Source organism: Actinotalea sp. JY-7885, from assembly GCF_014525465.1.
In the GTDB taxonomy this organism is placed as follows: domain Bacteria; phylum Actinomycetota; class Actinomycetes; order Actinomycetales; family Cellulomonadaceae; genus Actinotalea.
This window is the reverse complement of sequence record NZ_JACEXH010000006.1, coordinates 1-41,933: the sequence shown is the minus strand read 5'-3', so window position 1 is coordinate 41,933 and position 41,933 is coordinate 1. Positions and strand designations below refer to the sequence as shown.

Below are 41,933 nucleotides of genomic sequence, written 5' to 3'. Positions count from 1 at the left end.
CGCGCGCGCACGCTCCTCGCGGCGCGCCACGCGCAGCAGGTCGGCGAGCAGCAGGGGCGGCGGCTCCGCCCGCTCGGCGCCGGGGCGGCCCTCGAGCTCGTCGACGACGTCGGCCGACACCCGGTCCAGCAGGCCCGGGAGCCCGGCGAGCGCCGACACCTCGGCGCGGCAGGCCGCGCACGTGGCGGCGTGGTCCTCGAAGCGGGCACGGGCGTGCGGGTCCAGCGAGCCCAGGACGTACGGACCCACCTCGACGGCCCACCGCTCGTGGTCGGCGTCAGCCACGGGTCACCCCCATCTCCTGCAGCACGAGCCGCAGCGAGCGCAGCGCGTAGTGCGTCCGTGACTTCACGGTGCCCTCCGGGACACCGAGCAGACGTGCGGCCTCGGCGACGGTCCGGCCGCGGTAGTAGCAGAGCAGGATCACCTCGCGGTGCTCCTGCGAGAGCCGCTCGAGCGCGTCCGCGACCAGCCAGCCCTCGAGGAGGGCCTCGGTGTCCGCGTCGCCGTCGGTCCGGCGCGGCTCGGGCACCTCGTCGGCGAGCACCTCGCGCCGCGCCCGGGACGAGCGCCACTCGTCGATGACCAGGCGCCGCGCGACGGTGAAGAGCCACGCCCGCGTCGAGCCGGTCGAGCCGTCCAGCACGCGCGGCGAGCGCCATGCGCGGAGCAGGGTCTCCTGGACCACGTCCTGCGCGCGCACGCGGTCGCCGCCCGTGAGCCTCAGCGCGTAGCCCCACAGCGGCCCGGCGTGCTCGCCGTGCAGCGCGATCATCAGGTCGGACGAGCTCACGGGCACCCGGCACCCCCCGCTCCCGGCGCGGGCCCGACGCCCGGAGCGCGCCCGGTGAACCCGCGCGCCCCCTGGCACGTCTCTGCCGGGGAGGGTCCACGCCGGGGACGACCGGCGCGACGAGGGGAGACCATCATGACCGCAGCACCGATCACGAGCACCGGGGCGCCGGGCGCGGCGGTGAGCCGCACGGTCCGGCGGCGCACGGCCGGCAACGTCGCGCGTGGCCTGGCGGCCGCGTCGGTGCTGCTCAGCGCGGTGGTGCACCTCGACCTGTGGACGCTCGGCCTGCGGGCGCACCCCGTGCTCGGGCCGGGCTTCCTGGCCACGTTCGTGGGCGGCGTCGTCGTCGCCCTGGCGCTGCTGGTGTGGGACCACTGGCTGCCCGTGCTCGCCACCGTCGGGTTCGGCCTCGCCACGCTGGGCGCGTACGTCATGGCGCTCACCGTCGGGTTCCTCGGCGTGCAGGAGGCGGGCGGGGGCACACCCGCCGTGCTCTCGCTCGTGTCCGAGGCCGGGGCGGTCGTCTTCGGGGTCCTCGCGCTCGTCGCGGAGCGGGGGCTGCGCTCACGCACCGCATCCCCCGCCCCGCCCGCCGCGGGTCTCACGCCTCCACGACCTGCCCGTCCCTGACCTCGACGGCCACCTCGGGAAGCGGGCTGGGCGCCGGCCCCTCGAGGTTCTCGCCGGTCGCGAGGTCGAACACCGAGTTGTGGCACGGGCACGCGAGCGTGCCGTCACCCGGCACGACGGCGCAGCCCTGGTGCGTGCAGACGGCGCTGAAGCACGCGACCGTCCCCGCCTCCGGCTGCGTGACCAGCACCTTGTCACCGTTGCTCGTCGTGGCGGAGACCGCTCCGCCGACGGGCACGTCCGCGAGCGCGACGAGCCCGCCCGCCGCCGTGGCGCCACCGCCGCCGGAGCCGCCGCCGGTCGCGCCGCCGGAGCCGCCGTCGTCCGCAGCGCACGCCACCAGCACGCCCGCGCCGGCCACCGCGAGGGAACCGGCGAGGAACACGCGTCGCGTCCCGCCCGCCTCGGTCGTGCGCGTCGCCTGCTCCGCTGCCTCAGCCGCCTGTCCGCTCATGCCCGTGCCCTCCGTTCGGCCCCTGGACCGCGTGCGTCCGCGCGCACGCCGTCCTCCGGGGAGACGGCCCAACGCCCCGTCCGGTTCACCGGGGTCGCCACCGTGCCCTCATCTCACCACCACCCACTCGGGTGAACGCCGGTCGCCGTCGCTCACCCGACCGGACCAAGATCAGCGCTGCATCCGGGTGAATGGCCGACGTCACCCCGCCCCGCGCTCAACCCGCCGTCGCGCGACCCGATGACTCAGTGTGACCACCGACCAGCTGACGCCCGCCCCGACCACCGAGCTCGACGCGCGCATCGCCGAGCTGGAGGCCGAGCTGCAGCTCGCACGCGACGAGGCCCGCGCGGCCGAGCACCGCGCGCGCACGGCCGAGGCCGCGATCTTCGCCGTCGGGGCGGTCGTCGCCGCCGTGCGCTGAGGGCACACGCCCCGCGCGGAGGTCGACGGCCCGGGGACGACGAAGGCCCCTCACCGAGCGTGTCCGCTGGTGAAGGGCCTGCCATCTGTGCGCCCGGAGGGATTCGAACCCCCAACCTTCTGATCCGTAGTCAGATGCTCTATCCGTTGAGCTACGGGCGCGTGGCCCGAGGGCCGCAGACGAGAATACATGCCGGGCGGGGTCCGTCCCAATCCGCTCCCCCGGCGGCGCTGCCCGGCCGCGCCACGCGGCCGGGCGCCTCCCGCCGGTCACCCCGCGAGGCCGTCCCCTCCGGCCTGCGCGCGGCGGGCCTCCGGGACCTCGACCACGCGCAGCGGCGTGCCCGCGAGCAGGCTGTGGGCGAGGAGCGTGGAGCCCGCGACGGCGGCCGGCATGGTGGCGACGGCCCCGCCGGGCACCAGGAAGCAGAGCTGCGTCGCCGCCCCGAAGCCGACCGCACGCACCCGGTTGGCGCGCAGCAGGCGGTTGCGCTCGCGCCGCTCGATGCCCCGCGCCACGAGCGCGCGCGTCGTCAGCTCGTGGGCCAGCACCCAGCCCGTGAGCACGACGCCGGCCACCCAGCCGAGCACGGTGCCGACCACCGGGATGAAGCCGATCGCCCCCGCGATGACAGCGACCACGAGCCCGCGGCCCACCATCGCCAGGCCGTCCACGGCGCCGCGCCAGAAGCCCGTGTCACCCGCGGGCACCGTCCCCGTCTCGGTCTGCTCGACCGCGCGCCAGATGCGGTCGTAGAAGGGCTCCCCGACCGCGAGGGTCAGGCCGGTGAAGCTCACGACGGCGAGCACGACCGCCGCCCCGAGGACCACGGCCTGCGCCGCGAGCTCGACCATCTGGCGCCACGGGTCGCCCCAGCCGTCGGCGAACCCCGTGAGGGCGTCGCCGATCCGCTCGAGGTTGAGGACCAGCACCACGAAAAGGGTCAGGACCAGCACGCCAGCCAGAGCGGCCGGCACCAGACCCCACGCCATCGCGGACGGGCGTCGCCGCCAGAAGCCCCAGCCCCGCAGCAGCAGCCGGGCACCGTCCACGAACTCGCGCATGACGCCGCAGCGTAGGGCAGCGACACCGCCCTCGCGCGTGCCGCGCGGCCTGGCCCTGCACCTGCCCGGGAACCACGAAACCCCGCACCGGAGCGGCGCGGGGTTCGTCGAAAGAGAGCGGAGACGGTGGGATTTGAACCCACGGAAGGGTTGCCCCTTCACGACCTTAGCAGGGTCGCGCACTAGACCTGACTATGCGACGTCTCCAGTGTGCAGGTCAGGGTACCCGGCCGGTCCGACCAGGGGCAAAGCGAGCCCTGACCTGCGGCGGAACCCTTCGCAGGCACCCATACCTCAGCGTTCGAAGGCCCACGCGCGGTCGGTCAGCATGCGCGCCACGGCGAGCCCGACCGCGATCGAGACGACGACGAACACCGCCTGGATCCCCGCCGCGACGGCGACGTCGACGTCGCCGTTGTTCAGGCCCACGACGGCGCGGTACACCGCGGCGCCCGGGACCATGATGACGACGGCCGGCACCGAGACGGTGATCCGTGGGACGCGGAGCCGCGGGGCCACCCACGCGGCCATGAGGCCGACCACGAGCGTCGCGAGCATCGTCGCGGCCTGGACCGCCACGCCGCCGTCGACCAGCTGGAGCCGCAGGACGTTCGCCACGGCGCCGATCGCCGCGGCGCCCAGCGCCATCCGCCACGGGGAGTTGAACATCAGCGCGAACCCCAGGACGCCGAGCGCGCTGGCGAGGGTCCGCAGGGCGACCTCGAGCACGAGCGCCACCTCCGCCGCGGGCGACGGGTCGGTCTCCAGGCCGGTCAACCACGAGACCGCCCACACGCTCACCGCGGCCGACGTGAGGATCAGCGCGGCGTACGTGATCCGCGCGACGCCGGCCGAGAGGTCGAGCTTGGCGAGGTCGAGCGCGCCCGTCACGAGCGGGAACCCGGGCACGAGGAAGAGGACCGCGGAGATGAACCCGGCCTCGTGCGTCGCACCGGAGCCGCCGACGGCGTCCAGGACGAGCACGAAAGCGAGGTAGGCCAGGCTCGACACGGCCGCCGCGAGCATCGTCACGCCGATCTGGTTCGCGCGCCGGTGCAGCAGCCACCGCCGCACCAGCTGCCCGAGGCCGGCGGCCAGGAAGACCCCGAGGACCTCGACGAGCCCGCCGTCGTTCAGGTACGCGAACGCCCCGCACGCCACGGCGGCGAAGAGGGCGTTCGCCCAGGCCGGGTAGAGCGGCGGCAGCGCGTCGATCCGGTCGAGCTCGCGCAGGACGTCGTCGGCCCGGGCGCCCGGGCGCAGCCCGTTCGCGAGGTTCGTCAGCTCGCCCAGGCGGTGCGCGTTGACACCGACCGACCGCACCTCGGCCACCTCGGTGCGGAAGATGCGGCCGCGGTGCGACGTCGCGGTGATCTCGGTGAGGGTCACGTGGGCGTGGTGGCGGTCGATGCCGAGCGCGGTCGCGACCTGCTGCATCGCCGTCTTGACCCGGTACGAGCCGGTGCCCGACGACAGCATGGCCGTCCCCATCCGCAGCACCGTGCCGGACTGCCGGATCAGCTCGACGGGCTCGAGGGCGTGCTCGTCGGGCGTCGTCATGCTCACCATTGTCCCGGGTCCGCGGGACTGCGTTGCGGGACCGCGGTCGGCACGGCGCCGCCGCAGATGCGGTCGGTCGCAGCCTGCTGGGCCGTCAGAACCGGAACGGGATGGGGATGCCGCCGCAGCAGCACACGCCGCGGACGTCGGTCTGCGCGAGCATGGCCGCCGCCCGGTAGCACGCCGCGAACCGCAGCACGGTCGGCACGGTGCCGCGCAGGACCCCGCGGCGCCGGACGACGTCACGCACCTCGGCCGAGCAGGAGCGCCCGCCGTGCGCGACCAGGTGGGCGCACGTGAAGCCCTTCCGGGGGGACAGGCGGTGCTGGTACCCGACGATCATCCGGTCGACGAGTCGGCTGGCAGGGCTCATGCGCCCACGCTAGGTGGGCGACCGGGGACGCGCTCGGCAGGAGCCCGTGATCCGTCGGGCGGGCCCTGCGACACACCGTTCGACCGGTAGTTTTCGGGTCATGGGCGGACGACGGCGTGATCGACAGGGCTCGGCACGGCTCGTCGGCGGCGGCCTCGCCTGGGCCCTGAGCGGCCTCCTGCTGGCCGTCCAGCTCGCGGCCGCGCTCGCGTGGCCCCAGGCGTACTCGTTCACCGCGAACGCCATCAGCGACCTGGGTGTGACGACGTGCGGCACCTTCACCGAGGGCGGCGCGCTCGCGCGGTACGTCTGCTCCCCGTGGCACGACGCCGTCAACGCGGCCACCGTGCTCGCCGGTCTCGCGGTGACCGTCGGCGCGGTCCTGCTGCGGGACGCATGGCCCCGGCGGACGTGGGGTCGGGCGGCGATGGTCGCGACCGGTCTGGCGGGCCTCGCGCTGGCCGGCGTGGGCCTGCTGCCCTGGGACGTCGCCCCGGACGGGCACGACGTCGCTGCCCTGGCGCAGGGCGTCCTGCAGTGGTTGGCCATGGGCCTGCTCGTGGTCGCGCTCGGCCGGCCGCGCCGCGGCGACCCCGCGGTCCCCCGCTACGGCGGTGCGGTGCGGGCCGTCACCGCCGTGACGCTCGCCGTCTCGATCGTGGGCCTGGTCCTGTTCCTCGACGTCATCACCGGGGGGACGGGCCTCGGCGTGCCCTTCGGGATCTCCGAGCGGCTCGCGTTCGACACGCTCTCGCTCTGGTCGATCTACGTCGGCGCGGTCCTGGTCCACCGGGGCCGGCGCGTGTCGGTCAGCCCGGAGATGATCTCGGTCGGGCAGGGTGTGCCCGCACGCGGCGACGACGTCTGACCGCGGCACCCCCTGAGAGAGGACCCGTCGTGGCCTGGTTCGTGCTCGCCCTCCTGCTGCTGGCGCTCGGCGTCGGCGCCCTGCGCTTCGCGCGCACGCGCCCGACGACGACCAAGGAGGTCACGAAGAAGGGCACGACCCGCCAGGTGACCGTGGACAAGGCCAGGCTCCCCCGGCTGGTCGGGTTCGCGGCCCTCGCCTTCGGCGCCCTGGCCTTCCTCCCCTCGGTCCTGTACTCGCAGGCGGCCGGCCAGGCCAACGTGATCGTCAACATCGGCGGCGCCGTGGCGGGGGTGGACGTCACCACGGGGATCAGCGTCAAGGCGCCGTGGCAGTCGCGTTCCACGTGGGACCTGCTCTCCCAGACGGCGACCTACGCGGGCACCGGCGACGGCACCCCCGCGTACACGGACGGCAACATCCAGGGCCGCGAGATCACCGTCTCGCTGGGTCGGGTGCAGCCGAACGTCGACGCGCAGGTCTCCTACTCGCTCCAGGCCGACCCCGAGAAGATCCGCACCCTCTACAACCGCTACCGGACGCAGGAGAACTTCACGCGCCAGGTCGTGCAGCCGGTGATCCTCTCCACCATGCGGGAGGCGCCGTCGAACGTGCGCCCCGACGAGCAGGAGCCCGTCCAGGTCGTCGACGGCGAGGAGGTCGTCGAGCAGGTGCCGGGCGTCCTGACGCCCGTGCAGTTCCGGGGCGAGTACCGCGACGACGTGGAGCGCGAGATCCTCGACGGGCTCAACGAGGACTTCTCGGACTACGGCGTGGTGGTCGAGCGCGTCGAGCTCCAGGACATCCGGTTCAGCGAGCAGGTCGAGGCGTCGCTCGACGCCGTCGAGGCGGCGCAGCAGCGCGTCCAGGAGGCCGAGGCGAACCTCGAGGCGACGCGCATCGAGGCGCAGGCGCAGGTCGTGCAGGCCGAGCAGGCGGCGGCCGCCGCGATCGCCGAGGCCAACGGCCAGGCGGAGGCCAACCGCCTCCTCGCCGCGTCGCTGACGCCCGAGATCATCGAGAGCCGCCGCATCGAGGCCCTCCGCGAGGCGGGCGCGGTCTACGTGGTCCCCGAGGGCTCGACGCCACTGGTCACGGTCCAGCAGCCCTGACGGGCGGTGCCCCGCCGGCCGGGCCGGACCGCGGACCGGCACCACCGCCCGGCGGGAGTGCCGGTCCGCGCCGATTCGTCCGGGCGGCGGCTGGGCGGCGCGGCGCGGCGCGGGCGGAGGGCAAGGGATTCGAACCCTTGAGTGCGGGGTCACCGCACCAACGGTTTTCAAGACCGTCTGAGCCTGGCGCTGTCACCTGCGTAAACACGGACCCCGGTCCGGCCCTAGGAGCGTCTGTTAGTTGGAAGTTAGTTGTCACAGGGCCTACCGGCAGTCGGCCTGTCACGTCAACTGCGTCAGTTCGCCGACCGGACGCGGGCGATGTACTCCGCGAGCTGGTCCGCGACCTCCACCGACGACGCGTGCACGCCCCCGTAGTAGCGCTGCAGCACCTGGAGGGAGCTGTGGCCCAGGAGGATCTGAACGGTCGGGAGCGGCAACCCCGACCGGATCCACGCGGTTGCGGCCGTGTGTCGCAGCGCGTGCACGGTGCGGTCCTGGGACGGGACACCAGCGCCGTCCAGCGCGCGGTGCCACAAGGTGTTGTCGACGGACTTGCTGATGTGTCCACCGCGCTGAGCGGTGAACACCAAGTCAGCGTGTTCCACCGGGTACCGCGACCGCGCCCTGACGCCGTTGAGAGCGCGCTCCGCTGCCTTGGTCCTGGTGGGGACCCGCCGCTTCTCGTACAAGTCTTCGAGGAGAGCTGTCAGTTCGGTCGTCATCGCGACGCGCCGCTGCTGGTGGCTCTTCGTGTCCTGGTCGACCCACCAGGTACCACCTGTACGCAGCGGGCACTGTGCCGCCCGCAACTGACCGAGCCGGCGATCGCCGGCGGTGCTGCGCGCGTCGAGCGTGCACGGGGTCACGCCCGCCTGCCGGTCGAGGGGTCCACACCCGTGCTGCCATGGCTCGTGAACGAGCTGCTGATGGACGACCAGGAGTCGTGCGCGCAGATCCACACGGTTCCACGTCAACCCCGTCGCTTCAGCCTGCCTGAGGCCGGCCTCCGCTCCCAGTTGGAAACGTGCGGCGTACGCACGGTGGTCGGGGTACGCGGCACCAAGCCACTCGATGAGCCGATCGACCTCTCGCTGACTGAGCGCGCGATCCAGGGCGGTGACCTCTGCCTTGTGTCGGGTCGAGCGACGCACCGGTGCGGGCAGCGGGTTGCCGAACATGGGGTCCCCGGTGATCGAACCGTTGACCCGCCCGAACTGCACGATGCTGAACAACCGTCGGTAGACCTTCATCACCATCGAGCGGGAGATCGCCTGACCCGCGTGCATCTGCGACTCCCGGTGAGGCAGCTCGTCGAGGAACACCTGGACACGCGCGCGCGTAATCGCACTCAGCGGCAGGTCGCCGAGTTCGGGGATGAGGTGCGTGGCAATCTCGGAGGCGTAGTCGCGCCAGGTCCCGTCGTCTACCACCCGCTCGGTGAACAGGTACCCGTCCGGCGCTTGCCGACGGTCGTAGCGCGGGTCCTTCTCGGTGAGCCAGTCCGCCGCGAGGTCCCGGAAGCGGGTCGGCTCGAGCACCTGCTCGCGGTGCTCCTCCGCCGTCGTCGCGTGCCACTCCTCGAGCAGGTCGTTCGCGGCCTCGACCGTCAGGGCACTGCCGTAACGCGGGGTCTTGCGACCGGTGCGCGGGTCGACGAACGGGTACGTGACGGTGTACTTCGCACGATCCTTCTGCCGGTAGATCGAACCGGGGATCGCAGGGTTGCGCTTGAGGGGCGTCTTCGAGGGTGCGTCCACGCACCAACGCTACCGGCGTGCGGTCCGACGGTTTCTCGGCTAACGGTCCCCGCTTATGCGGCGAAGGGCAGGCGGGCGTTTCCTTGGAGGCGAGGACCGGCTCCGAGGCGCTCGCGCCGCGTGAGGACGGGGCGCGGGTTCCGGAGGTGCTCAAGGACCTCGCCGAGGTCGTACTTGGGACGGCGGGGGTCGCCGTAGCGGACGAGGTGACCGTCAGCGGCCGCGGTGCGCCACTTCGCCGAGCCGTACCCAGTGATCAGTTTGAGTTCGGTCGGGGTGACGAGGCGGACGCCGTAGCGGGCAACAACGGGGTCGGTGGCGTCGAGCAGCACCGGGGCGTTGTCGCCGCCCCGGTCCGCTGTCGCACCACCCTTTGCACTCACGAGAAATACAATAGCGGTCCGTCTATACAACGATTCCGAATTCAGCACGCCAGCGTGCTAAAAGGCCCCGATTATGTTCTTGTCGAATAGCGTTTCATCCATTCGGCGGCCCCTCTCGCCCTTCACGCGGCCTCCAGCAGCGCTTTGCCGGCCTGTTCGTCGGCGTCCGCGGCCCGCGCTTCGGCGAGCAGCGACGCCACCCTCTGCCGGCTCACCCCGTACTCACTCTGCAGCTCGACCCGCGTAGCCCCCGCGTCGAGGCGGCCCTGCAGTTCCCGTCCGAGCGCGACCCGCTCCGCACGTGCCGTGGCGGCACGTGCGGCCTTCGCGGCGTCACGGGCGGCCTTCTCGGCGGCGCGGCGCTCCTCTACCTGCACCGATAGGACCTCGAGGGCGAGCTGGCGCTCAGCACTGACGTACGACTGGTTGTTGTGGATCAACTGGCGGGCGCGCGACCGGCTCACGTCAAGGTGGTTGGCGATCTTCTTCGTTGACCAGCCAGCCGCGACCAACTCGCGCACGGCACGCGAGCGTTCGATCCTCAGGCGTCGCAGGTAGCCCTCGGTCGGGTCCGCAAGGGCGCGATCCACAGCCGTGAGCACCGCTGCACGCGAGGCTGCCGTACCACGCGAGCCCTTGGCGGCGGCGGCGAGCAGTGCCTCCAGGCGCCGCATCGCGGCAGTGACCGTGGACGCGTCGCTCACTGGCCCCCAGTGCGAGCCGGCCACGCCCGTGGGTGTCGCCTCGTCGAGGGCGGCGAGGGGGTTGTCGAGGGCGGCGACGAGGCCGGCGAGGTCGTCGCCCCTCTGGGAGGTGCCGTCGGTGTCGGTCATGGGGGGCCTCCGTGGAGCTGGGGTCGGAATGTGCGGCCCGTATCGGAGGCATGCCCCCCGAGGTGAGAGGTTCTTGCGCACTTGTCATCCCTCACTCAAAGAACCGTTGCCCAGGCGCAACCACTGTTGCGTTGCCGGTACGTTACGGCTCGTACGTGCGCACCCAGCTGCCTGGAGGAACCCGATGTCCACGACCGCGCCACCCTCGCCCCTCACGGATGCTGGCGCGTCGGCTCGCACTGCCCTGGGCCACGTGAACGGAGCCCTTGAGCGGGTCGACCGCGCTGAGACGACGTCCGTCGAGCTCGCCCTGGTGGACGTCGTCGCCGCCGAGGAGGCTCTCGTAGCGGCGCGGCGTGCACTGGTCGTGGCACTGCGGACCGGGGTGGATGAGCGCGACGCACACGACCGGCGCGTCGAGATCGTCCGGCCCCACGGATGGGCCGAGCTCGCCGACCTCCTCGGCGTCACCCGACAGGCGGCAGCCAAGACCTACACACCCGCGGTCGCCGAGCGTGCCGATCGGGTGCCGGCACGGGTGCAACGGGTCCGCTACCGGTAGCCCACCGCGGTACGCCCCGGTCAGAGCGTCGGCTGGAACGCGCTCACCCGCGGGCCCCGCTCGAGCTGCGGACCCGCCACGAGAAAGCTCGACCCGCTCGCGCCGCTCATCCAGATTTGCAGGCTCAGGGTGTGGCCCACGTGGCCGGTCGGCACCGTCCACGTGCGCGCGAGCCTCTGCCAATCACCCGTGCACGTCGTCGCGCTCTCTGAGGCCGCGTGGTACGCGCCGGTGGCGGTCCGGTCGCGGAGACCCAGTGTCACCGGTCGACCCGCCGCGCATCTAGCAAAGATGCTGGCGCTCCACACCTCCCCGGCCTCTTCGATCCTGGTGTCCTGGGCCCAGGCACCCTGGGAGCGCTGGAAGATGATCAGGCCCCTCGGCCCTGCCCCACTGGTCACGACCTCCACCGCGCGGGTGCCGACCGGGGTGGCCACGTCGACGGTGCGGTACGGGGCGTTGCCGTACGACGCGAACGCGCCCGCAGCGCTGATCGTGAAGTCGGGCACCGACGACCGCCGCCACAGCGTGTCTGTCATCAGATTCAGCCCACCGCCGCCATCGGTGACGTCCACGGCGAACGCCGCCGGTGTGGTCGTGGGCGTGCACGCACCACCCGTACCGTCGAGGCCGCCGGCGGCCGCGTCCCACGTCGCTGCCGTGTGCACGGAGTTGTGGACCCGGGCGCCGGGGTGGAAGCCGGTAAGGCAGTACGCCGTCGTCGTCCCCGCGACGCCCCACGAGACACCGATGCTGGTCGTCACCGGATCGGGCTGGCGAACGCCAGCGACCCAGAGCGCGCCGTCTGCTGCCCGCGCCACAGTGCCAGGGGGCACGTCCAAGCCCTCGAGGGTCTCCGCCAGTTGCCCGAGGTCGGCTCGCACGGTCGCGTCGTACGCGGCGGCCTTCTGGTTCAGGAAGATCGGGATCGCGATGGCCGCGAGGATGCCGATGATGATCACGGCCACGAGGAGCTCGATGAGCGTGAAGCCCTGGTCGTCGTGGGCGGGTTGGGAGCGGTGCATGGGGGTGCCTCCGTGCTGGTGCGGCCGGTGAAGTGCGGCCGTATCGGAGGCGAGGCCCCCGCCGTGAGAGGTTCTTGCCCGCGAGGTCATAGGAAATGGGCCTCTGACCTGCGGAAACGTGCGTGTAGACATCCTTTTGAGTGATCTTTGCCAATCTTGACAAGTAGGTATTGTCAAGCACCCCATTCGCGGAGACCGTGGACTCATGATCAAGCTCCAGAGCACCGGTCAAGACGTGGTCCAGGGCACCCTCGGACCCGCAGAGATCGTCAGCATCGACCGGCCCGTTGCAGCCGACGGCAAGACCGCCCTGCGCTGCTGTGCTGCGGGCCCGTGCCGCGAGCACCGCGAGTTGACCGAACGGTTGCCCGAGCGGCCAGTAACTCTTCCCGCTGCACACGAGACCGTCTACGTCGAGCACGGCCGCGGTCACGCACTCGCAGAGTGGGCGCACAACCGCTGGGGCAACTGGGTGGTGCGCGCGGACGCCGGCTACGTGCTCGGCAGGGTTGCCGCTGGTGAGGCGACGATCAACGTGACCACGCGGCGTGGTCGTGTGCAGACGGTCACGATCGCCCACGTCGGGAAGCCGTTCGTGACCGCACGCGGTGGCCACAAGCTCGTCTACGTGACACCCGTCGAGGCGGACCTCCCGGTCAAGCGACGCCGCACACCCACGCGTCCCTCAGGGCCGAACACGCCACCCATCCCCGAAGGCGCACTGCCGTGCGACGCGTGCGGCGCCCTTCGCACGACGCGCTTCCCCACGGTCGACCGGCACGGGGTGGCTGGGCTCGTGTGCGTGCGCTGTGACGCCAGCGAGGCCGCAGCACGCACGATCTTCGGTGGGCCACTCGAGCAGGGCGAGCTGGACCTCCACGCCGCCGCCTGAGTCGCGGGCTAGGAGCCCAACAACCGAACGGTCGCGTGCCACGCGGCTTGAACCGCAGGCGCGGACATCGCCATGCCCGTCGCGATTGTCGTCAACGACGCAAGGTCGTGCGCAGCACGCTCGAACGCCGCGAGGGCGCCTGGTCGCCGACCGGAAGCTTCGCTGGGGGCATGCTCCGAGACCAACCTGAACATCGCGAAAGCGGCTCCGAGGGCATCGCGGACGCCCTCTGTGCCAGTCACACGCACCTCCATGAGTGCGTTGAGGATGCCGGTCGCTGCCCTGACGAGGAGTGCTCGTGACGCGTCGTCGAGGTCGGGATCGTCGACGATTGCGGTCAGCAGTCCGTTCACCAGTTCGGTCGCCGAGGCCACTTCCTCGGGTGCCAAAGGGGCATCGGGGGCGGCCTTGTTCACCTGGAAGGACGCCTGTCGCAGGATGACGAGGTCCTCGTCGCGGAACTGGGCTTTGAAGTTGTCGACCGTCGTGTCGAAGTGGTGTGCGATCGACATCGCTACCTGTACTCGGTCGTACCACGCGAGCAAGCCGTCGGTGTCCTGTTCGGAAAGCGCGAGGATCTCCGATCGGGCCTGGTCAGGCAGTGTGACAACCCGCGCAACTACCGGCAGCAGCGTCGCGTTGCCGCCATCCTGCACCCCCAGCGTGGCGGACCACGCCCGTCGTAGAGGGCGCCCACCCGGGTACTCGCGCATCGCACTCAGAATCGTGCGGAGTCGCCCAGTCGCGTTGTCGCCGAACATGCGCACAGGTTAGCCGGTGCCGTACCCGACGTGATCGCATCGAGCACGGGATGTGGCACACAGCAAACGACCGGATGTTGTACGTTCCGCGGCCGCTCAGGGCTCGTGCTCAGTGGTCGGCGCGGGAGCGTACAACAACCGTGTTCACAACCCGCACCGTCCAGGAACTTCACCCGACCGTTTGTTGTACGCAACCCGTGATCGCCGGTACACCGGTGCCAGCACCCAACGATCACGGAGGCACCCATGGCCCTTCTCGGCTACGTCAGAACGTCAACCGCCCAGCAGACAGGCGGGCTCGAGCGCCAGGAAGACGAGCTTCGAGCCGCCGGCTGCGAGCGAATCTGGATCGAAGCGGGCGTGAGCGGCACCAAGACGAGTCGCCCCGAGCTCGACAAGCTCCTCGACTACGCCCGCGCCGGCGACACCGTCGTCGTCACCGAGTTGTCCCGGCTCGGCCGCACCGTGCGGCAACTCGTCGTGCTCGTCGATGACCTCGGCGCACGCGGGATCGGCATTCGATCGCTCACCCAGGCGATCGACACGACACCAGGGCAAGACGGTGGCGTAGGCATGCTGCTCCTTTCGATTTTCGCAGCGCTCGCCCAACTCGAGCGCGAGGTCCTCGTTGATCGAACGCTGAGCGGCCTGGCGGCGGCCCGCGCTCGTGGCCGCGTCGGGGGACGCCCGCCAGTGCTCGTTGGTGAGCGACTGGAGGCCGTCCGCGCCATGCACAAGGCGGGCACACCCAAGGCGGCGATTGCGCGGTCGCTCGGGGTCAGCCGAACCACAGTGCACAGGGCTCTCGAGGACGCCAGATCGCGCACCTCCGAGCAGCTACCCGCCAGGGCTGGACGGTGACGCCTCGCCCCTGAGAGGGTCACCCGCAGGTCAGGACAGCAGAAAGCCCCGGGTCGGTGATCCGATACCGGGGCTTCCCAAAGCCTTGGCTCCAGCAACGTGCAAGCAGCGGTCGCATGGAACTCTCGCGTGCGTCACAGACTACCCGGAGGGCTCATCAGTGTCCACGCCACCCTGGATCGACACCTGGCTAACACCAGGCAGGTTCCAGAAGTATCGCAACGCCGCTGGCGGAGACGCGGCCCTCGCCCTCGCACTGTACGAGTGGAACGCCGACCTGGCGTCCGCCTTCCTCCGCGACCTCGGTCACCTCGAGATCGGGCTCCGCAACGCGTACGACCGTGCGCTCGCTCACCACCCGGGTGTCGCCGGTGACTGGCTCGACAACGGCAACCTAAGTGTCCTCTTCCCGGTCCACTTTGCGAACGATAAGCACGGCAACCCCCAGGACAAGAACGCCACGCCACGCGGCAATATCGCGACCGCCAGGAAGCACTCCGGTTACGACAACGGGGTCGTCCCGCGAGGCAAGGCCGTTGCAGAGTTGATGTTCGGGTTCTGGTCGTACCTCACCGACGATCTCCACGAGAAGACCCTTTGGGTCAAGTGCCTGCACACCGCCTACACGCCTGGAGCAGACCGCGCCGTGATTCACGGCGCCCTGAGCGCACTGCGGGCGTTGCGCAACCGCGTTGCACATCACGAGTCAATCTTTGACCGCTCACCTGAGAGCCACCGCAGGCACATCATCCACGTTGCCAAGCACCTCTCGCCCGAGCTTCATGGCCATATCGCCGCAGCGAGCCGACTGCCGGACCTGATCGCCAACCGCCCAAGGTAGAGACTGATCGCCCGATGCATCAACGTGGGACGATCGGTGCGTGACTGCGCTCTCCGACATCGTGGTGCCCCTCCTTTCCATCCTTGTCGGTGCGGTGATCACGTACGCGGTGAACGTCGCTGACCGAGGTCGGCGTCGCGTGGAGGACGTGCTCGCCCACGCGATCGGTGCGGTAGCGACGGTGATCGCCACGTCCGACTTCGTCCAGCGCGTCGAGTGGCAGGGCGCTTCTCCAGCCGATCAGAAAGCGATGGATGCCGAGGTGGCGCGCGACTCGGTGCGAGCATGGGTGAAGGCTGTCGCGGATGCCCGCGTTGCGGTCGCTCACGCGTCCGCGTACGTGCCTGAACTGGCCGTGCGCCTCCGCGCTTCTCCGAACGCCTTCACGCGGGATGCGGACGAGACCCTGGCGCTCCTCCACGCTGCCCTCAGTGAGGCCCAGAAGCGGTGGTGGCGCGCGAGCGCGTCCACGTACTAGCGCCCCGTGGCAAGCGGCCCAGCCGCTGCCCAATCCAGGCCAACGGATGGCAGCATCAGGCGGCATGGCGATCGCAACGCTCCCAGGAGTCACCGGCCCACAACTGCTGCAAATGCTCGACGGCGCGCACAGTGCGCTGCGGAACGTCCGCGTGCGGGCATCCACGGGCCTGGACCTGTACAACGCGTACCTGGCCTGGTCGGCCCTGCAGATGCGGATGCTCCGATACACGCTCACGACGGAGTCGCTGAACCGTCTCGTGACGACCCGTCGTCACTGGGCACTGCTGAGTCTCGATCCAGCTGGTAAGGGCAACAACCTGGCGCTTCTGGTGGAGGTCGAACTTGATTCGCAACTCCGTGCGCTTGAGATTGCGATGGTCGAGGTTCGCCGTGACCTCAAGCGGCACGCCACGGTCGACGCCTTCGTCGTGCCAGACACCAACGTCTTCATTCACGCGCCCGTGCCGTTCGACGAACTAGCGTGGGATACGACCGCACAGGCGGGGCAGGCCCACCTCCGCCTCCTCGTGCCCATGATGGTGATCGACGAGCTGGACGGCCTCAAGAACCGCGGCACGGGAACGGTCAGCGATGCGTCCAAGGAGCCCGTCAGGTCGCGGGCGCGCACCACGCTACGCATTCTCGAGCGACTTCTCGCAGAACCCGCCGAACCGGTGATCCTGACGCCCGAGAGCAGGCCCGCCGTCAGTCTGATGGTCCTGTTCGACGACCCCGACCACGCCCGCCTTCTGGACGCCGATAGCGAGATCATCGACCGCACCCGGACCGTCGCCGACGCCACTGGGAAGGCGGCGACGGTCGCGAGCTATGACCTGGGGATGAGGCTGCGCGCGCGAATGGCGGGCCTCGAAACGGTTGATCCCCCGACCGCACGCTCTGGCGCCGTGCCCACCTGACGTCAGTCCCAGAGGTCCCCACTGTGCGCTGCCGCCTCCCGTAGGAGCGCTCGCTGGAGCCGCGCGAGCGGCCGGGTCTGCCGGCCCCGAAGGTCGGCGAGGACCGCCTGCGAGAGCTCTCTGGCGACCTCCCGCGCCGCCGTCTCCCATGCCTCCCGCTCAGACTGACCGGCGGCGAGGAGCGCGTCGTGTGCGGTGGCGGCGGTGAGGGCACCGGGGCCGGCGAGGACCTGGCGGGTGCGGGGCAGCCGGACGACCTGCTGCTCGGGCAACCCCAGCCGTACGGGTGGGCTGACGTGGGCGTCGAGGGCGGCGTGAACCCGGTCGACGAGGGCCTCCTCGGCGTCGAGACGGGCCGCACGGACCAGGTCGTCGGGGTACTGGTGGCGCTCGTCGTGGGCTGCGACCTCGTGCGTCGTTAGCACGTTGAGGAGTGAGGCCGCCTCCGCGTCGGTGAGCTCGAGGACCAGGGTGCGGGCGGCGTCGGGGGCGGGGTGGGGTTGCATGGTGCCGGTGTACCGGCAGGGCCCGTCACGGACCGCCCCCCTGTGGATAGGCGCTCGAGGGCGAGCAGCGGTGGCACCGTTGTGGCCGTGATGCTCCCGCCGCACCGCGTCGACGCTCCCACCGGAGGTTTCCGTGTCCCCTGAGGAGGTCGACCTCGGCCTCGCGGCGGGCGCGCTCGACGCGGCACGCGACGCCGTAGCCGCCGCGACCGAGATGCTGCACCTCCGGAACGCCCCTGCTGCCATTTCGGCCGCTCGATCCGCCGTGCGCTCGGCGCGGATCGCCCACACCGCGTCCGCCGGCCACCTCCCAGAGAGCACGGCCAACACCTCCGTGGCTGCGCTGACCGAGGCATTCCGTCACGCTGCCGACGAGGGCGCGATCGACCCCCTCTCCGCAGCATGGGCGGTCGACGTCGCGGTTGCCGTGGTCGACGCGGTGGAACGCGGCCAAGGCCGCTGATCAAATCGTGCATGTGCACCCGATCGGGTGATGCCTGTGCATAACGGTCACACGGGCGATGCGGGCCCCTACCCTCGGACGGGCACGTCAGTGAAGCACCGGGGGGCGCGATGAGTGGCACGGGCAGTGGTGGTCATGTGCAGGTCGACTTCTTGTCGATGCAGATGGCGCGGAATCGTTGGCGTGAAGCTAGTGACCACCTCGCGGACGAGCACCGCCGCGTCCTCGACTCCCTCGGCGGTTACCGGCACGCGGTCAGCCCTGAGCTCGCGCGCGCCCTCGACTCGTTCTCTGGACGGTGGACGCTCGCGCTGTCCTCGCTCACCGAGGTGCTCGCTGGCGCCGGTGACGCTCTTGAGGCGTCACAGGCGGCCTACCAGCACAGTGACGACCTCGCGTGGCAGGCGATGCGTGGTCTGAGGGTGCAGCCGTGAGCCGAGGCGGGGTCCCTCGCCCGACCGTGCAGACCGCTGAGCGCGGATCCCAGTTGATCCGTGCCGCACGCCCTGAGCTGATCGACGACGACGCAGCCGACCTCCGCGGGATCGCCGTCCAGCTCGACGCGACCATCGCGCCCCTCCTCGCAGGCGCGACCATCCCGTCGTGGGTCGGCGAGTCAGCGGACAACTACGACACCGCCCGCGACGGACTGCACAAGGTTCTCCTCGGGTGCTCGGACGCGCTCGCAGCCGCCGCCGGCGCAATGGAAACCTACGCCGCGGTCGTGCGATGGGCGCACGGGCAGGCCCAAGGCGCGATCGACGACTACCGCACGAACCTCACGGCAGGAAACCAGTACAGCAAGCTCATCGAGGCGAACGCTGTCGTCGCCGAAGCGAACAGGGCGGTCAGCGAAGCCGACACCGAGCTGCGTGTGGCACTCCAGGCCCTCAGCGCGTTCCTGCCACGACCGGACGCACCGCTCAGCGACGCCCTGCGGTCCGCCGGCGACTGGTGGCACGGCCTCGACCCCTGGCAGCAGATCCTCGTCACCGCCGCGTTCGCAGCGATCGTCGCCGCGTCCGGCGGCTCGATCGGCGTGGCCTTCGGTGCCGCTGGTGTCGCGAGTTTCGGCCTCGAGCACGCCCACGGCGCGGCGACTTTCACCGAGGACCCGGGAACGGCAACGCGCAACTACCTCGAAACGGTCACACCCGCGCAGGCCGCGTGGGATGCAGGAGAGACCGCGCTAACCTTCGGCCCTGGCGCGTTCGGAGGGGCGCTACTCGGCGCCGGCGTGAGGCACGCGGCTGCGAACCCAAGGGCGATCAGTGACCAGGTCCGCACGATCAACTGGGCTGACGACACCGGGGCGGTCACTCCGGCCGCCTTCCTGCGTCGCGACCCGATCGACCTCGCGAACGGCACGACGCTCCAGCCGTTGGACGCACAGGCGCAGGCTGCCGCGGCCGCTCGATACGAGGAACTCCCCGCAAGCCACCTGAGGGCGGGCGGTGCCGCAGGCGCCTACCAGCGCGCCGTGTACGGCGAGAGTGAACGCGGCATCGCTCTTGAGAACATCGTGGGTGCACGGGGGAAGTTCCAGATGGTCTACCCCGACGGATTCACACCGGCGTACGGAGCGATCGGGGACGCAAAGTTTGTCTCCTCGGCGAACAGCTCGTTCTATCTCCCCGACTCGATGGGCAAGCCGTCGCTTGAGCGGCTCGCCATCCTCGACATGGATCGACGTCTCGACAACATGGCGGCGGCTGCACGGGTCCACGGAGGCAACGGCGTCATCGAGATCACAACGAACCACCCCGCTGCGGCTAGCTTCATTGAGGCGCGCATGCGCGCGTTGAACATCCCCGGCTACGTCCGGCTCATGGAAGGCTGAACGGGTGAGCGACTACTTGATCGGCGTGGATGGCGACTACCGCTTCTCCTTCGACACAGTGGCTGCGGACGCCTTGGCGGCATGGGACGACGCTGACTGGTTCGAGTCCACGTCCACACTGCAGCGACAGGCGGCCGACGGGCAACTCCTGCTCGACGTCGGCTTCTTAGGCGACGGCGAGGGCTTCGGTCTTCGAGGTACCCGTGAGTCGGTGGCAGAGTTCGCGGCGTGGTTGACCACTCGTGCCGGTTTCCCTGAGGACGGGTCCGTAATCCTCGCGGGGTGGGCAGAGGACGTGCTCACTCTGAGTCCGGACACCGCGGTGGCGGACCTTCTCGCCCAGTAGGCGCCTCGGTCACAGACGTGGGTGTGCGGGTCGTGGGGCACCACTTCGCCACGACCCGCGACCTACCCGCACAGAACCCCGGCTGTTGACTAGACCGCCGGTCCGGTCGGGGAGAGGCATCCCCGACCAGGGTCCTCGACGCTACCTGCTAGCCCAGACGCACCCGCGGGCGGTTTCGGTGCGAACGATCCGCCCACGAACCGCCCCACGACGAGGCATGGCCCAGTGCGCAAGGGGGGGCACGCGCGCGGGGGCATGACCCCCACGGCAGTCCGGCCTCAGCGCCAGAGCTTGTCCGTCGCGCGGTCCAGCCGGCGGTCGATCCTGCGCCACGCCCGCCAGACGCGGCGCACCACACGCAGCCCCCGGCGCCCACGCCCCCGCTTGGTCTGCTGTGCGGGCCGCGACGTCGGCACCGGTGTGCGCCGCGCACCGGCGCGAGCAGGTGCCGGCTCAGGGTCATCCGCCCAGTACGCCCCGGGGTGGCGGGTGGCGAAAGCCCTGACGACTGGGTCGGGGTGCGTGTACGCCGCCGCGCGCGTCAGCGGCGGTGGTGGCCCTTCGACGGTCGCACGTGCCCACCCGGCCGCAGCCGAGTTCAGGGGGTCGACAGGCGGGCCGCCGGGGTAGCGCCGGGTGTAGCACTGGTGTGCGGCCCGCGCGCCGTCTCGAGTGTCGCTGGCGCACCTGGTACCTGGCTTCGCCTCACACATGACGGCCTCCCTCGCGACCCCTTCGGGGTGGGGTCCCCTGCGGTCGACGGTAGGTCGTGACGCCGATCGGCTTTGCCGTTGCACCAAACGCGGAGCGCGAATGGCCGCGGACTTTCTTGTGACGCACTTCACTCGCTTTCCAGGGGCATTACTAGGCGTACTAGTACTCCGGACGTACGGTCGACGCAAACGACCTACGGAAAGGACCCCGAAATGCCTCTCACACCCGCAGACCAAGCCGCCCTCACCGACGCCCTCCGCGCACGCACCGCCGCCGAAGCGGCCGCACGCCGCGCGGCCGCTCTCCTCTCCGAAACGGTCGCCGCCGTCTACGCCCGAGGCGGCGTCACCGAGACCGAACTCGCGGCCGCCCTGGGCGTCTCCCAGCAGCGCGTGAGCCAGCTGCTCGATGGTGGCCGAGCCAACGCGAGCCGACGACTCCACTGACTGAGACCCTCGGAAAGGACCTGATCATGCCCCTCACACGCCAGGTGCTCCTTCTCACCAGTGCGCTCGGCGCGCTGGCTCTCGCCGTGATCCTCGGGCTCGCCGCACTCGCCGGCGCGCTCGAGCCGCCCCCGCCCCGGTACAGCTTCCCTGCCGAGCTCGACCACCCCGCGGCGACCGGCGTGTACGTAGCGAGCACGGGGGCGCGAATCGCCGTGGACCCGGCCGCCGCTCTACCTGCTGCGGTCCTCGACGACCTCGCGGCGGCGGTCGGCACACCGCCCGCCGGGAGTGACCACGCAGTCGGCGCGTGGCACGACGCCCTCACGGAGCGCGTCGCCGCCGTCGAGACCGCTGGCCGTCGCGTGGTCGTCGTCGTCGAGGGCGCCTGCGACGAGTTTGCGGTCACGTACCCCGCGGCGGTTGCCGACGCACTCGACGAGTTCCCCCGCCGTGCCCTCTGGTGGGACAGCGCGGAGGGCGCCCGTGAGGACGCCGAGGCCCTCCAGGAGGCACTGCCGGGTGAGAGCTGGGAGCTCGTGGACCTGCTCCGGTGAGCCAGCGAGAAGGGCCCGTCACCACTCAGCTAGTGACCGGCCCTCTTCATGCCCATGCACGTGAGGGGTGTCACCCACAGGGGCACGACACGTCACGCGTCAGTGGGCACCTGGTGCTCGGGCGTGATGATGATCGGGGCATCCCAGTCGTCTGCGAACCGCGAGCTACGCCGCCCTTCGTCGTCCCCATGGGCGAGCCATCGCGCCACGGTCTGCCTCGTGACCCCGCACTCTTCGGCGAGCTCGACCAAGGTGGCGCCGGCGGCGTGCCGTGCACGGAGCGCCGCGACCAGGACACGCTGCGCCGCTGGCTCGAGGCGGCGACGGCGCGGGTCGTCACGGGTGACCAACTGGCTGAGGCGCTGCCTGGTCAGCCCGAGCTCGGTGGCGAGGGAACTTTGCGTGGACCCGGCCGCGACGCGCTCACGGAGGGTCTGGGTGAGCGCGACGCGCGTGCGATGCGCGAGGCCCTGAGGGCCGTTCAGAGCGTCCGTGAGCGCCACCAGCGCCGCCGTACGGGCGACCGGGTCATCAACGGCTGTGGCCGCGTCCAGGACTGCGTCCAGGGCCTCGGGGAGCGGTGTGCCGGCGGGGATCGCGGATGGGGTGACGGGGGGGCTCATGCACACCACGGTACGCGTCCTATGTGACACGTCAAGACCGTCTAGCACAATACTTCTGAGGGCTCATCTCAAGGACACTGAAATCCCGCGAGTCCTTTCACCCGAACGGGTGAACTTTTTCAGAGGTGTGCCCATTGCCGCCGCACGAACGGCTATTGCGGGACATGTGCGATACCGCATGGTCTAGACATCGAACAAACGTTCGGTAGGCTATGTACTAGATGATTGAGACAAAGACAAAGGAGCGTATGACATGAGCACCATCCGAATCGCCGCCGCGGCCCTAACCATCGCCGCCGCGCTCGCCCTCACCGGCTGCGGCGCCACCCCGGCCACCCCCGCACCGACCGCCCCAGCATCGGCGGTCGCAGACGGGCCCAACGAGACGCCAGCCGAGACCGAGGCGCCCGTCGTCGAGGCCGCACCTGCACCTGCACCCGCACCGGTCGCTGGTGACGTCATCACCGCTGAGGTCGCTGAGACCCTCCCCGAGGGTGTCCGTGCGTACCCGATGGCAGACGGCACGCTCGTCACCGTCGTGGACGGTCAGCCGCTCCCGGCGCAGGTCGAGGCGGAGATCGAAGCACCTCTTGCTGCCGTGGTCGCGCACGAGCCAGCGGACAAGACCGGCCCGAACCCGGCGGCAGCGGCAGCGGCCGCCGAGGCCCGCTCCGCTGTCGCGCGCCTTGGGCGCACCGCTGTGGTCGTGTACCCGAGCTTCGGCGTCTACGGCTGGCGTTACCAGGCGTTCGTCTCTGAGCGTCAGCGCCTCCTCGACGAGCCGTCGTCAGACCGCGCGGTCACGATGGCTGCGGCCGAGGCGTACGTCGCCGGCCAGGCGAACCCCGCCGCTTGGGTCATCATCGACGTCACGGCTGGCTGACCCGATAGGAAACGAAGGCCCCGACGAGCCAACTCGTCGGGGCCTTCGTCGCGTCCTTACTGTCGCTCGCTGACGGTGAACCAGCCGGAGTAGGCCGACATGGCGCCGGTAGCAGAGATGCTCCTCATCTGGATGCGGACCCAGTCGCTGTGCCCGCCCCACGTGCCATCGATCCACCCCAGGGAGCTCGAGTAGTTGGCGCCGGTGGGGTAAATCTCGCCGTCTTCGGAGCTCTTGTATTGGACGTTCGCTCCGTAGCGCACGACTCCCTTGACGGCGCACGGGTAGGCCACGAGGTTCGTTCGCCCAGCGGCGGTGTTCTGGTAGTACGACCCGCCCGCGAGGCACGAGGGTGCGGGCGGTGGTGCGGTGACGGTGATCGGGCCAGCGCTGTCCCATCCAGTGAAGACGGTGTTGTGCCCGTCGCTGTTGTACGCCCGTGCGTACCCGTAGTACGACCCGGCCCCAAGGCCCGAGTACGACTGTGAGCCGGCGGTGTAGACCGTGCCTCCGGTTCCGAGGCGGACCTGCTTCGTTCCGCTACCCCCGTTCGCACTTACGGTCGCGGTCCCGTTCGGAACCTCACCGCCACCAGAGATCGAGGCTGTGGGTGCGGATGGGGTCGCGAGGACCTTGGTTGAGACGCTGGCCTGTGCGACGACGTTGTTGTAGCCGTCCGTGTTCGATGCCGTGACGGTGAACGCCGAGTTGTGCGTCAGCGGGTCCCAGAACGCCGACGCGACGTTGTTGTGGGTGCTGATGCCTTCGAGTGTGAGCGTCGAGCTCGACCCACGGACGGTGGACATGGTCGCGTCGATCCTGCGCGTGGACGAGCTCACACCTGTGACCGCGACGCCGAGTTCGAGGGTCGTACCCGTGCACGTGCGCGGGTCGGACCACCCTCCGCTTGCCGGTGACTCGTTCTGCGCCCACACGGTGTAGCCGTGCGTCGTGCTGTGGCCCAGTTGGTCGACGGAGAACGTCGGCCCCGCCTGGGTCCCCGTGCCCGTTGCCGCCCCGTGCGTCGAGGTGAGGCGGTACCCGGCGTTGGTGACCTCGGCAGCGGCCGGTACGACTGTGACGGTCATCGACCGCGTCGTCGCCGCAGTGGCGACGCATGCTGTGGGTGTTGGCGGGCGCTGCAGGGCGCTCGTCTCGGCGGACCACGGTGAGCAGCCACTCGGGTTGCACGCCCGAATGCGGTACCGGGTTGTGGCTCCAGCGGTGCGTGCCCCGTGGGTTTGCTCGGCGGCGGTCGCCTCAGCCCATAGGGGCGTGAAGGTGCCGTGCAGGGTGGCGTGCTCGGTGACCCAACCACGGTCACGTGAGATCCCGCCGATTGTCGTGGGGCCAGCGCCCGTCCAGCCCGCGAACGTGCGGGCGACGACGTTCGTCCAAGCGGCGGTGGTCGGTGTCGCAGTGACCGTCGGGGCGGCTGGTGCGGAGTACCCGGGGCGCTCCGCGGAGGCGACACGCGCGGCACCACCAGTGAACGCGCGCCCGACCGGGTCCCCGACGGGCAGGCGGCCTTCTTCGGTGCCAGTGGTGTGCTTCTGCTCCCACCGGTTCACCGGAACGACTCGGTACGTGTGGCTGTGCCCGTACCCGGTCGAGTCGGTCCACTCCGTCACGGCACCGAGGCGGGCGGCGAGGGCACCGTCACGGTAGATGTCGTACGCGGTCGCACCCACTGCCGCAGTCCACACGAGCCGAACGTCCTGCTCGCGGCCTGTGACCGTGGGGACGGGTGCGGGGGACGGCCGGCGACCGGTGACGACCGCGTTCGACGTTGGGCCGATGCCCCCATCGCGAAGGTTCGCTTGGACGGAGTACGTGGCCGTATGCCCGTGCTGAACGGTGCTGTCCGTCCATGTGAGGGTCGCTGGGTCACCAACCCAGTGGACCTGCGTCCACGAGCCCGACTTTGAGCCTTCGGGCGCGGTGGAACGGAAGATCGACCACGACGCGACCAGCTCTGCCTGCTGTGGGGAACCCGCCGACCAACGCAGGACCGGGTTGCCGACACCTTCCACGAACCCGGAGTAGTCCAGCGAGAGGGACGGGGCTTGGGCCTGGATGACCTCGACGCCCGTGCCGAACGCCTCGCCGATGCCGTTGAACGCCGCGGCGGAGCGGACGTCGATGTCTTCGGTCCACTGCTCGTGTTGTGCGTGCAGGTCCCATTCGATGCGCTTGATGTTGCGTCGGTGCTCTACCGGCGACGGGATTTCCCGGTCGGTGGCGTTGAAGTACAGGAAGTTCTCCGTGCCTGTGATCAGGTCGATGAGCGTCTTGGTCGACGCTTCTGACGCACCGGAGCATGCCTCGCGCTCGAAGTACGTCGTCGTCACGTCGAGGGTTCGGTCCGGGGTGACCGCGTACGCACGGAGCTGGCATGCGCCGTCACGCACGACGGCGAGAGTTAGGGCGTCAGGTTCAGCGACCCTCACAGACGTCGCGTCCGTCACGTCACGGTTCAGGATTCCGCTGGTCGCCCGAAACTGGTTCCACACGTCCGCGCGGCGCGTGACTTCGTCCTGGTGGACCGTGGCGCCACGCACGAGAGTGAGCCCGACGCCAGCAAGGATGCCCGCGAGGACCACCGCAACGAGCACCTCGATGAGCGTGATACCCGCGTCGCCACGGAGGGAGCTGCGGGGCCGGGGTCGGTGTGTCGGGATCATGGGTCCACCTCTCAGGGGTTTGGTCTTTCCTGGTGCCCCCTGAGGTGGTGGGTGGGGCGGGTAGTGCGGGGTCGTGCGTGGCCCTGGTGGGGCCGGGTGCGGTCAGGCGGCGAGGAGAGCGCGTCGGCCGACGGCGACGGCGCGGTCGCTGGTCGTCGTCGGGAGGCCGGCGGCATCGGCGAGGTGCTGCGCGGGGACGCCGTCATCGCGCAGCTCGGCGAGGGCCACGGCGCGGGCGGTGCGCGCTGCCTCGAGAGCGTTGGTGAGGCGGGTGACCGTGGCCGTCGCGGCGGCAAGGTCGGCGGTCTCTGCGGGGGTCAGAGGGCGGGCCATCGTGTGCTCCTTCGCTCGTGTGCTGTCTAGACAACTCTAGGTGACGGCCTATACGGCCCCGCCGTCGGTGGGAGCCCTACGCCCCCACTGGTGCGGCCTCGGTCTCCGAGGCGAGCCACCGCGCGACGCTGCTCTTCGAGGCCCCGAGCGTGTCCGCGATGGCCCGCTGCGAGCGGCCCTCTGCGGCGAGCCGCAGCGCCTCGGCACGCAGGGCGCTGCGGTCCACCGAGGCAGCCGCAGGGCGTGCAGGTGCAGGTGCGAGCACCGCGCGAGCGGGAGCTGTGCCACGGTCCGCCGCGGGACACGCCGGGGTGGACGGGGCGGTAGGCACCTGGGTCGCAGCGATGGCCGGGGCGGGGCGGCGGGCGGACGCTGGCGCGGTCCGGCGTGCCCCACGGCGCACCGGCGGGGCCACCGCGAGGTCAGCGAGGGCGTGGACCGCACAAGCGGCCAGAATCGGCGCGAGGGCCGCGACGCCCGCTCCGACGGTACGGAGCCACGTCGGGTCGAGGACGGCACCGTCGGCGAGGACGTGGGCCGCGTTGGCGGCTGCGCTCAGCGCCGTGCCCGCCGCCACGGCGGTCCAAGCGAGGCGCGTCGACTCTCCACGGTCACGGCGGACGAGAGCAACGCCGGTGTACACGAGGATCGCGCCGTCGAGGGACGCTGGAACCGTCCAGCGGAGGTTCGCGGGGAGGAGCGCCCACTCGGCGACGGTGAGGAGGCCCTGGAAGCTGGCGAGGAGGCTGGTGAGACCGAGGGCTGCGACGAGGGCCACTACGGCGTAGACCACGACGCGACCGTCTGCACGGAGGCGGGTCGCAGGGCGGGCGGGCTGGTCGATGGTGGTGGTGCTCACAGCTTCTCCTTAACTCAAACGTTTGTGTCTAGGTTTACTCTACTCCCTAACTCCGACACGTGTGTTTGAGTTAGCAGGTAGGCTGGCCACATGACCGAGACCTCGCCCCGTGCCACGCCCGAATGCCCCGACCCCCTTACGCAGATCGTCACGCTGCCCGAGCTCGCGACGCGCCTCGGGATCTCCGCGTCCACCCTCCGGGGGCACCTCCACGCGGGTACGTCGTGGGTGCCCCGGCCTGACGGGCGCATCAACGGTGGGGCAGTGTGGCGGCGGGCGAGCCTCGAGGGCATCGAGGCGCGGCGGCGTGCACCGGGGCGCCCCGCACGGACCACCAAGACGGAAGCGGACCGGACCACGGGGGACCGCGAAGCCCGCGCCGGGACCGGTCCGGTGGGACAGGCCGGGGCGGACCACTCCGCCCCGTCGGCCGCGTCCGGTGCCGGCTGGTGGGGCGAGGACTGACTGCCCCACAGGGGCGATCCGCGCCGGGTGTCCGGTGGAGCGCACCCCTCGCCAGCGGTGTGCTCGGCAGGCCGGGGAGGGTGCCACAGGCGGCCCCCGTCTGATCCGCGTGTGGACATACGGCACGACGGCACGACGGTCCGACGGCAGCCCGTCAAGACGGTCCGACGGCACGACGGTCCGACGGCGGGGCACGGGCTTGGCGGGGCGACGGCTCGGTGGATCGGTGGCTCGGTGGCTCGGTGGCACGACGGCACGGTGAACCCGAACCCCCGGCCCGCGCGGCCCCGAGCCCCCCGAGCGCCCCACGGCCCGACCACGCACCCCCGTCCCGGCTCGGACGGACCGGCACGGTCCGGGTCTCTGACCCTAGGCACCACGAGCCGGGAGCACCGGAGGGGCACAGCCAGCGCCCGTCAGGGCGCGCAGCGTGGGTGTCCCGCAGGAGCGAACCGGCGACCCCGACGCGACGGACCAACTCACACTTGGGCTTGCCGCCGGCATCAACAAGCTGCCCCGCTGGGAGCTGGCCGGCGCCCCCACCCAAGGCGACCACCGCCACCACGCTTCCCAACGACGGCTGTGGCTTTGCGCCGGCATCGCGGCAGCACCCCAGACCACGCCGGCCGGCGCCCCGGACCGACCCGATCCGACCCGACCCACCCGGCAACAACAGACCCCCGCCCCCACACCCCACACCACCACAACGAAAGGGGGGGAGTTTCCGCTGGCCTCGCGAGCGCGAGTCGTGCTCAAAACCGTGCACACCGGCGTACACGCCTGGAGTGCACGCTAGGGGGCCTCCCACTGTGCAACTAGGTGTGCAGAGCGGTGTGTATGCCACGACATAGCGTCGACGTCATGTCTAGACAACTCGTACACCCAGGCCCCCCGTCCCGCCGACCATCGAGCACCCGGCACCGGACCCTCAGCGCGCTCGACACCGAGATCCTGCGGCTCCTGCTGCGGTTCGGCATGGCTCGCCCCCACCACGTCGTCGCGTGGACTGGCGCCTCCCCGCACACGATCAAGCGCCGACTCGCGGCGCTCGCCGGCCGGGGCGCGGTCAAGTCGATGTTGGTGACCGCCGCCCTTCGCGGTGCCGACGGCGCGGTCCGCGAGACGGTGTGCACCGTGTGGACGACGACGTCTGCGGGCGCGGGCTACGGCGGCGAGTGGCAGGTGACCGGCTACGACACACCCGTGACCCTCCCGGTCGCGCGCCACTCCCGGCAGATGGCCCACCACGCCCTCGGGGTTGTCGACCTTGCGTGCTGGTACCGCCAGCACGGCTTCGACGTGGTCGCGGAGCGTGAGGTTCGCTCCCGCGAGCAGCGGTCGACCATCGCACCGGACCGCGTCACCGAGCGCTTCTGGGCGGTCGACATCCCCGGCCGCCCAGGCGTGCACCCCCCGGACATGGGTGCCGTCGCACCTGACGGTGGGGTCTGGGCCGTCGAGCTCGAACGGGCCGTGAAGGAGGTGCGCGACTACCAGGAGGTCATCGCTGCGTACGCGAACGCGGGCATGGGACAGGTGTGGCACATCAAGTCCCAGGCGACCGCGCGGCGGGTCATGGACGCGTGCACCCGCCTCGGTGTCCAGTGGGCCCCACCGGCGGCCGGCGGCGTCACAGCGTCGGCGGATGGCTTGATCCGGCTGCAGCAGTGGCTCCCCGGACGCGCTGGCCTCCGCGGCCCCGAGCAATGGACGCGCCAGCTCCCACGCAGTTCGCCCGCGGGCATCCCGGTGCCAGCCGAGAAGCCTGACCTGTCGGCCACGTGGCGGCGGGGGCGCGTCATCGACCTCAACGAAGACCAGTTGGTCGGCGGCGTCATTTGGTGAGACCACCGCTCTGCCCATCTGCACGAGAGGCGGCCCTGTTGGTCAAGGCCGCCTCTTCTATGCCCAGGGGCGGAGGGGGCTGTTGCGCGACGGGGCATCGCCGCGACCCGTCAGAGATCCAGCCCCCGCCCTGCCCCGCTCCGCATACCGCGTCCCTGCGTCAGAGCGCCCACCACAGCCTCAGGAGGGCACCCCAGGACGACAAACCCTGCCGAGGGCACCGGCGGACGGTGACGCCGTGCCGTGGTCCCAGAACCGCTTAGAGCGTGCGCCCGTCTAGCCGCAAGCACGGGCCCCGACAGCAGCAGCCTGCGGTTCTAACCCGGTGGGTCTAGACGCCCTGTCCTACGCTGGGCTCATGGCCGACGCCCAGGACCCCGCGACGCCGCCCCTCCCCGGCGAGCTCGCACCGCTCGACCCAGCCACGCGGCCGTACGGGGCACCGGTGTCTGACGCCGAGGCACTCGGGGTCGCGCGGCGCCACGCCCGCCTACAAGCCGCCCACGGGCGTAAGGGCGCCGGTGCGGTCCCCGATGAACTGCCCGCCCCAGAGGCGCGGGTCGCGATGGCGGCGTGGCGGTTGGCTCCCCGGGTGCTCGCGCGCGCTCGGGCGAAAGCGGAACTCGAGGGGGTGACGATGACGCAGGTCATCACCGACGCCCTCAGCGCCTACGCCAGCTCGAGCCCCGGCGCGCAGGTGCAGTACCGCGCGCTGACCGGCGGGGTGCACGCCACCGCCAGCGGGCCAGTGACGCGGCTGCCCGACGTGACCCGGCGGGCGAGGGCGGACGCGTCGGAGATCGGCCGCGACTGACGCTCGCCGGGTCTTTCATCGTCACGTTTTGCTTTCGTTTCGAGATCGGAGCGCCAAGTGCCGACTCGGATAACGTTAGTCGACAGCGTGTCGCACCATCCGCCTACCGTCCAAAGCCGCTTTTCGCATTTTTGTTTAGTGCTCGGTGGTGAGGCTGCTGCCTTGGTGGACTGTCACTCGGGGCGGCGGGCCCCGGTCGGCGGAGCCGCCGGCAACGTTCTGTAGTCAACTTCAGTCAACGGGAGACAACCCAAGACAAAGACTTCCGCGTTTCGTGCGTACCCGGTCCGCGTTTCCTGCGTACCAGGTACGCGTCATATGCGTACCCGGTACGCGTTATCTGCGTACCCCGGGTGTCATGGGTGACACCCGCCTGCGCGTCGGGATGGCCGCCGGTCCAGCGAGGGTCCGCGGCATTCGCGTACCCCCTCACCACCAGTCGACCGCGCCCCGCTCACGGCCCCGCCGGCCAGTAGGCCCGTGCATGGACAGGGTGTATATGCCAGCACGTAGGCTCATAGAGACCGAACGCTTGTGCGACTGGAGGGAAGGCCGATGGCCCGCACCGAACGAATCCTGACGATGATCGACCGCGACAACGACGCCCGCCGTCGGCACGCCGAACGCGTCCTCCACGCCCTCGAGAACCGCGCGGCCGACCGCGAGGCATTCGCCGACACCCTCCGCGACGTCGCAGCCGAAGGGCGCAACCAGGTCGAAATCGCGGCATGGCTCGGGACCACCCGGCAGAACGTCAACAACATCATCAAAGGTCGTCGTTGACCCAGAACAGCACTGAGCCCCGCGTTCCGGGAAGTCCACGGGGCCCAGTTCAAACATCATTCGCCACTTGAAAGGATACCACCCCGATGGGTTGGAACATGCGAGCAGAAGCCGTCAATGCACACAAGGAAGCCATCCGTGACAGGCGCGCGGAGATCGCCGCGATCAACAAGCGCCTCACCGCAGCAAGCAAAACACTGACGGACGCCAAGCGATCCAACGACCCTGAGCGGATCGCCGCCGCCGAGCAGCGGCTCACCGAGGAGCGCGCACGAACGTTCGCCGATCTCGACGCGATCTCGCCCTACGCGCGGTTCAACATCACGGACATGGCCGTCCTGTACGTCGTTCTCTCGCATGCCAAGGAGGGCGTGAACCGCGACGGTCAGCCCCGCCAGTACTCCGCCACGCACCCCGGAGGGCCACGTACCACCACTCTCGGCCGCGGGCTCTACATCCAGGACATCAAGGATGAACTCAACGGCGGGCGCGGCGTCGAGGACGCGTTGGCGCGCCTGGTCGCTGGTCACGCGCTCGTTGTCGTCGAATCCGGCAAGAACCTCGGCAAGGCCAACACCTACTACTGCCCGCCACCGGCCGAGATCCGCGCACGTCAAGCCGGGACGATCACCGGGACGCCAGCAAGGGACAGCGCTAAGGAGCAGAGCGAGCCGGTCAGCTTGGCGGAGCGTGCTGCTGCGAATGCCGCCCGCGCTCGGGGGGTGATCGACCGCATGACCGCGAACCACCCAGCGGAACTCGCTCGGATGGCACGCGGGCTTGGGCAGACCGAAGCCGAGTGCGCGATCCGACTGGACGGGCTGCTCACCACCTTCCGTGGAGTCTGGTCGGCGGACAACCCCGGCGCGCACATGTCTGCAGCCGACGAGGACCGCGCCGTAACGGCAACCGTGGACGCGCTGCTCCAGAGGGCCGCGGGGCCTGAGGCCCTCAGGCAGGCGGTAGGCCAGTGAGCAGGCGCACCCGTGCGACGGCCTGGTGCACGCGGGTGGTCGGGTCCAGTGGCCCGACGGTGAGGCCACCGGGGTAGGTGGTGTCGTAGAGGGCGACGAGCTCGTCGGCGAGGTCGCGGAGCTCGTCGTGGTACCCCGGCTCGACGTCGCGGTCATCCACGTCTGGCCGCTTGGTGCGCGTCGAGGGCGGCGAGGACGCGGCGGACGCCACGCGCTCGGTCACCTGGCCATTCGGTGTCGACCTCGACGTCGGCGAGCACCAGGTCGTCACCGTCGCGCAGCTCGTACCAACTTTCGGTGCCGCGCTGGGCGTACGCCACCGATGCCGTGGTGTCCCCCTGGGCGATCTCGAGCCGCTGGCCGGCCGGCATCGTCGAGAGGGCCCGACGGAGCCGTTCACGCGCCCGCTGCGCCTCGGTGCGTGGTGGGCGCTGGCCTGCCTCGACAGCAGCCTCAGCTGCGGCGAGCTCACGTGGGGTCCCTCGGACACGTGCGACGGCGCGAGCGACCCGAGCCCGCTGGAGCGCGGTCGGGCGGGCGATGCCGTTGTAGGCGGCCTGCAGGAGCCCGAGTGCGACGAGCTCACCGGCGGTCGCGTCACGTGGCACGTCGAGGGGGTCGACCGGTGCCGTGCCGCCGCTGTCGCCCGCTACTGCTGCTGCCTGTCGCTTAGCGCGTCGTGCCGCGCGGCGTGCCTCCGGGCGTGCGCAGGACACCGACGCCCACCCGCTGCTGACGACCTACACACACGCCTGCCTCCTCCGCTTTGGAGGCCGCTCGTGGGGCCCCCTGCCGTCGACGGTAGGTGGAGGCGCCGATCGTGAAGGCTGGCGTGGTTTGAGGGGTGCGCGGGCCCCTGACCTGCGGAGATGTGCCGCCCACGGCTCGTCATCGTGGGGCCATCGGGGTCATGGCCACCCGCGCAAGGGGGTCATGCGCGTCGTGGTCGTCGAAGAACAAGGCGCCCGCACTGGGCAGGGCGGACGTCGTGCGACGGCGTCGAACGGTTGACGGTGAGCCCGTAACGGCAGGTGCGGGCGCCTGCGTCAGCGAGGTCGCGGTGTCGAAACGACCGCTGAGCCGCTAGTAGGTAGAGGGTGTCACCCGCGGCACCCCCTCACAGAGGAGGCTGACATGGGTGCCACCGTCCGGCAGATGCTTGAAGAGGTAGACGCGATCGGCCAGGAAGTTCTTAACGACGCCGCAGCACTACGACAGGGGCCCTCGTCGGTACAGCTGATGATGATCGCCCAACGGTTCAGGGTCCACGGGGTCACGCTCGCTGACCTTGAGCGGAAGCTCGCCGAGGGAACGCTGGCACGTTCAACAGATCCGCGCGTCCTCATCCTCGCGCACCGCGTCCAGGTCGCACGTCGCGTTCTACACCGCGTGAGCGCCGCCCACGTGGACGCCCTCGCCGAGGGCACACGGTTCCTCCGAGCTGGTGACCCTGGCGAGGACCCTCGCCCCCGCATCCGGCACCGGGTCCGCATCGTTGCAGGCGGCGCCGTGGGCCAGGGTCGGCGGAGGTAGCGGTCATGCCACGCGGGGCCGTCGCCACGATCAGGGGTGCTCCCAGCCCTCGGCGAGCTCGTAGTCGAGACCAGCGAGGGGGTCCTCGGTCGCAGCGCGGTCCGAGGTCGCGGGGACGGGAGTCAGGTGTGCGGTGCTCATGCCGGGAGTTATCGACCCCGACGGCCGCTAACGTCGCGTGCTCAACGGAGAGCGGGCCACTAACGTCGCCCGCGCCCGCGCACCGGAGCCGCTGCAGTCCTCCGCAACCCGGCTTCTGCAGGCAGCCCACGTTCCACAGCCGCCGCACACCCACGCGGTGTGGCGCCGCTCGGCGGTGCAGGTGCAACCCAGCGAGTGCTCACCCGGTCGCCGTGGACCGTTGCGCTCCCACGCCTGACCGCAAGCGGGGCAGGCCGGCGGTGGAACCCGCACCCACCCGGCACCGCCACTCGGACAGGCATCCCACGCGCCCCGTCGACCTCACTCATCCGTGACACGATAGAACAGGCGTTCGGTCCAGAGGGTGGAGCCCGTGGCTTGTCGGTGGGCCGTGCGATCGTCACGGACATGGGATGGGCGGACGCCGTTGAGGCGGTCATCGAGATGGGACCGCGGAAGCTTGTCCGCAGGGCGCTTCTTGCGCTCGTGCTCTACATGGCGCTCACGGGCGACGCGACACCGGTGGTGCTGTGGATCGAGGCGCGGACAACATCGGCGCAGGAGCACTGGCTGCCGCTGCTCACGGGCACCGCGACCCCGTAACGAGCGTGGAAAGTCCCGGCATCGCTGACCGCACGCCATCGACTAGTCGCTGATGGGGTCCTCAGCCCTGCGTTCCGCTCGCCACCGTACGAGGTCGGCGAAGTACCGGTCGCGCTCGTCGACGAGGCTCTGGACGGACCCGCGGTCAACCTCGTAGTTGACCGCGTCGAACTTGATCCTCTGGTCGAGGTCGTCGCGAGAGAGGAAGACCTCGAGGTCGACCTCGCCTGCCCAGCGGGTGTCGCGCAACTGTGCCCATGCCTGCGTTGGGCGCTCAGGCCACACACGACCAGCCGCCTGCTGGAGGATAGCGCTCGCCTGTCGCCGTAGGCGCGAGACCAAGAGGAGACATGATCCACACACCGGCGCATCGCGCTGTTCCGCAAGCCACCCGTCAAACTCCTCATCGGTCTTCTCCTCCAGGCGGCCGGGTGTCGATGCTCGCCGGTCGCAGAGCGACCGACGGTCGGGCATCCAGACGTGCACCGCCTTCGCCTCCCTGGAGCGTGACGAGGCTCCAGATGTTCCGCACTCGTCAAGCGCAACAGAGTTGCTCACGTCTAGCGCTCCTCGCTGATCTCATGCCACGAGAGTTCGCGGCTGGGCTCATCGAGATACCACGCATAGGTGCCGACGGCGAGGTCCTTCAACCTACGGCGGGCGGCGGAGTGGTTTCGGGAGAGGAACGCCGAAAGGAACCTGCATGTGTTGGGGTCGATCCGCTGATCGACCGCCCACGCGAGGAGGTCGGCGCGTCGGCCCTCGTTGACGGGCCCGTCCGACGCAACCGCTTCCACGATCCACACCATCGCTGGGTCCGCGCCGATATCGATGATGACCGCGTCGGGGAGCAAAGAGCGCTGGTCGATGAGGATGCCGAGCCGAGCAAGAAACGCGTCGTCGATGACGTAGACCTTGTCGCCGGGTTCGGAGATCGTCAGGACGACGGGGTCGGCGAGACGCTCAGCAGCCCACTGCTCAATGACACCCTTGAGGATACGCGACGAGTCGCCTGGCTCGAGGTGCCGAGTGCGCCCGTTCGGCAGGCGCACCTCTACCGAGTGGGCTTCCCGGTCTCTGTCCCGCAGCGTTTGCACCCGCACGAGATCCAGCCGTCCGAGATGCGCGGTCCTCCACGCCTCTATCGCTGTTCCGAGCTCGGGGCCGGTGAGAGCTGGGTCGAACAGGCTCGCGAAGGAAGAGGTCAGTGCCCACCGCGCGTTCGGGTAGTTGGTCTGGACGTCCGGGAGTGACTTGATCGCTCCTCGGTCCAGCCAAGCGGCGAAGGTCTCGTCACGCAGGGGCTCGCGCGTCCCATCCTTGTACGGCGGGTGGAAGGTCAAGTCCCATGACTCAACGAGTTCCTGAGTCTTCTTCTTCGCGTTCGAGTGCGCGGCGGCCGCGGCAATCCATGCGCGCCGCTCGTCGTCCGCCGTCCGAGTTACGAGGACGCTCTCCTGTAGCCACAGGCACGTCGTCGGCTTCACGATGGTGTGCTGCTTCGTCACGACGTCGTCGTCGGCGATGACCGCTCCGCCGTACAGCATCGCTGTGATCGCCTGCGCCCCGAGCGGGTTGCTGACCGCGGCATCGAACGCCTCCCGCGGGAAGATCGTCTGGAGGCGCCTGAGGACCTCGTCGACACCGACAAGCGGTGGGAGCGACTCAGGCACTGCGCTCACCGTATGCCCGCGCCACTGCTCGCTCGAGGGCCTCGCCCTCGAGGTCGCACCAGCCGCGCAGCGTCGCCGCGTCGGGTAAAGGGAGTGCGCTCAGCTCAAACGCGGATACCGCCACGGACCCACTGAGGGAGCGCATGACCCGGTCGAGGGTCGTCGTCGCTAGCACGCGTGCCAGCGTGGCACGGTTGATCATCGGCTCAGGGTCGACAGGCCGAAGGACGTTCACATGGTTCTCGACGATGATTTCACCGCCCCAGGTGGCGAGAACCTCAGGGGGTAGGTCAGCCACGACGAGTCGGCGGGTCTGCTCCGGTGCGGTCGTCCGCTGCACGAGGACTGCGGGGGTGTCCAGGACCATCGTGCGCCGGTCGGCTGCGTCTCGGATCTTCAGGTAACGCTGCTGGTTTCGTGTTCGATCACGTCGCACGGCTCCCGTCGCGATGTCGGCACCCCAGAGGATCGGCGCGCGCCCCTTCCCGGTGCGGGCGTGCAGGTCGTCCTTCCTACGGTTCCAGACGAGCGGCCCTGTCGAGACGCGCCACCCCGCGCGAGCAAGCGTCAGCGGCATCGAGGCGGCAGCGGCGGCCACCGGAGCGTCAGAGCCGCGTCGCGGCAGAAGCCACGGTCCGCTCCCTCGCGGGGCGGGCACCCGAGCAACGGGGTGCACCGCACCGTTGGAGAGAGCGATGTTCGTGTACCGCGCTTTGCGCTTCGAGAAGACAGCAAGGCAGGTCTCCTGCAAGACCCCGCTGAACACGCCCCCGCGAGACTCGACGAAGGTCACTGACCGCAGCGTCAGGTCGCTCCCAAGGAGCTCGCGCAGCCGGGAGAAGTACAGCCCACTGGTCCACGACGTCGGGACCAACGCAGCGAGCACCCCGTCGCGCTCGAGGCTCTCCGCGCCGTGTGCCATGAAGAGTGCGTAGAGGTTCGCGTGTCCGAGGAGGACGGAGTCCCACCGGTTTCGGTCCGCGACGCTCAGCTTCACCCGGCCGTATGGCGGATTCATGAGCGCAACCCTGGCGAGCGAGGCGGGGGCCAGTCCGTCGCCGACATGCACGAGTTGCGGGACGGGGTGTCGTAGCCGTGCTGGGATCTCGGCGATCGTCGGGAGGCACTCAGCAGCGAGCACCACGGATGCCAGCCATGCAGCGGCGGGGTCTGTGTCGATTCCGTGCACAGCTTGCGTAAGACCAGCGAGAGACATGGCAGGGTTCGCGCGCGCCGTCGCGGCGAGGTGCTCACGCAGCGCGGGGATCAGCAACGCCCCGCCCCCGGCTGCTGGATCACGAACGAGTCCTGGCATCGGCTGAGACCGCACCCCGAACCCGAGTGTCCTCCTCGTTGCGTCCCAAAGCCGTCCGGCGAGGTCGTCAGGCGTGTAGTGCCGCCCGTGTCGCGCTCGAACCGCAGGGTCGAGCGCTTCAACGTAGGCGCGCCCGAGCGCCGAGCCTGACAGTGCCGCGAAGCCAACAAGGGGCGTCGCCTGCTGCACGGCTGGTACGGCTGCTTCAACAGCCCACGAGACGTCTAACCAGTCGCCGTCGAGTCCAGCGGAGCGTGCGCGGTGTGCCCACCACGCCGGCACTGCGGCGAGGATCGCAGCAGCCGCACTGCTGACTCCGACCGTCGGGTCAGCGCCGGCGAGAGCTGACCTGCTCCCCCGTGCTCCCAGGTCACGCGCCAGCGTGGGCGCGACCGCCACCAACGCATCGGACACGCACCTACGCTATCGAGCCGTGCCCACACGACGCGTAGGCGCACGCAGGACACGCCCGCCACACGCGGATTTGCCGGCGGCGGAGCCCCTGACGTTTCACCCGTTGGGCTTCGTCCGGACGATCGCTGGTGAGACCCGTGTGACCACACCATGGCGGTCGTTAGTGCGGCCGTTAGTTCACTGTTAGTTCACGGAGCAGCGATCACGGTCCAGGCGACCCCCAGGGCGTCTTAGGCGCAGGCCGCACCGGGTCCAGTTGATACGTCACTGCACGCCTGTGACCTGCACCTACACCTCGGCGGCGGAGGGCAAGGGATTCGAACCCTTGAGTGCGGGGTCACCGCACCAACGGTTTTCAAGACCGTCGCTTTCGGCCGCTCAGCCAGCCCTCCCCACGGATCCGGCGTGACCGGGCCCGTGCGGCGCCCATTGTGCCAGTGCCGCGCGCGGGTCCGGCGCGGCACGACCGGCCAGCGCCCGCCGCTAGCCTGAGCCCATCCCCCGGCGGCTCGCGCCGCCCCGCCGCGCCCGGCGCGGCCGCACGACCGCGTGCGCCCAGCCTGATCGGCCGGCGCGCGCCCCACCGGAAGGTCCCCCATGTCCACGCTGCGCGCCCGCGCCGCCACCGCTCGACGCCTCGTGAGGGACGCGCTGCTCCCTGAGACCCGCCGCTCGGGCGCGGCGTTCGTCGTCGCGCTCGGTGTGCTGGTCGCGCAAGGGCTCACGCTGCCCGCCGACGCGCCGACGCCGCCGAGCGGCCTCGTGGCCGACACCGTGCTGCTCGCCCTCACGGCGTACCAGGGCGTGCACGTGCTGCTCACCCTCACCGTCTACGCGGGCGCCCCGCAAGACGTCCTCGACCGGGCGGTCGCGCGCATGCCCGTGGGTGGGTTCGTGAACCGCTGGGTCTACTTCGCGGAGCCCGGCACCGGGGCGGCGCTCGTGGTCGCCGTCCTGGCCATGGGGGCCGCCGTCGTCGTGCTGCCCCAGGCCGGCGCGCTTCCCTCGTCGCTCCCGCCGGGGGTCCTGACGGCGCTGGCCGTCGTCCTCATCGTGGCGTCCTGGTCGACCATGGTGCTCACCTTCGCGCTCGACTACCTGCGCCGCGACCACGGCGACGGAGCGGCGCGCCCGTTGCGCTTCGTCGACGACGACGAGCGGACGTTCGCCGACTACCTGTACGTCGCGACGAGCGTCGCGACGACCTTCGGGACCGGCGACGTCACGGTGGCGGGCACCGCGCTGCGTCGCGTCGTCACGGGCCAGGTGCTGGTCGCCTTCGTCTTCAACGCCGTCATCATCGGCCTCACCGTCTCCTTGCTCGCCGCGCTGCGAGCCTGAGGCGCACCGCCCGGCTCACGCCTTCCACCACGTCGCCTGGCGGCCGGGCGTGACGACGTGGACCGCGTAGGTCGCCGCGACCCGCGCGAGCAGGGCGTCGTAGGTCGCGAGCGCGTCGACGTCGGGTTCCGCGACGGCGACGCCGAGGTGGAGCGCCTGGAAGGGCGACAGCACGGCGGGCATGACCGCGGCCTCGGCGAGCGCCTTGTCGGAGAAGCGCACCACCCGCACCTCCTCCGCGATGCGGTGCGCGTGCGCGCGGGCGACGGGTCCGTCGAGGGCGGCCGCACGACGCAGCTCCGTGAGCCCGAGCGGCGAGGTGACGATCTCCGACTCGTGCTCCGCGGCGAACCGGAGCCACGAGGCCGCCTCGACGCCCGGCGCCAGCGCCCGGCTGAGCGCGGAGCCGTCCGCGTAGATCATCTCCGTCCGTCCTCGGCGCCCTGGCGGGCCTGCCGTCGCGCCGAGCCTAGCCAGCCGCCGGCGGGTCCCGGGTGGAGGCGGGCGCGGGGCCCGTCCGACCTCGGTCGGATGTCGGCCGCGGGCGACCGGCGCGATGCTCGTGCCATGACCACGCCTCCCGTGCAGGTACCCGTGCGACGTCAGGTCCCGGCCCTCGCCACGGGTCTCGGCATCCTCGCGGCCGGTGCGGTGGTGGCGGTGCTGGCCATCCCACTGCTCATGTCCGAACCGGGGTGCGTCTCCGAGCGCGACGAGGCGCTCATGGACGTGCTCGTCGAGCGCCCGGAGCTCGACCTGGCTGTCCCCGGAACGACCGAGGCGCATGAGCACCGGACGGCCTACTGCGGCCCGGACGGCGCCGCCGCCGCGGTCGTCATGTACGACGGGGCGGACCCCGCCACGGCCGTCCCGCACTACGACGGCGTCCTGCTCGAGCGCGGTTGGACCAGCGTCGAGCCGACCCCGGACCGCCGGGACGTGATCGCCCCGGTCGCGTGCTGGTCGAGCACGGTCGAGGGCGCTCCGGCGGTCTTCGTCGTCGAGCAGAGCGACCCGTTGGACGAGGTCGACACGCGGGGCCCGAGCTACGTCGTCGAGATCCGCGCCGCGCACGACGCCGAGCCGGCCTGCTGAGCTCCGTGGAGCCCAGCAGGCCGCGGCACGGTGCTCAGCCGCGCAGCCGCTCCATCGCGAGCTGCACGAGCGCGATCAGCGTCTGCTTGGTCGCCGCCCGCGAGCGGGCGTCGGTGTACATCAGCGGCACGTGCGCCGGGACCGAGAGGGCCTCGCGCACGTCGTCGAGCTGGTGCCGCGCGACGCCGTCGAAGCAGTTGACGGCGACGACGAACGGGATGCCGCGGCTCTCGAAGTAGTCGACGGCCGGGAAGCACTGGTCGAGCCGCTCGGTGTCGACCAGGACGACCGCGCCGATGGCGCCGCGCACCAGGTCGTCCCACATGAACAGGAACCGGTCCTGCCCGGGCGTGCCGAACAGGTAGAGCCAGAGGGAGCCGGGGAGCGCGATACGACCGAAGTCCATGGCGACCGTCGTGGTCGTCTTGCGGTCGGTCACGCCACCGGCGTCGTCCACGCCGACGGAGTGCTCCGTCATCGCGGCCTCGGTGTTGAGCGGCTCGATGTCGGAGATCGAGCCGATGAACGTCGTCTTGCCGACGGCGAAGCCGCCCGCGACGACGATCTTGACGACAGTAGGTGCGACACCCCCGCCGACCGGGGTCCGGTCGGCCACAGCGGCGGTGTCAGAGGGCGGATATGCCATTGAGAACACTCTCCAGCACGCTCAGGGACAGGGCGGGGGACTGACCGGTGTGAACACTGACCGGCGTCGAGGTGTGGACCCGGACGAATCCGGACTCGGACAGGTCCGTCACGAGGATGCGCACGACGCCCAGCGGCAGGCGCAGGAGCGCCGAGAGCTCGGCGACGGACACGAAGGTGTGGGCGGCGTGCTGCAGGATGGCGCGCTTCTCGGGCGGGAGGCCCTGGCTGCTGACCGCCCCCGGCAGCACCTCGATGAGGGCCTCGAGGGGCAGGTCGGAGTTCGCGGCGCGGACCCGGCCGCCGGTGACCGCGTACGGACGGACGGTGCGCGCCTCGTACTCGACGCCGTCGTCCTGGTGATTGGCCATCGGCTCGCTCACACGACCGAGGTGCGGACGGCGCCGTTGACCGGGAGCTGGCCGCGCATCTCGGTGACGAGCTGCGGCGTGAGGGTCGTCTCGGTACGGGAGACGAGCATCGCCATCTCGTAGCCGATCAGACCGACGTCGCACGTCGCGTCGGCGACGACCGCCAGCACCGAGCCGTTCGAGACGCTCATGAGGAAGACGAAGAGCTCGTCCATCTCGATGATCGCCTGACGGACGTCGCCCGCGTGCAGCTGCCGGGCCGCGCCGCGCGTGAGGCTCGACATGCCGGCCACGATCGCCGCCATCTGGTCGCCGCTGGTGCGGTCCAGGTTCTCCGACATGGCCATGAGAAGCCCGTCCGCGGACACGACGAGCGTGTGCCGCGTGCCCGGGACCGTCTTCACGAAGTTGTCCAGGAGCCAGCCGAAGTTGGCTGCCTCTGAGCTGAGCGCTGTCACTTGTCCTCCTCGAGGTTGCCGGCCTGCTGGCGGCTGGGGATGGTGCGCGCGGTCACCATGAGGTGCCCCGCTGGTTCAGGTCGGTGTCCGGCGTGGTCACGGGTTCGCCGTGGCCGTCGCGCGGACCGTCCTCGTACCCGCCGGGGGCCCCGGCGGGAGTCTGTGCGGCCTGGTCGGCAGCGGGTGCGGCCTGACGGCCACGGGTGGTGCCCGACTGGAAGCTCGACAGGAGCGAGCGCACCTGGTGCGCGTCGCGCTCGACGCGCTGCCCGGCCGGGGCCAGCTTGATCTCCGGCGCGGCCGGGATGGTGCCGGGCGTGCGCCGTGCCAGCGTCGAGGCGCCACTGCCGCTGACCGCCGGGCGGTAGCTCGACAGCTGGCTCAGCTCGGCGAGCGCCTGCTGGGCGATGTCGGCCCGCTGCGCGAGCATGTTGGTCACCTCGTCGTCGAACGCGCCCGTGCTCGACTGCGGCGTGAACGTCTGCGGGGTGAACGTCTGCGGGGAGAACCGGGCCGGGGCGGGCGCCGCGGCGGGCGTCACCGGCGCGGGCGCCGACGCGGCCGGCATCGGCAGCGGCGGCTGGTACGGCGTCGGGACGGACGCCGCCGGGTG

The 41,933-nt window shown here is 70.9% G+C and carries 49 protein-coding genes, 3 tRNA genes and 2 pseudogenes; 24 read left to right on the top strand and 30 right to left on the bottom strand.

Features of this window, described 5'->3' with window-relative positions; genetic code table 11:
• Positions 1–285 (bottom strand): zf-HC2 domain-containing protein (locus tag IDM29_RS01595; RefSeq protein WP_223147838.1); only part of this gene is annotated, 285 nt, incomplete at its 3' end.
• The gene (locus IDM29_RS01590; RefSeq protein WP_309232657.1) at positions 278–799 is read right to left on the bottom strand and encodes a sigma-70 family RNA polymerase sigma factor; all 522 of its coding nucleotides are present in this window, start codon (positions 797–799) and stop codon (positions 278–280) included. The genes IDM29_RS01590 and IDM29_RS01595, both read right to left, overlap by 8 nt.
• 129 nt (positions 800–928) lie before the next feature.
• Between IDM29_RS01590 and IDM29_RS01585 the strand changes: the two genes are divergently transcribed.
• Positions 929–1,426 carry a hypothetical protein gene (locus IDM29_RS01585; protein WP_188037112.1) on the top strand — a complete coding sequence of 166 codons (498 nt, stop codon included), beginning with the start codon at positions 929–931 and terminating at the stop codon, positions 1,424–1,426.
• Here the strand turns inward: IDM29_RS01585 and IDM29_RS01580 are convergent.
• Positions 1,398–1,880 carry a Rieske (2Fe-2S) protein gene (locus IDM29_RS01580; protein ID WP_182112798.1) on the bottom strand — a complete coding sequence of 161 codons (483 nt, stop codon included), beginning with the start codon at positions 1,878–1,880 and terminating at the stop codon, positions 1,398–1,400. The two genes, IDM29_RS01585 and IDM29_RS01580, sit on opposite strands and share 29 nt — an antisense overlap.
• A gap of 250 nt (positions 1,881–2,130) precedes the next feature.
• Between IDM29_RS01580 and IDM29_RS01575 the strand changes: the two genes are divergently transcribed.
• Positions 2,131–2,304: a hypothetical protein gene (locus tag IDM29_RS01575; RefSeq protein WP_182112797.1), complete on the top strand. Its 174-nt coding sequence runs from the start codon at positions 2,131–2,133 to the stop codon at positions 2,302–2,304.
• Between the two features lie 88 nt (positions 2,305–2,392).
• On the opposite strand, the gene IDM29_RS01570 is transcribed toward IDM29_RS01575, so the two are convergent.
• From IDM29_RS01570 to yidD, 5 genes are all read right to left on the bottom strand, one after another.
• Positions 2,393–2,465, bottom strand: a tRNA-Arg gene (locus tag IDM29_RS01570).
• A 108-nt stretch (positions 2,466–2,573) separates the two neighbouring features.
• Complete coding sequence (locus IDM29_RS01565; protein WP_188037111.1) at positions 2,574–3,368, bottom strand: EI24 domain-containing protein; 795 nt, start codon at positions 3,366–3,368, stop codon at positions 2,574–2,576.
• Between the two features lie 118 nt (positions 3,369–3,486).
• Positions 3,487–3,575 (bottom strand) — tRNA-Ser (locus IDM29_RS01560).
• Between the two features lie 87 nt (positions 3,576–3,662).
• Entirely contained in the window at positions 3,663–4,928 is a 1,266-nt protein-coding gene (locus IDM29_RS01555) for a threonine/serine exporter ThrE family protein (RefSeq protein WP_188037110.1), read from the bottom strand.
• A gap of 94 nt (positions 4,929–5,022) precedes the next feature.
• Positions 5,023–5,301, bottom strand: a complete 279-nt coding sequence (gene yidD, locus IDM29_RS01550) for a membrane protein insertion efficiency factor YidD (protein ID WP_188037109.1) — start codon at positions 5,299–5,301, stop codon at positions 5,023–5,025.
• Positions 5,302–5,401: 100 nt separating this feature from the next.
• On the opposite strand from yidD, the gene IDM29_RS01545 reads away from it, so the two are divergent.
• Entirely contained in the window at positions 5,402–6,169 is a 768-nt protein-coding gene (locus IDM29_RS01545; protein ID WP_188037108.1) for a DUF998 domain-containing protein, read from the top strand.
• Between the two features lie 29 nt (positions 6,170–6,198).
• On the top strand, positions 6,199–7,281 hold the full coding sequence (locus tag IDM29_RS01540; protein WP_182112792.1) for an SPFH domain-containing protein: 1,083 nt from the start codon (positions 6,199–6,201) through the stop codon (positions 7,279–7,281).
• A 296-nt stretch (positions 7,282–7,577) separates the two neighbouring features.
• Here IDM29_RS01540 and IDM29_RS01535 read toward each other — a convergent pair whose 3' ends face one another.
• The 3 genes from IDM29_RS01535 to IDM29_RS01525 all read right to left on the bottom strand — a co-directional run bounded on the left by IDM29_RS01535 (position 7,578) and on the right by IDM29_RS01525 (position 10,257).
• A complete protein-coding gene (locus tag IDM29_RS01535) occupies positions 7,578–9,041 on the bottom strand; it encodes a tyrosine-type recombinase/integrase (protein WP_188037107.1) in 1,464 nt (487 codons plus the stop codon).
• Between the two features lie 53 nt (positions 9,042–9,094).
• Positions 9,095–9,373: a hypothetical protein gene (locus IDM29_RS01530; protein ID WP_188037106.1), complete on the bottom strand. Its 279-nt coding sequence runs from the start codon at positions 9,371–9,373 to the stop codon at positions 9,095–9,097.
• A gap of 173 nt (positions 9,374–9,546) precedes the next feature.
• The gene (locus tag IDM29_RS01525; RefSeq protein WP_188037105.1) at positions 9,547–10,257 is read right to left on the bottom strand and encodes a hypothetical protein; all 711 of its coding nucleotides are present in this window, start codon (positions 10,255–10,257) and stop codon (positions 9,547–9,549) included.
• A gap of 184 nt (positions 10,258–10,441) precedes the next feature.
• Here IDM29_RS01525 and IDM29_RS01520 point away from each other — a divergent pair, with 184 nt between their 5' ends.
• Entirely contained in the window at positions 10,442–10,819 is a 378-nt protein-coding gene (locus tag IDM29_RS01520) for a hypothetical protein (RefSeq protein ID WP_188037104.1), read from the top strand.
• A 20-nt stretch (positions 10,820–10,839) separates the two neighbouring features.
• Here IDM29_RS01520 and IDM29_RS17480 read toward each other — a convergent pair whose 3' ends face one another.
• A complete protein-coding gene (locus tag IDM29_RS17480) occupies positions 10,840–11,787 on the bottom strand; it encodes a hypothetical protein (RefSeq protein WP_375372392.1) in 948 nt (315 codons plus the stop codon).
• A 262-nt stretch (positions 11,788–12,049) separates the two neighbouring features.
• Here IDM29_RS17480 and IDM29_RS01510 point away from each other — a divergent pair, with 262 nt between their 5' ends.
• A complete protein-coding gene (locus tag IDM29_RS01510; protein WP_188037103.1) occupies positions 12,050–12,736 on the top strand; it encodes a hypothetical protein in 687 nt (228 codons plus the stop codon).
• A gap of 8 nt (positions 12,737–12,744) precedes the next feature.
• Here the strand turns inward: IDM29_RS01510 and IDM29_RS01505 are convergent, their stop codons facing one another.
• A complete protein-coding gene (locus tag IDM29_RS01505) occupies positions 12,745–13,497 on the bottom strand; it encodes a hypothetical protein (RefSeq protein ID WP_188037102.1) in 753 nt (250 codons plus the stop codon).
• Positions 13,498–13,743: 246 nt separating this feature from the next.
• Here IDM29_RS01505 and IDM29_RS01500 point away from each other — a divergent pair, with 246 nt between their 5' ends.
• From IDM29_RS01500 to IDM29_RS01485, 4 genes are all read left to right on the top strand, one after another.
• The gene (locus IDM29_RS01500) at positions 13,744–14,358 is read left to right on the top strand and encodes a recombinase family protein (RefSeq protein WP_188037101.1); all 615 of its coding nucleotides are present in this window, start codon (positions 13,744–13,746) and stop codon (positions 14,356–14,358) included.
• Positions 14,359–14,518: 160 nt separating this feature from the next.
• Entirely contained in the window at positions 14,519–15,199 is a 681-nt protein-coding gene (locus IDM29_RS01495; RefSeq protein WP_188037100.1) for an Abi family protein, read from the top strand.
• Between the two features lie 40 nt (positions 15,200–15,239).
• On the top strand, positions 15,240–15,677 hold the full coding sequence (locus IDM29_RS01490; RefSeq protein WP_188037099.1) for a hypothetical protein: 438 nt from the start codon (positions 15,240–15,242) through the stop codon (positions 15,675–15,677).
• Between the two features lie 64 nt (positions 15,678–15,741).
• On the top strand, positions 15,742–16,596 hold the full coding sequence (locus tag IDM29_RS01485; protein ID WP_188037098.1) for a PIN domain-containing protein: 855 nt from the start codon (positions 15,742–15,744) through the stop codon (positions 16,594–16,596).
• Between the two features lie 2 nt (positions 16,597–16,598).
• On the opposite strand, the gene IDM29_RS01480 is transcribed toward IDM29_RS01485, so the two are convergent.
• Entirely contained in the window at positions 16,599–17,102 is a 504-nt protein-coding gene (locus tag IDM29_RS01480; RefSeq protein ID WP_188037097.1) for a hypothetical protein, read from the bottom strand.
• Between the two features lie 133 nt (positions 17,103–17,235).
• On the opposite strand from IDM29_RS01480, the gene IDM29_RS01475 reads away from it, so the two are divergent.
• From IDM29_RS01475 to IDM29_RS01450, 6 genes are all read left to right on the top strand, one after another.
• On the top strand, positions 17,236–17,565 hold the full coding sequence (locus tag IDM29_RS01475; RefSeq protein WP_188037096.1) for a hypothetical protein: 330 nt from the start codon (positions 17,236–17,238) through the stop codon (positions 17,563–17,565).
• A gap of 137 nt (positions 17,566–17,702) precedes the next feature.
• Entirely contained in the window at positions 17,703–17,999 is a 297-nt protein-coding gene (locus IDM29_RS01470; protein ID WP_188037095.1) for a hypothetical protein, read from the top strand.
• Positions 17,963–19,405: a putative T7SS-secreted protein gene (locus tag IDM29_RS01465; protein WP_375372391.1), complete on the top strand. Its 1,443-nt coding sequence runs from the start codon at positions 17,963–17,965 to the stop codon at positions 19,403–19,405. Before IDM29_RS01470 ends, IDM29_RS01465 begins: the two co-directional genes overlap by 37 nt.
• A gap of 4 nt (positions 19,406–19,409) precedes the next feature.
• The gene (locus IDM29_RS01460) at positions 19,410–19,751 is read left to right on the top strand and encodes a hypothetical protein (protein ID WP_188037093.1); all 342 of its coding nucleotides are present in this window, start codon (positions 19,410–19,412) and stop codon (positions 19,749–19,751) included.
• Between the two features lie 926 nt (positions 19,752–20,677).
• A complete protein-coding gene (locus tag IDM29_RS01455) occupies positions 20,678–20,911 on the top strand; it encodes a hypothetical protein (RefSeq protein WP_188037092.1) in 234 nt (77 codons plus the stop codon).
• Between the two features lie 26 nt (positions 20,912–20,937).
• Positions 20,938–21,468, top strand: a complete 531-nt coding sequence (locus IDM29_RS01450) for a hypothetical protein (protein ID WP_188037091.1) — start codon at positions 20,938–20,940, stop codon at positions 21,466–21,468.
• Between the two features lie 92 nt (positions 21,469–21,560).
• On the opposite strand, the gene IDM29_RS01445 is transcribed toward IDM29_RS01450, so the two are convergent.
• Entirely contained in the window at positions 21,561–22,091 is a 531-nt protein-coding gene (locus tag IDM29_RS01445) for a helix-turn-helix domain-containing protein (protein ID WP_188037090.1), read from the bottom strand.
• A 253-nt stretch (positions 22,092–22,344) separates the two neighbouring features.
• Here IDM29_RS01445 and IDM29_RS01440 point away from each other — a divergent pair, with 253 nt between their 5' ends.
• On the top strand, positions 22,345–22,974 hold the full coding sequence (locus tag IDM29_RS01440) for a hypothetical protein (RefSeq protein WP_188037089.1): 630 nt from the start codon (positions 22,345–22,347) through the stop codon (positions 22,972–22,974).
• Positions 22,975–23,030: 56 nt separating this feature from the next.
• Here the strand turns inward: IDM29_RS01440 and IDM29_RS01435 are convergent, their stop codons facing one another.
• The 4 genes and pseudogenes from IDM29_RS01435 to IDM29_RS17765 all read right to left on the bottom strand — a co-directional run.
• Entirely contained in the window at positions 23,031–25,658 is a 2,628-nt protein-coding gene (locus IDM29_RS01435) for a prepilin-type N-terminal cleavage/methylation domain-containing protein (protein ID WP_188037088.1), read from the bottom strand.
• Positions 25,659–25,760: 102 nt separating this feature from the next.
• Positions 25,761–25,991 carry a hypothetical protein gene (locus IDM29_RS01430; RefSeq protein WP_188037087.1) on the bottom strand — a complete coding sequence of 77 codons (231 nt, stop codon included), beginning with the start codon at positions 25,989–25,991 and terminating at the stop codon, positions 25,761–25,763.
• Positions 25,992–26,067: 76 nt separating this feature from the next.
• Positions 26,068–26,217, bottom strand: a complete 150-nt coding sequence (locus tag IDM29_RS17135) for a helix-turn-helix domain-containing protein (RefSeq protein ID WP_309232656.1) — start codon at positions 26,215–26,217, stop codon at positions 26,068–26,070.
• A 198-nt stretch (positions 26,218–26,415) separates the two neighbouring features.
• Positions 26,416–26,769 (bottom strand): annotated as a pseudogene (locus IDM29_RS17765) (DUF2637 domain-containing protein); the annotation flags it as partial.
• Positions 26,770–28,449: 1,680 nt separating this feature from the next.
• Between IDM29_RS17765 and IDM29_RS01420 the strand changes: the two are divergent.
• The 4 genes from IDM29_RS01420 (at position 28,450) to IDM29_RS01405 (ending at position 31,731) form a co-directional block, all read left to right on the top strand.
• Positions 28,450–29,160, top strand: a complete 711-nt coding sequence (locus IDM29_RS01420; RefSeq protein WP_188037085.1) for a hypothetical protein — start codon at positions 28,450–28,452, stop codon at positions 29,158–29,160.
• Between the two features lie 358 nt (positions 29,161–29,518).
• Positions 29,519–29,974: a hypothetical protein gene (locus IDM29_RS01415; protein WP_188037084.1), complete on the top strand. Its 456-nt coding sequence runs from the start codon at positions 29,519–29,521 to the stop codon at positions 29,972–29,974.
• 555 nt (positions 29,975–30,529) lie between these two features.
• On the top strand, positions 30,530–30,757 hold the full coding sequence (locus IDM29_RS01410) for a hypothetical protein (protein WP_188037083.1): 228 nt from the start codon (positions 30,530–30,532) through the stop codon (positions 30,755–30,757).
• A gap of 86 nt (positions 30,758–30,843) precedes the next feature.
• Positions 30,844–31,731, top strand: a complete 888-nt coding sequence (locus tag IDM29_RS01405) for a hypothetical protein (protein ID WP_188037082.1) — start codon at positions 30,844–30,846, stop codon at positions 31,729–31,731.
• Here IDM29_RS01405 and IDM29_RS01400 read toward each other — a convergent pair.
• Entirely contained in the window at positions 31,709–31,891 is a 183-nt protein-coding gene (locus tag IDM29_RS01400) for a hypothetical protein (protein WP_188037081.1), read from the bottom strand. The genes IDM29_RS01405 and IDM29_RS01400 overlap by 23 nt on opposite strands.
• A complete protein-coding gene (locus tag IDM29_RS01395) occupies positions 31,884–32,102 on the bottom strand; it encodes a hypothetical protein (protein WP_188037080.1) in 219 nt (72 codons plus the stop codon). The genes IDM29_RS01400 and IDM29_RS01395 overlap by 8 nt, the downstream gene beginning before the upstream one ends.
• 1,711 nt (positions 32,103–33,813) lie before the next feature.
• Between IDM29_RS01395 and IDM29_RS01390 the strand changes: the two genes are divergently transcribed.
• Positions 33,814–34,008, top strand: a complete 195-nt coding sequence (locus IDM29_RS01390) for a hypothetical protein (RefSeq protein WP_188037079.1) — start codon at positions 33,814–33,816, stop codon at positions 34,006–34,008.
• Between the two features lie 42 nt (positions 34,009–34,050).
• On the opposite strand, the gene IDM29_RS01385 is transcribed toward IDM29_RS01390, so the two are convergent.
• From IDM29_RS01385 to IDM29_RS01370, 4 genes are all read right to left on the bottom strand, one after another.
• Entirely contained in the window at positions 34,051–34,566 is a 516-nt protein-coding gene (locus tag IDM29_RS01385) for a hypothetical protein (protein WP_188037078.1), read from the bottom strand.
• Positions 34,567–34,568: 2 nt separating this feature from the next.
• Positions 34,569–35,681, bottom strand: coding sequence for a BsuBI/PstI family type II restriction endonuclease (locus tag IDM29_RS01380; RefSeq protein WP_223147837.1), 1,113 nt, complete (start codon positions 35,679–35,681; stop codon positions 34,569–34,571).
• A complete protein-coding gene (locus tag IDM29_RS17570; RefSeq protein ID WP_188037077.1) occupies positions 35,674–37,410 on the bottom strand; it encodes an Eco57I restriction-modification methylase domain-containing protein in 1,737 nt (578 codons plus the stop codon). The genes IDM29_RS01380 and IDM29_RS17570 overlap by 8 nt, the downstream gene beginning before the upstream one ends.
• 302 nt (positions 37,411–37,712) lie before the next feature.
• Positions 37,713–37,802, bottom strand: a tRNA-Ser gene (locus tag IDM29_RS01370).
• A gap of 205 nt (positions 37,803–38,007) precedes the next feature.
• On the opposite strand from IDM29_RS01370, the gene IDM29_RS01365 reads away from it, so the two are divergent.
• A complete protein-coding gene (locus IDM29_RS01365) occupies positions 38,008–38,751 on the top strand; it encodes a DUF1345 domain-containing protein (RefSeq protein ID WP_188037076.1) in 744 nt (247 codons plus the stop codon).
• A 15-nt stretch (positions 38,752–38,766) separates the two neighbouring features.
• Here IDM29_RS01365 and IDM29_RS01360 read toward each other — a convergent pair whose 3' ends face one another.
• Positions 38,767–39,174, bottom strand: coding sequence for a PIN domain-containing protein (locus IDM29_RS01360; RefSeq protein ID WP_188037075.1), 408 nt, complete (start codon positions 39,172–39,174; stop codon positions 38,767–38,769).
• Positions 39,175–39,318: 144 nt separating this feature from the next.
• On the opposite strand from IDM29_RS01360, the gene IDM29_RS01355 reads away from it, so the two are divergent.
• Positions 39,319–39,846 (top strand): hypothetical protein, encoded by a 528-nt coding sequence (locus IDM29_RS01355; RefSeq protein WP_188037074.1) that lies wholly within the window; start codon positions 39,319–39,321, stop codon positions 39,844–39,846.
• A 34-nt stretch (positions 39,847–39,880) separates the two neighbouring features.
• Here the strand turns inward: IDM29_RS01355 and IDM29_RS01350 are convergent, their stop codons facing one another.
• The 4 genes and pseudogenes from IDM29_RS01350 to IDM29_RS01335 all read right to left on the bottom strand — a co-directional run.
• On the bottom strand, positions 39,881–40,492 hold the full coding sequence (locus IDM29_RS01350) for an ATP/GTP-binding protein (protein ID WP_182112761.1): 612 nt from the start codon (positions 40,490–40,492) through the stop codon (positions 39,881–39,883).
• Complete coding sequence (locus tag IDM29_RS01345) at positions 40,473–40,862, bottom strand: DUF742 domain-containing protein (protein ID WP_182112760.1); 390 nt, start codon at positions 40,860–40,862, stop codon at positions 40,473–40,475. The genes IDM29_RS01350 and IDM29_RS01345 overlap by 20 nt, the downstream gene beginning before the upstream one ends.
• An 8-nt stretch (positions 40,863–40,870) precedes the next feature.
• Positions 40,871–41,320: a roadblock/LC7 domain-containing protein gene (locus IDM29_RS01340; protein ID WP_182112759.1), complete on the bottom strand. Its 450-nt coding sequence runs from the start codon at positions 41,318–41,320 to the stop codon at positions 40,871–40,873.
• Between the two features lie 52 nt (positions 41,321–41,372).
• Positions 41,373–41,933, bottom strand: a pseudogene (locus tag IDM29_RS01335) (hypothetical protein); the annotation flags it as partial.

What these genes read in the sequence shown, in the direction of transcription:
- IDM29_RS01415 (WP_188037084.1), top strand. Translation starts at nt 29,519, where the DNA reads ATGGCCGACGCCCAGGACCCCGCGACGCCGCCCCTCCCCGGCGAGCTC.
- IDM29_RS01485 (WP_188037098.1), top strand. Translation starts at nt 15,742, where the DNA reads ATGGCGATCGCAACGCTCCCAGGAGTCACCGGCCCACAACTGCTGCAA.
- IDM29_RS01520 (WP_188037104.1), top strand. Translation starts at nt 10,442, where the DNA reads ATGTCCACGACCGCGCCACCCTCGCCCCTCACGGATGCTGGCGCGTCG.
- IDM29_RS01555 (WP_188037110.1), bottom strand. Translation starts at nt 4,928, where the DNA reads ATGACGACGCCCGACGAGCACGCCCTCGAGCCCGTCGAGCTGATCCGG.
- IDM29_RS01505 (WP_188037102.1), bottom strand. Translation starts at nt 13,497, where the DNA reads ATGTTCGGCGACAACGCGACTGGGCGACTCCGCACGATTCTGAGTGCG.
- IDM29_RS01430 (WP_188037087.1), bottom strand. Translation starts at nt 25,991, where the DNA reads ATGGCCCGCCCTCTGACCCCCGCAGAGACCGCCGACCTTGCCGCCGCG.
- IDM29_RS01395 (WP_188037080.1), bottom strand. Translation starts at nt 32,102, where the DNA reads ATGCCGGCCGGCCAGCGGCTCGAGATCGCCCAGGGGGACACCACGGCA.
- IDM29_RS01410 (WP_188037083.1), top strand. Translation starts at nt 30,530, where the DNA reads ATGGCCCGCACCGAACGAATCCTGACGATGATCGACCGCGACAACGAC.
- IDM29_RS01435 (WP_188037088.1), bottom strand. Translation starts at nt 25,658, where the DNA reads ATGATCCCGACACACCGACCCCGGCCCCGCAGCTCCCTCCGTGGCGAC.
- IDM29_RS01355 (WP_188037074.1), top strand. Translation starts at nt 39,319, where the DNA reads ATGACCACGCCTCCCGTGCAGGTACCCGTGCGACGTCAGGTCCCGGCC.
- IDM29_RS01350 (WP_182112761.1), bottom strand. Translation starts at nt 40,492, where the DNA reads ATGGCATATCCGCCCTCTGACACCGCCGCTGTGGCCGACCGGACCCCG.
- yidD (WP_188037109.1), bottom strand. Translation starts at nt 5,301, where the DNA reads ATGAGCCCTGCCAGCCGACTCGTCGACCGGATGATCGTCGGGTACCAG.
- IDM29_RS01440 (WP_188037089.1), top strand. Translation starts at nt 22,345, where the DNA reads ATGAGCACCATCCGAATCGCCGCCGCGGCCCTAACCATCGCCGCCGCG.
- IDM29_RS01585 (WP_188037112.1), top strand. Translation starts at nt 929, where the DNA reads ATGACCGCAGCACCGATCACGAGCACCGGGGCGCCGGGCGCGGCGGTG.
- IDM29_RS01365 (WP_188037076.1), top strand. Translation starts at nt 38,008, where the DNA reads ATGTCCACGCTGCGCGCCCGCGCCGCCACCGCTCGACGCCTCGTGAGG.
- IDM29_RS01445 (WP_188037090.1), bottom strand. Translation starts at nt 22,091, where the DNA reads ATGAGCCCCCCCGTCACCCCATCCGCGATCCCCGCCGGCACACCGCTC.
- IDM29_RS01545 (WP_188037108.1), top strand. Translation starts at nt 5,402, where the DNA reads ATGGGCGGACGACGGCGTGATCGACAGGGCTCGGCACGGCTCGTCGGC.
- IDM29_RS01455 (WP_188037092.1), top strand. Translation starts at nt 20,678, where the DNA reads ATGCCTCTCACACCCGCAGACCAAGCCGCCCTCACCGACGCCCTCCGC.
- IDM29_RS01345 (WP_182112760.1), bottom strand. Translation starts at nt 40,862, where the DNA reads ATGGCCAATCACCAGGACGACGGCGTCGAGTACGAGGCGCGCACCGTC.
- IDM29_RS01390 (WP_188037079.1), top strand. Translation starts at nt 33,814, where the DNA reads ATGGGATGGGCGGACGCCGTTGAGGCGGTCATCGAGATGGGACCGCGG.
- IDM29_RS01405 (WP_188037082.1), top strand. Translation starts at nt 30,844, where the DNA reads ATGGGTTGGAACATGCGAGCAGAAGCCGTCAATGCACACAAGGAAGCC.
- IDM29_RS01450 (WP_188037091.1), top strand. Translation starts at nt 20,938, where the DNA reads ATGCCCCTCACACGCCAGGTGCTCCTTCTCACCAGTGCGCTCGGCGCG.
- IDM29_RS01565 (WP_188037111.1), bottom strand. Translation starts at nt 3,368, where the DNA reads ATGCGCGAGTTCGTGGACGGTGCCCGGCTGCTGCTGCGGGGCTGGGGC.
- IDM29_RS01500 (WP_188037101.1), top strand. Translation starts at nt 13,744, where the DNA reads ATGGCCCTTCTCGGCTACGTCAGAACGTCAACCGCCCAGCAGACAGGC.
- IDM29_RS01580 (WP_182112798.1), bottom strand. Translation starts at nt 1,880, where the DNA reads ATGAGCGGACAGGCGGCTGAGGCAGCGGAGCAGGCGACGCGCACGACC.
- IDM29_RS01525 (WP_188037105.1), bottom strand. Translation starts at nt 10,257, where the DNA reads ATGACCGACACCGACGGCACCTCCCAGAGGGGCGACGACCTCGCCGGC.
- IDM29_RS01480 (WP_188037097.1), bottom strand. Translation starts at nt 17,102, where the DNA reads ATGCAACCCCACCCCGCCCCCGACGCCGCCCGCACCCTGGTCCTCGAG.
- IDM29_RS01360 (WP_188037075.1), bottom strand. Translation starts at nt 39,174, where the DNA reads ATGATCTACGCGGACGGCTCCGCGCTCAGCCGGGCGCTGGCGCCGGGC.
- IDM29_RS01510 (WP_188037103.1), top strand. Translation starts at nt 12,050, where the DNA reads ATGATCAAGCTCCAGAGCACCGGTCAAGACGTGGTCCAGGGCACCCTC.